This is a genomic window from Dactylosporangium sp. CA-139114, from assembly GCF_050955725.1.
In the GTDB taxonomy this organism is placed as follows: Bacteria; Actinomycetota; Actinomycetes; order Mycobacteriales; family Micromonosporaceae; genus Dactylosporangium.
In genome coordinates this window covers 2850238-2906836 of record NZ_CP192080.1, presented here as the reverse complement: position 1 = coordinate 2906836, position 56599 = coordinate 2850238, and the positions used below count along the sequence as shown (strand labels likewise).

Annotated in this window: 53 protein-coding genes and 1 pseudogene (2 of these 54 running past the window's edge); 23 read left to right on the top strand and 31 right to left on the bottom strand. The window is 73.7% G+C overall.

The window, feature by feature from the left end:
- From ACQP2P_RS13180 to ACQP2P_RS13165, 4 genes are all read right to left on the bottom strand, one after another.
- On the bottom strand, nucleotides 1-533 hold the 5' portion of the coding sequence (locus tag ACQP2P_RS13180; protein ID WP_433615933.1) for a hypothetical protein. 175 nt of this gene lie to the left of the window's left edge; 533 of the gene's 708 nt are visible here — the first part of the coding sequence; the start codon lies at nucleotides 531-533; the stop codon falls past the left edge of the window.
- Between the two features lie 351 nt (nucleotides 534-884).
- Complete coding sequence (locus tag ACQP2P_RS13175) at nucleotides 885-1349, bottom strand: SRPBCC family protein (protein ID WP_433615931.1); 465 nt, start codon at nucleotides 1347-1349, stop codon at nucleotides 885-887.
- 227 nt (nucleotides 1350-1576) lie between these two features.
- Nucleotides 1577-2179, bottom strand: coding sequence for an SUKH-4 family immunity protein (locus tag ACQP2P_RS13170; protein ID WP_433615929.1), 603 nt, complete (start codon nucleotides 2177-2179; stop codon nucleotides 1577-1579).
- Between the two features lie 120 nt (nucleotides 2180-2299).
- Entirely contained in the window at nucleotides 2300-2872 is a 573-nt protein-coding gene (locus ACQP2P_RS13165) for a hypothetical protein (RefSeq protein ID WP_433615928.1), read from the bottom strand.
- Nucleotides 2873-2999: 127 nt separating this feature from the next.
- Between ACQP2P_RS13165 and ACQP2P_RS13160 the strand changes: the two genes are divergently transcribed.
- Together ACQP2P_RS13160 and ACQP2P_RS13155 are read left to right on the top strand one after the other, a co-directional pair.
- Nucleotides 3000-3842: an SHOCT domain-containing protein gene (locus ACQP2P_RS13160; RefSeq protein WP_433615926.1), complete on the top strand. Its 843-nt coding sequence runs from the start codon at nucleotides 3000-3002 to the stop codon at nucleotides 3840-3842.
- A 1268-nt stretch (nucleotides 3843-5110) separates the two neighbouring features.
- A complete protein-coding gene (locus ACQP2P_RS13155) occupies nucleotides 5111-5647 on the top strand; it encodes a cutinase family protein (RefSeq protein WP_433076944.1) in 537 nt (178 codons plus the stop codon).
- 454 nt (nucleotides 5648-6101) lie between these two features.
- Here ACQP2P_RS13155 and ACQP2P_RS13150 read toward each other — a convergent pair whose 3' ends face one another.
- From ACQP2P_RS13150 to ACQP2P_RS13140, 3 genes and pseudogenes are all read right to left on the bottom strand, one after another.
- Nucleotides 6102-6434 carry a hypothetical protein gene (locus ACQP2P_RS13150; RefSeq protein WP_433615924.1) on the bottom strand — a complete coding sequence of 111 codons (333 nt, stop codon included), beginning with the start codon at nucleotides 6432-6434 and terminating at the stop codon, nucleotides 6102-6104.
- Between the two features lie 172 nt (nucleotides 6435-6606).
- Nucleotides 6607-6789, bottom strand: a pseudogene (locus ACQP2P_RS13145) (transposase); the annotation flags it as partial.
- A 78-nt stretch (nucleotides 6790-6867) separates the two neighbouring features.
- A complete protein-coding gene (locus ACQP2P_RS13140; protein ID WP_433615922.1) occupies nucleotides 6868-7110 on the bottom strand; it encodes a hypothetical protein in 243 nt (80 codons plus the stop codon).
- Between the two features lie 133 nt (nucleotides 7111-7243).
- Between ACQP2P_RS13140 and ACQP2P_RS13135 the strand changes: the two genes are divergently transcribed.
- Genes ACQP2P_RS13135 through ACQP2P_RS13125 form a run of 3 tightly spaced genes read left to right on the top strand, consistent with a single transcriptional unit; the run spans nucleotide 7244 to nucleotide 9006 of the window.
- Nucleotides 7244-7699 carry a hypothetical protein gene (locus tag ACQP2P_RS13135; RefSeq protein ID WP_433615921.1) on the top strand — a complete coding sequence of 152 codons (456 nt, stop codon included), beginning with the start codon at nucleotides 7244-7246 and terminating at the stop codon, nucleotides 7697-7699.
- Nucleotides 7700-7741: 42 nt separating this feature from the next.
- A complete protein-coding gene (locus ACQP2P_RS13130) occupies nucleotides 7742-8122 on the top strand; it encodes a BlaI/MecI/CopY family transcriptional regulator (protein WP_433615919.1) in 381 nt (126 codons plus the stop codon).
- Nucleotides 8119-9006, top strand: a complete 888-nt coding sequence (locus ACQP2P_RS13125) for a M48 family metalloprotease (protein ID WP_433615918.1) — start codon at nucleotides 8119-8121, stop codon at nucleotides 9004-9006. The genes ACQP2P_RS13130 and ACQP2P_RS13125 overlap by 4 nt, the downstream gene beginning before the upstream one ends.
- Nucleotides 9007-9116: 110 nt before the next feature.
- On the opposite strand, the gene ACQP2P_RS13120 is transcribed toward ACQP2P_RS13125, so the two are convergent.
- Together ACQP2P_RS13120 and ACQP2P_RS13115 are read right to left on the bottom strand one after the other, a co-directional pair.
- Entirely contained in the window at nucleotides 9117-10145 is a 1029-nt protein-coding gene (locus ACQP2P_RS13120) for a hypothetical protein (protein ID WP_433615916.1), read from the bottom strand.
- 103 nt (nucleotides 10146-10248) lie between these two features.
- Complete coding sequence (locus ACQP2P_RS13115; protein ID WP_433615915.1) at nucleotides 10249-11205, bottom strand: helix-turn-helix transcriptional regulator; 957 nt, start codon at nucleotides 11203-11205, stop codon at nucleotides 10249-10251.
- Nucleotides 11206-11262: 57 nt separating this feature from the next.
- On the opposite strand from ACQP2P_RS13115, the gene ACQP2P_RS13110 reads away from it, so the two are divergent.
- Nucleotides 11263-11940, top strand: a complete 678-nt coding sequence (locus ACQP2P_RS13110; RefSeq protein WP_433615913.1) for an alpha/beta fold hydrolase — start codon at nucleotides 11263-11265, stop codon at nucleotides 11938-11940.
- A 66-nt stretch (nucleotides 11941-12006) separates the two neighbouring features.
- On the opposite strand, the gene ACQP2P_RS13105 is transcribed toward ACQP2P_RS13110, so the two are convergent.
- The 8 genes from ACQP2P_RS13105 to ACQP2P_RS13070 all read right to left on the bottom strand — a co-directional run bounded on the left by ACQP2P_RS13105 (nucleotide 12007) and on the right by ACQP2P_RS13070 (nucleotide 21739).
- A complete protein-coding gene (locus ACQP2P_RS13105) occupies nucleotides 12007-12642 on the bottom strand; it encodes a response regulator (protein ID WP_433615911.1) in 636 nt (211 codons plus the stop codon).
- Nucleotides 12639-13856, bottom strand: coding sequence for a sensor histidine kinase (locus ACQP2P_RS13100; RefSeq protein WP_433615910.1), 1218 nt, complete (start codon nucleotides 13854-13856; stop codon nucleotides 12639-12641). The genes ACQP2P_RS13105 and ACQP2P_RS13100 overlap by 4 nt, the downstream gene beginning before the upstream one ends.
- Before the next feature lie 5 nt (nucleotides 13857-13861).
- Nucleotides 13862-14767, bottom strand: coding sequence for a hypothetical protein (locus ACQP2P_RS13095; protein ID WP_433615908.1), 906 nt, complete (start codon nucleotides 14765-14767; stop codon nucleotides 13862-13864).
- Between the two features lie 134 nt (nucleotides 14768-14901).
- Complete coding sequence (locus ACQP2P_RS13090; protein WP_433615906.1) at nucleotides 14902-17520, bottom strand: putative bifunctional diguanylate cyclase/phosphodiesterase; 2619 nt, start codon at nucleotides 17518-17520, stop codon at nucleotides 14902-14904.
- Nucleotides 17521-17667: 147 nt separating this feature from the next.
- On the bottom strand, nucleotides 17668-18627 hold the full coding sequence (locus ACQP2P_RS13085; RefSeq protein WP_433615904.1) for a carbohydrate ABC transporter permease: 960 nt from the start codon (nucleotides 18625-18627) through the stop codon (nucleotides 17668-17670).
- A 19-nt stretch (nucleotides 18628-18646) separates the two neighbouring features.
- Nucleotides 18647-19648, bottom strand: coding sequence for a carbohydrate ABC transporter permease (locus ACQP2P_RS13080; protein ID WP_433615903.1), 1002 nt, complete (start codon nucleotides 19646-19648; stop codon nucleotides 18647-18649).
- Nucleotides 19645-20892, bottom strand: coding sequence for an ABC transporter substrate-binding protein (locus ACQP2P_RS13075; protein WP_433615901.1), 1248 nt, complete (start codon nucleotides 20890-20892; stop codon nucleotides 19645-19647). Before ACQP2P_RS13075 ends, ACQP2P_RS13080 begins: the two co-directional genes overlap by 4 nt.
- Nucleotides 20893-21307: 415 nt before the next feature.
- Complete coding sequence (locus ACQP2P_RS13070) at nucleotides 21308-21739, bottom strand: hypothetical protein (protein WP_433615899.1); 432 nt, start codon at nucleotides 21737-21739, stop codon at nucleotides 21308-21310.
- Between the two features lie 34 nt (nucleotides 21740-21773).
- Here ACQP2P_RS13070 and ACQP2P_RS13065 point away from each other — a divergent pair, with 34 nt between their 5' ends.
- Nucleotides 21774-22199, top strand: coding sequence for a DUF2716 domain-containing protein (locus tag ACQP2P_RS13065; RefSeq protein WP_433619121.1), 426 nt, complete (start codon nucleotides 21774-21776; stop codon nucleotides 22197-22199).
- Nucleotides 22200-22208: 9 nt separating this feature from the next.
- On the opposite strand, the gene ACQP2P_RS13060 is transcribed toward ACQP2P_RS13065, so the two are convergent.
- Nucleotides 22209-22583: a hypothetical protein gene (locus tag ACQP2P_RS13060; RefSeq protein ID WP_433615897.1), complete on the bottom strand. Its 375-nt coding sequence runs from the start codon at nucleotides 22581-22583 to the stop codon at nucleotides 22209-22211.
- A gap of 93 nt (nucleotides 22584-22676) precedes the next feature.
- Between ACQP2P_RS13060 and ACQP2P_RS13055 the strand changes: the two genes are divergently transcribed.
- Nucleotides 22677-23438, top strand: a complete 762-nt coding sequence (locus ACQP2P_RS13055) for an SDR family NAD(P)-dependent oxidoreductase (RefSeq protein ID WP_433615895.1) — start codon at nucleotides 22677-22679, stop codon at nucleotides 23436-23438.
- Between the two features lie 129 nt (nucleotides 23439-23567).
- Here ACQP2P_RS13055 and ACQP2P_RS13050 read toward each other — a convergent pair whose 3' ends face one another.
- The gene (locus ACQP2P_RS13050) at nucleotides 23568-24776 is read right to left on the bottom strand and encodes a PQQ-dependent sugar dehydrogenase (protein ID WP_433615894.1); all 1209 of its coding nucleotides are present in this window, start codon (nucleotides 24774-24776) and stop codon (nucleotides 23568-23570) included.
- 1 nt (nucleotide 24777) lies between these two features.
- Nucleotides 24778-28422, bottom strand: a complete 3645-nt coding sequence (locus ACQP2P_RS13045) for a choice-of-anchor D domain-containing protein (RefSeq protein WP_433615892.1) — start codon at nucleotides 28420-28422, stop codon at nucleotides 24778-24780.
- A gap of 247 nt (nucleotides 28423-28669) precedes the next feature.
- Here ACQP2P_RS13045 and ACQP2P_RS13040 point away from each other — a divergent pair, with 247 nt between their 5' ends.
- Both ACQP2P_RS13040 and ACQP2P_RS13035 read left to right on the top strand, forming a co-directional pair.
- Nucleotides 28670-29179, top strand: a complete 510-nt coding sequence (locus ACQP2P_RS13040) for a hypothetical protein (RefSeq protein ID WP_433615890.1) — start codon at nucleotides 28670-28672, stop codon at nucleotides 29177-29179.
- A 2-nt stretch (nucleotides 29180-29181) separates the two neighbouring features.
- A complete protein-coding gene (locus ACQP2P_RS13035) occupies nucleotides 29182-29844 on the top strand; it encodes a class F sortase (protein ID WP_433615888.1) in 663 nt (220 codons plus the stop codon).
- On the opposite strand, the gene ACQP2P_RS13030 is transcribed toward ACQP2P_RS13035, so the two are convergent.
- From ACQP2P_RS13030 to ACQP2P_RS13005, 6 genes are read right to left on the bottom strand one after another with little or no spacing between them, the layout of a single operon-like run.
- Nucleotides 29823-30467, bottom strand: a complete 645-nt coding sequence (locus ACQP2P_RS13030) for an isochorismatase family protein (RefSeq protein ID WP_433615886.1) — start codon at nucleotides 30465-30467, stop codon at nucleotides 29823-29825. The genes ACQP2P_RS13035 and ACQP2P_RS13030 overlap by 22 nt on opposite strands.
- Entirely contained in the window at nucleotides 30464-31441 is a 978-nt protein-coding gene (locus ACQP2P_RS13025) for an FAD-dependent monooxygenase (RefSeq protein ID WP_433615884.1), read from the bottom strand. The genes ACQP2P_RS13030 and ACQP2P_RS13025 overlap by 4 nt, the downstream gene beginning before the upstream one ends.
- Nucleotides 31422-32687 carry a phenylacetate--CoA ligase family protein gene (locus tag ACQP2P_RS13020; protein WP_433615882.1) on the bottom strand — a complete coding sequence of 422 codons (1266 nt, stop codon included), beginning with the start codon at nucleotides 32685-32687 and terminating at the stop codon, nucleotides 31422-31424. The genes ACQP2P_RS13025 and ACQP2P_RS13020 overlap by 20 nt, the downstream gene beginning before the upstream one ends.
- Nucleotides 32684-33424, bottom strand: coding sequence for an amidohydrolase family protein (locus ACQP2P_RS13015; RefSeq protein ID WP_433619120.1), 741 nt, complete (start codon nucleotides 33422-33424; stop codon nucleotides 32684-32686). The genes ACQP2P_RS13020 and ACQP2P_RS13015 overlap by 4 nt, the downstream gene beginning before the upstream one ends.
- 5 nt (nucleotides 33425-33429) lie before the next feature.
- Nucleotides 33430-34530: a 3-dehydroquinate synthase II family protein gene (locus ACQP2P_RS13010; protein ID WP_433615880.1), complete on the bottom strand. Its 1101-nt coding sequence runs from the start codon at nucleotides 34528-34530 to the stop codon at nucleotides 33430-33432.
- Between the two features lie 14 nt (nucleotides 34531-34544).
- Nucleotides 34545-35342, bottom strand: coding sequence for a 2-amino-3,7-dideoxy-D-threo-hept-6-ulosonate synthase (locus ACQP2P_RS13005; protein WP_433615878.1), 798 nt, complete (start codon nucleotides 35340-35342; stop codon nucleotides 34545-34547).
- Between the two features lie 90 nt (nucleotides 35343-35432).
- On the opposite strand from ACQP2P_RS13005, the gene ACQP2P_RS13000 reads away from it, so the two are divergent.
- The 10 genes from ACQP2P_RS13000 (at nucleotide 35433) to ACQP2P_RS12955 (ending at nucleotide 46626) form a co-directional block, all read left to right on the top strand.
- On the top strand, nucleotides 35433-37406 hold the full coding sequence (locus ACQP2P_RS13000; RefSeq protein ID WP_433615877.1) for an anthranilate synthase family protein: 1974 nt from the start codon (nucleotides 35433-35435) through the stop codon (nucleotides 37404-37406).
- Between the two features lie 2 nt (nucleotides 37407-37408).
- Nucleotides 37409-40198, top strand: coding sequence for an ATP-binding protein (locus ACQP2P_RS12995; RefSeq protein ID WP_433615876.1), 2790 nt, complete (start codon nucleotides 37409-37411; stop codon nucleotides 40196-40198).
- An 80-nt stretch (nucleotides 40199-40278) separates the two neighbouring features.
- Nucleotides 40279-41799, top strand: a complete 1521-nt coding sequence (locus tag ACQP2P_RS12990; RefSeq protein ID WP_433615874.1) for an FAD-dependent monooxygenase — start codon at nucleotides 40279-40281, stop codon at nucleotides 41797-41799.
- A 78-nt stretch (nucleotides 41800-41877) separates the two neighbouring features.
- Nucleotides 41878-42519, top strand: a complete 642-nt coding sequence (locus ACQP2P_RS12985) for a hypothetical protein (RefSeq protein ID WP_433615873.1) — start codon at nucleotides 41878-41880, stop codon at nucleotides 42517-42519.
- Between the two features lie 52 nt (nucleotides 42520-42571).
- Nucleotides 42572-43066, top strand: a complete 495-nt coding sequence (locus ACQP2P_RS12980) for a hypothetical protein (RefSeq protein WP_433615872.1) — start codon at nucleotides 42572-42574, stop codon at nucleotides 43064-43066.
- Nucleotides 43053-44123, top strand: a complete 1071-nt coding sequence (locus ACQP2P_RS12975) for an MAB_1171c family putative transporter (RefSeq protein ID WP_433615871.1) — start codon at nucleotides 43053-43055, stop codon at nucleotides 44121-44123. Before ACQP2P_RS12980 ends, ACQP2P_RS12975 begins: the two co-directional genes overlap by 14 nt.
- 83 nt (nucleotides 44124-44206) lie before the next feature.
- On the top strand, nucleotides 44207-44620 hold the full coding sequence (locus ACQP2P_RS12970) for an XRE family transcriptional regulator (protein WP_433615870.1): 414 nt from the start codon (nucleotides 44207-44209) through the stop codon (nucleotides 44618-44620).
- 57 nt (nucleotides 44621-44677) lie between these two features.
- A complete protein-coding gene (locus ACQP2P_RS12965; protein ID WP_433615867.1) occupies nucleotides 44678-45043 on the top strand; it encodes a MerR family transcriptional regulator in 366 nt (121 codons plus the stop codon).
- Entirely contained in the window at nucleotides 45040-45357 is a 318-nt protein-coding gene (trxA, locus tag ACQP2P_RS12960) for a thioredoxin (RefSeq protein WP_433615865.1), read from the top strand. The genes ACQP2P_RS12965 and trxA overlap by 4 nt, the downstream gene beginning before the upstream one ends.
- Nucleotides 45358-45777: 420 nt before the next feature.
- A complete protein-coding gene (locus ACQP2P_RS12955) occupies nucleotides 45778-46626 on the top strand; it encodes a siderophore-interacting protein (protein WP_433615863.1) in 849 nt (282 codons plus the stop codon).
- Nucleotides 46627-46935: 309 nt separating this feature from the next.
- Here ACQP2P_RS12955 and ACQP2P_RS12950 read toward each other — a convergent pair whose 3' ends face one another.
- Entirely contained in the window at nucleotides 46936-47592 is a 657-nt protein-coding gene (locus ACQP2P_RS12950; RefSeq protein WP_433615861.1) for a DUF1707 domain-containing protein, read from the bottom strand.
- Between the two features lie 206 nt (nucleotides 47593-47798).
- Here ACQP2P_RS12950 and ACQP2P_RS12945 point away from each other — a divergent pair, with 206 nt between their 5' ends.
- Together ACQP2P_RS12945 and ACQP2P_RS12940 are read left to right on the top strand one after the other, a co-directional pair.
- On the top strand, nucleotides 47799-48023 hold the full coding sequence (locus ACQP2P_RS12945; protein WP_433615859.1) for a hypothetical protein: 225 nt from the start codon (nucleotides 47799-47801) through the stop codon (nucleotides 48021-48023).
- A 462-nt stretch (nucleotides 48024-48485) separates the two neighbouring features.
- Nucleotides 48486-49760 (top strand): hypothetical protein, encoded by a 1275-nt coding sequence (locus ACQP2P_RS12940; protein ID WP_433615858.1) that lies wholly within the window; start codon nucleotides 48486-48488, stop codon nucleotides 49758-49760.
- Nucleotides 49761-50072: 312 nt separating this feature from the next.
- Here the strand turns inward: ACQP2P_RS12940 and ACQP2P_RS12935 are convergent, their stop codons facing one another.
- Nucleotides 50073-50882, bottom strand: coding sequence for an SAM-dependent methyltransferase (locus tag ACQP2P_RS12935; protein WP_433615856.1), 810 nt, complete (start codon nucleotides 50880-50882; stop codon nucleotides 50073-50075).
- 65 nt (nucleotides 50883-50947) lie between these two features.
- On the opposite strand from ACQP2P_RS12935, the gene ACQP2P_RS12930 reads away from it, so the two are divergent.
- Nucleotides 50948-51829, top strand: coding sequence for a diacylglycerol/lipid kinase family protein (locus ACQP2P_RS12930; protein WP_433615854.1), 882 nt, complete (start codon nucleotides 50948-50950; stop codon nucleotides 51827-51829).
- 128 nt (nucleotides 51830-51957) lie between these two features.
- Here ACQP2P_RS12930 and ACQP2P_RS12925 read toward each other — a convergent pair whose 3' ends face one another.
- The 3 genes from ACQP2P_RS12925 to ACQP2P_RS12915 form a co-directional block, all read right to left on the bottom strand.
- Nucleotides 51958-53559 carry an EAL domain-containing protein gene (locus tag ACQP2P_RS12925; protein ID WP_433615853.1) on the bottom strand — a complete coding sequence of 534 codons (1602 nt, stop codon included), beginning with the start codon at nucleotides 53557-53559 and terminating at the stop codon, nucleotides 51958-51960.
- A gap of 403 nt (nucleotides 53560-53962) precedes the next feature.
- On the bottom strand, nucleotides 53963-56368 hold the full coding sequence (locus ACQP2P_RS12920; protein ID WP_433615851.1) for a penicillin acylase family protein: 2406 nt from the start codon (nucleotides 56366-56368) through the stop codon (nucleotides 53963-53965).
- A gap of 55 nt (nucleotides 56369-56423) precedes the next feature.
- Nucleotides 56424-56599, bottom strand: partial view of a type III PLP-dependent enzyme gene (locus tag ACQP2P_RS12915; protein WP_433615849.1) — the end only. The gene runs 964 nt beyond the window's last position; the window shows 176 of its 1140 coding nt (coding positions 965-1140); its start codon lies off the right edge, out of view — the gene reads right to left on this strand; the stop codon is at nucleotides 56424-56426.

The window sequence follows — 56599 nt, the reverse complement described above, 5'->3', positions numbered from 1 at the left end:
GGGTGCCAGATCCACGGCCCGTCAAAGCGCCAGGCACGGCCGGCGGCATCGACGAGATCATCACCCAGGTTAAGGAAGGCGTACGGCCGAAAGAACAACTCAATACTTAACGGGATGTCACCGTCTGGATCGATGGAGCAGCCTTGGTCGTCCGAGTCGAGGTCGACCGACACGCCCTTGTGGAGAAGGTTCAACAGTCGGCGCGGCCGCGGGAGCATGCCCGTCTCCAACGGCGGATCGAAGCTGACCACGTCAATCACGTGAACCACGGTAGGCGGGATGCCGACCCCGCAGCGCTGCCCCGCAACTAGGACACCGGCCGACGGCTCAGTTCGGAACAGCTCGTTCGCCCAGTCGCTGGATTCCGGATCGCGAGCGAGCGCGGCATTGCCGTCCCACCTCGCCCATCGCACGTCCGGGTCGACCTGCCACCACGGCCATCGGACGGTCACATGCCACTCCGAAACCCGCATGACCGTTGTCTCGACGAACGGGCACGAAATCGTTAGCACGTCACCCGCCCGGAAATCCATCGCAACCACATCCGGTGGTCTACCACGCTGAACAGCACGCCCGGCCCCCCGGGCCACCACGCACTGACATCCGCGGCACGGTCCCGGCTCTGCGCAACGTCCGCGGCATGTGCGGAAACGTGATCAAGCAGGTGCTATCGGCGGCATGACAGCGCACCTGATCTGATGCGATGGGGTTGGCGGGGCGCGAGGGCCGATCGGTGCTCGTCCGCTCTGGCGGAGCACCATCGTGTTCCGCCAGCGTCGAGCAGTAGAGCGGGCCGGACCACCCATCGAGGGCGACGTATGGGAGCCGATGGGTACGCGACGAACTGTCCGCCTCAGTCAGGTCGGCGTGCCGGATGGCAGGGCCTACAAGTCTGCTCCGGCGGTGAACATCGCGGCCATGGCGGCGAACATCCGGGTGTGTGCTTGTTCGGCTTCGGTGGCCACGAGCCGCCGCAGCGGCCATGGCGCGTGGATGGTCAGCGTTTCCTGGATGGTGGTCCCGTCGCCGGTGGGGGTGAACGTCACCTGCCCGACCAGCCGGATTCGCGGCGCCTGACGCGCGAGCGTGGCGATCGGACCGTCGGGTGGCGCGGACATCCGTACCCGGTAGGTAAAGCGGATCCGCAGGCGCGCCACGACCATCCGGTCGGTGACAAGGTAATCGGTGATCGCGGTACCGTCCGCTGCGAGGGCGGTGCCGACCTGGCGCACTGCGACGATCAGCGGGTGGACCCGGCACAGGTTGGTCAGGTCCAGGTACCAGGCGCGGACCACCGCCGGCCGGCCCGGGACGGTGGCGGTGATGACACGAGACACGATGCGCGACATGACGCTTACACTGCCATCGATGGCGTGGCGGTGGAACGGTGCGACCCGCTAATGATCGCGCGCGTTCATCGGCTTCTCCGGACGCCGCGCAGGCGCTCCACGAGGACCGAAACCCACGCGGAGTGACCGTGTGCGGTCGGGCCAGCGCGCACGGACAGCGGCATGTGCGCGCAGCCGATCAAGCAGGCCCCCCGCACCATCACGCTACGGATGCGACGCTGCGGTCGTCAGTACAACCACCGGTCGAGAACCGCGGGCCAGAAGTGGGTCTCGTGGTCGCCGACGTCGCCGTATGCATGCGGGTCGAGATGCCTGATCCGCTGTAACAAGTCGGCAAGTTCGGCGAGTGCGACGCCTTCCATCGCTTCGTCCTCGTCCCACGTCTGGATCGCCGTCGAGTTCGAAAACCATGTGCCGACCAGGTGCAGCGAGCACAGCCAGTGGTTGATCGACGAGTTCACGAACCTGACCTGCCTGGTGGACGGCTCCAGCACTGATACCAGTCCCAAGTCCGGCTCGGCAAGATAGGTGTAACCGGGCCAGTGTAGATCGCCCCTGGTCCGGGCGAGGCGGTACGTCCCATCCTGCGGCTGCGCCGCGAACAAGGTCATGTCGACGATGTCGTCCAGCAGCGGCACACCGCACGACGTCAGCGCCGCCTTCTGCGCTCGCGGGAGGCGCCAGCCCGCCACGTTCGCCGCCTCAGCCCGGATCACTCGTCCGGCTCCGGCCCACGCCGACAACGACGCAAAATCGGGAGCGTTTGGGAGGTCGTTTGCCGCCACGATCAAGAGGCTGGCCGCCTCGCCGACCGACGCATCTGGTGTCACGCAGCAGGCCAACCACTCATCGCCGGAACAGGAAGTCTCGACCCCGCCGTGCTGGTTACTCGCTGTGAGGTGCACGGGCTGGCCGCCGCGCACCAACGGCGGCATGTGAGTGCGAGCGCCTCAGCCGATGAGCACGCCAAGTCCCCCAAGAAGGACGACTCCGCCGAGGATTCCGAGTAGTACCCACCGGCTGCGTACGGCCGTTCGCGAACGGTAGGAGAGAGCCGCGAGCAGGAACAGGATTCCAGGGATGCCAAAAACCACCCACATGGCGCCGAAGTTGAACCATCCTTCCGGGCTCATGTTGCTGATGCCTTTGTGTACTGGGGCCATCACGCCAGTCAAAATCAGTGCCTTCACCACAGTCTCGGCAAGCGGGTACATCAGCTGCACGGCTGCGGCGCCCCACAGGCCGGCCAGCAAAATCCATGACGGTACGCGCGCGCCCCACGGCTGCACGGATGCCAGCGCCATTGCGACGGTGAGCATACGGAGGGAGACAGCCAGCACAACGACGCCGTTCTCTCCCCATGAGGCACCGTGCGCGACATTCCACAGCACCGCAACTCCGGCGACGAGACAAAAGGTGCTGATGTAGCTGGCAGCGGCCAGCGCGGGCCAACGGCGGTAGGGCGCCTTCGGGCGAGCAGTGGCGCTCGACGTGGCGGCACTTTGCGGCGTATTGGTTGACATGCCATCAGCCTCGATGAATCAATCGGCGTTGCCAATCGGTCTCCTTCCCGAGGCCCCACCCATTACCTCGTCAGGGTTCACCCGGTTCAACCCTCCACCGGGATGGCCGGCGGCCCCCGAAGCATGGTTGCCGCAGCCCGGTTGGCGCCCCGACCCGACGTGGCCGCCTGCGCCCGCCGGCTGGCAGCTGATCGTCGACACCGACGCCGAGCAGACCGGCCCGCATCTGCCGGTGCCGTGGATCGCCGGCGAGGTCGTACCGTCTGCGCCGGTGCCCGCCGCGGCGCCGGTCCCGGTGATTTCCGCTCCGTCGGCGCCCGTCATCGCCGCGCCGTCGGCACCGCCCGCGGCGCCTTTCGTCCCGGCGAACGACGCCCGCACCGCCGCGATGCCGACGGTCCCGGGCGTTCCGGCGGTCCCGGCGCAGGAGCCTCTGGAGCCGGGCGTGTTGTGGGCCGCCAAGGGGCAGCCGCTGAGCGGCATCGGGGCCGGGCGCTACAAGCTCACCGCGACGACGCTGTACTTCGAGAAGGGCGCCCTGTCCACCCGGGCCCAGCAGATCCCGATCGTGGACCTGATGGACGTCGACATGTCGCAGTCGATCACCCAGAAGGCCCGTAACGTCGGCAATCTCGTGCTGCACGTCAATCGTCCACAGGGACGCGAGCTCGTGACGCTGGAGGACGTCCCCAGCCCGCGCGACGCCCTGGCGAAGATCAACGCCGCCGTACACGACGCCCGACTGCTCGCCCAGCAGCGTGCCAACACCCACCACTACGTCAACGGCGCGCCGCCGGTCCCTGTGGTGGCAGCGGTCCCCGCGGTGCCGCCGCCCGCCGAGCCGGTGTCCGGCGCCGTCCCGCTCGACCCGATCGAGCAGCTGCGCCGCCTCGGTGAGCTGCGCGACGCGGGCATCCTGACCGACGAGGAGTTCGCGGCGAAGAAGGCCGAGATCCTGTCCCGGATCTGATCGGCGCAGCGCGAGAAGCGGGGCCCAGGCCGTCGCCGGCCGGGCCCCGCCGCGAAAGCTCAGCCGCGCACGCGCGGCACCAGCCGGAGCAGGGCCAAACCGCCCAGGATGAGCGTGACGGCGAGCACCACCTGCCAGCCCACGAACACGCCGATCATTCGATGGGCTGTCACCCCAGACCGGCCGGCGGCTGCGGTTCTTGAGCGAGCAGTTCTCGACGCGCTGGCTGCATCACCGTAATGGAACCGGGCGCGATAACGCGCGTCGCGGCATGAGCCGAAACGTGATCAAGCACGTTCGGTGGCTCAAGGGCACGCAGCTGTGCTCCCCGTAGCCCGAGCACTGATGGTCGGTCGGTCCGTGTGACCCTGGACGGCCGACATGCCGGCGCAGATGCCGTTCGCACTTTCGACGGAGCGAGGTCACCGACACCCACACGGCGGACTTGACCGAGACGGCGATGGCGGCATTCAAGTTTGTGCGTCCGGCTCGGTCGCGACGAGGGTGAGGCCACCGAGCCGATCGGCCGGCGCCGGCGGCGGGCGGCCGTCGAGCTTGGAGCGTGTTTGAGAGGCTCCGTGGCGCCGATGCGTTGTGGGAACGGCGGACGCGTTGCCCCCAGTCGGGGTCCGCGGTCAGATTGCCTCCAGAACACCACGGAACCCTAACGGACGGAAAACGGCTGAGCGACCACCAAGCGCGCCGGACGCGGCAGGAGCGTGCACCTGATCAATGCGGGCAGCGGCAAGGGCGACGCCACATTCCGTTGGGCCGGGCGGCGTAATGCTGCACTGAGTGTGCCGATTCTTTCGGGACCTTGATTTCCGGCTTAAGGTTCTGGTGCAGACCTTCCGTGAGCAGCCCGAACGGCGTGACGCTGGGTGCCGCAAGCGCATGTGATCGGTATTCGTGGAGGATGTTCAGTGGCAAGGTCGAGGCGCGTAGGGTCCCGCCGGTTGATGGCGATCACGATGTTGACGGGTGCGCTGCTCGCAGGTGGGGCACTGATCGCGCCGTTCGCATCGGCGTCGGTCAGGGGCGACGACGGGTCCGGTGCCGGCCTCGTGCAGCGGTGGTTCTCCTGGTACAGCGGCCGATCGGGCCACGCCTTCGAACCGGAGCCCGGGCCGGCGTCCTTGCCGGCGTCGTGGCCGGCCCAACCGGGCGTTGACGGCTTCGGTGCGGCACCCAGCCTCGCCGCGACATCCGCCGCGCCACCGGCTGCCGGGGCCCCGACCCGCGGGGGCAACTGCGCCGATGTTGAGGTCGTGTTCGCGCGGGGCACCGGTGACCTTTCCGGCCTCGGTGTGCTGGGCACCCCGCTCGTCGGCGCGATCCGCTCCGCGCTGCCCGGCCGCACCGTCAACGCGTACGGCGTGAACTATGCCGCCGACGCGTCGCAGGCCAGCGCCGGGCCCGGCGCCACGGACATGAGCCGGCACGTGCGCAGCGTCGCGGCGGCGTGCCCGGGCACCAGGTTCGTGATTGGGGGGTACTCCCAGGGCGCGACCGTCACCGACATCGCGATCGGCATCCAGTTCGGTGCTTCTGCCGGCGAGGCGATTCCGGCCGCACTCGCTGCGCGGGTGGCGGCTGTGGTGGTCTTCGGCAACCCGCTCGGCGTCCTGCACCAGACCATCGCCCAGCGCAGCCCGGTCTACGGGCCCAAGACCAAGGAGTTCTGCAGCCTCGGCGACCCGATCTGCGGCAACGGTGCAAACTCGATGGCCCACCTGCAGTACATGACCGACGGTTCGGTCCAGCAGGCCGCCCAGTTCGTGGCGGGCAAGGTCACCGGCTCCTGACCCGACGTGGCCGCAGCCATACGATTGCTAGGAGAGATTCGCACGTAGTCCGGTACTGACGATGACGATGACCAGGGGAACGTTCTGGACATCAACGGTCGCCGTTACCTGGTGCTGGACACTGATGACTGGCGGTAGAACTTCGCCCTGCTTCGAGGCCACGGTGCGCCCGTTTGCCGTACTCAATGACCCAGTCGCCGCGGCGGGCGCGCCGTTCGTGTCTTCACGGTCTACGCGGGGCGAAACGGCGGTAAGAATATGCTGCTCGACCCTGCCGTCGTGGACGCGGTCAACATGCAGCGGCCTGGTCGACGACCGCAAACCCCCGACGCTCCCTCGACCCAACGAGCAGTAAACGCTCATCGGCCGCCTACCCACGACCGCCAGAGCCACCCACACCCTACTGCCGCTCGACCAGCGGCATGAGCGGATGCCTGCACGGTCGTCTCCGCACTCAGTCGCCGATGAACCAGAGATAACGATGGGGCCGATGGCCATGGGTCGCTATCAGAACGCCTAGCGCGCGGGCGGTGCTGAGCGCCACGCCGTCAAGTTCGGGCTGAATCGTCGCCAGTTCCTCAAGCACTGCCGACATCTGCGTCCGGTTGAAGATCGTGTTCCCGTAGGGATCGACGTGCGCGAGCATCGGGAATCTATGGTGATCAGCTGGGCCGACAAAGGGTTCATACCACCCGGGCGGCAACGGAGGCGGGACGAGATGCAGTACGTCGCGCAGGCTAGCCAGCCGCTGGTGACGTTCGTCGCAGACCCAGACGCTGATTGGCACCGGTTCATCATCGATCCTGCGCGCGAACTCGGTAACAGCAGCCCATGACTCGCCCGCCGAGAACGCGCGCTCATCGGCAGATCCGGTAGCGCGTTCGAAGCCGGCCTGCTCGCCGCCGGCGACCCCGAAACGGCAGTGCCGTCAGCTGTTCACGTCAGCACGCCCGGCGCGACGTCGGCCAGGGCGCGTACTCCGCCGGCACGTCCCGCCACGGCGCACCAGCCCGGGCCCGGCACCGAATCCCGTCGATCAACTGCCGTCTGCTCCACTTCGTCGGCCCGCCCCGCACCGACACGACAGGCAGCACCACGGCCAGGACCGCCCACTGCGCGTCGGTGAGATCGTGCCGCCTCATCACCGCTACGCCGGCTCATCGGGCCGGCGGCAGCCAACCAGCCCGACGACTTACCAAACACGCCTCAGCCCGACCCGGTCAGCATGACGTTGCCGGGCTCGACGTCGCGGTGCACCACGCCGACCCGATGGGCGCAGTGTCGACCTCGGCGGCCATCGCGGTCGCCTCCGGCCACGGCAGCGGGCCGTGGTGCAGCCGCTCGTCGAGGGCCGGGGCCGCGGCGCGCAGCAGCGGGTCCGCGGCCAGCGGGGCGGCGAGCGTCTTGACCGCCACCGCGCGGCCCAGCACCGCATCCCCACCCGCGCCGGCACCGGCGCGCACCCACCGCACAAGAAGCGGACCGTGCGCCGGCGCGGGTTACGCCACGCCCCGACCGGGTGACTCGCTCGCGGGCGCGGTCGCTCGCTCCTACACTCTGTCGGAGATGGCAAATCGGACATAAAGGAGAAACGCCATGAAGTCCACCATGCGGCGGGTCACCGTCATCGGCCTGACCGGCACCGCGGTGATCGGCGGCGTGCTCGCCGCCGCCGGCGTCGCCAACGCCGGCACGACCCCGCACCACCACCCCGCCACGAAGACCAACACGCACCACCACCCGGCCGCGAAGACCACCACGATCCACCACCACACCCCCACCAAGAAGCCCGTGAGCGCGACCACCAAGACGTTCGCGACCAAGCGGGCGGGGGCACAGCTGCGCAGCATGGCCAACACCGGCGCCGCCTCGCACGTCGTGTCCACGCTCGGCAAGGCCGGCACCAAGGTGACGGTGAGCTGCTACGTCACGGGGCAGCCGATGGGCGGCGACCACACCTGGTACCGCACCACGACCCCGGCCGGCGCGTACATCCCCGGCAGCTCGCTGCGCAGCGGCCACGACCCGGCCGCGGGCATCAAGCACTGCTGAGCAGCGAGCGGACGGGCGGACCCGGATCGGGCGGGAGGAAGCATGGCATCGGGGCGTGACGGCGCGCGCCGCGCGGCGGGCAGGCTGGAGGCGGAGGTCCTCGGCGCGCTGTGGGCGGCGGGGCGGCCATGCACGCCGGGCGAGGTCCACGCCGCGCTCGGCGCCCAGTCCGGGTACACGACGGTCCAGACGATCCTGGCCCGCCTGTTCGACAAGAACCTCGTGCGCCGGCGCACGGAGGGCCGGGCGCACGCGTACTGGCCGGTGAAGGACGGCGCGGAGCTGACGGCGGATCGGATGCGGGCGCTGCTGAGCGAGCGCGCCGACCGCCGGCAGGTGCTCCAGCGGTTCGTGCGCGGGCTCGACGACGACGAGGCCGCCGCGCTGCGGGCCCTGCTCGACGAGGAGGGGAGGCGCCCGTGAGCTACTGCGTGTACGTGCCGCTGCTGGTGTGCGGGCTGCTCGCCGCGGCCAGCCGGCCGGTCGCGGCGCGCGTGTCGCCGGCGGCCGGCGCCTGGATGCTGACCGGCGCCGGCCTCGCCGGGGCGGTGACCTCGGCGTGGGCGTCGCTGCTGCTGGCCGCGACGCTGCTCGACGACGTGCCGTGGCTGCCGGACCGGCTGCGGCTGCTGGACCCGGTGCCGGCACCCGTCGCCGTCGCCGCGGCCGCCGTGCTCGGCGGCGGCGGCTACCGGCTGGCCCGGTCGTCCTGGCTGGCGGCGGCCACCGTCCGGCGCCTGCGCCGGCTGTGCCGGGCCGCGACCCCGGCCGGCAACCTCGTCGTCGCCGACTGGGACCGCCCGCAGGCGGTCGCCGTGCCGGGCCGGCTGCCCCGGCGGTCCGGCTACATCCTGGTCACCGCGGGGATGCTGCGGGTGCTCGACCACAGCGAGCGCCGCGCGATGCTCGCGCACGAGCAGGCCCACCTCGACGGGGGCCACCACTGGCTGTGCGTCCTGGCAGGCGCCGCGGCGGCGGTCAATCCGCTGCTCGTCCCGCTGCGCTCGGCGGTGCGCTACCTGGTGGAGCGGGCCGCCGACGAGACCGCCGCGGCGGCGGTGGCCAGCCGGCGCCTCACCGCCCGGTCCCTGGCCCGCGCCGCCCTGGCCGGCCACGGCCGCCCGGCGGGGCCGCCCGCCTTCGACCAGCACTGCGTGCTGCGCCGGGTCGAGGCGCTGCGCCGGCACCCGCCGCGCCAGCGCGCCCTGCCGGCCCTGCTCCTGCTGGCCGTCGCGGGGGCCGGGCTGCTGTCCACCGCCGACGCCACGAGCGACTTCATCCGCTTGGCCCTCCGTCAGTTCCACTGACCGCCTCCCCCGAGAACCGACCGGAGCGGGCCGCACAGTTCCGGCCCGAGCACTACGCGCAGCCGACGAGCAGGGCCCGAGCCGGGACAATGGGAGACAGCCCGGGTTTGCTACCGGAGCTCGACCGCGCGGACCTCGGCAACGCCATCGAGTGACCGCCCACCCCCGGACCGTCGGATGATCCAGCCCGCCGCGAGCCCGGTCAACACGCCCGTCAGCGCGAACAGGGTGTCGGTGTCGGCGCCGTTCACCGGCGGGCTGCCGGCAAGCCCGGTGATGATCGCGGGCACCGGCAGCACCGTGCCGAGCAGCACCGTGAGCACGACGGCGAACGGATAGCCCAGCAACGCGGAGAACAGCACGACCGGGTAGCGCCACCAGGCCTCCCGCCTGTCCCAGTCCCAGTCCATGAGGGTGGTCACGGTGAGCGCCGCCGCGCCGAAGACGCTCATCGCGCCGAACCGCGCGCCGGGTGCGATCTGCCGCAGCAGCACCACGGCGGCGACGGCCGTGACGGCCAGGGCGATCGCCAGCACCCTCCGGCGCCGGCTCGGCGCCGCGGCGAGCATCGCGGAGAGCCAGGCCGCGGCAAGCAGGGCGCCGACACCGATCGCCGCCGGATCGAGGCTCGCCTCGGTGTCCGTCGGCGACTCGATCGCCGCGGCGAGCGGCATCGTCGCGGCAGCCACCGCCGCGGCCAGCACCAACCCCCGGGCCGGGCCGGCGGCCGGGCCCCTCGCACCATCCGGATCGGCAGCCCGTGCGGAGCGCACCGGACCCGAGCGCGTCAGCGCGAGCCAGCCGGCCGTCGCCACCGCGACGGCACCGGCAGCGATCGGGATCGTCGCGGTGACGTCGAGCCGGTCGCACACGAGGTCGGCCGCGACGACCACGGTGAACCCGGCTACCAGGCACCAGGACCGGACACGGCCGAGTCCAGCCGCCGAGGACCGTGCCGCCACCACGAAGGCGACAGCAACCGCGACGATCGCCATCCAGCGCAGGTCACGGGCCCAGTAGGTGTTGTTGCTCGCCATCTCTTCGCCGACCGGCTCGGTCGACGACTGCAGTCTGGTCAGCCCGACCGCCCAGAACACCGCACCGGCCCACGCGGTCATCAAGCCCAAGAGCCGCCCCATCCGCGGATGCTACATCGGGCACCGCCGACATGCTGCCGCTGGCGCGCGAGGTATCGGGTGCCGGCAGCCCCGCCGCGCTCCCCAAGACCTACGCAGACGCGGGTCACTGCGGTGCGGTGCCGGACAGGGCGACCAGGCGCCGCCCGAGCCGTGCGACCTCCGTGCGCAGCTCGTCCGGGCGCACCACCGTGAAGTCCCAGCCCAGCCCGGCCAGCATCACCGCCATGCCGTCCAGGCGCTCGGCCCGGCAGACCAGCCGCGCGCCGGCGGGGGCCGCGGTCACCGTGCCGGCGGTGGCCGGCACCCGGCGGCGGACCTCGGCCTCGGGGGCGTGCAGCACGACCTCGACCTCGTGGCGGTACGGCACCGCCGCGAGCGCCCCGGCCACGTGCCCCGCGGCGTCGAACGACGCCGGGGCCTCGAAGCGCTCGTCGCGCACCGACAGCGAGCCGATGCGGTCCAGCCGCAGGGTGCGGATCTCGCCGCGGCGGTGGTCGAAGCCGCTCGTGTACCACCGGCCCGCGTGGAAGACGAGGCCGTAGGGGTCGAAGGCGCGCGTCGAGTCCTCGCCGCGCCACGAGCGATAGGTGAGCTCGACGCGCCGGTGGTCGCGGGCCGCCTCGCCCAGACCGAGCAGGTGGCGCACGTCGAACAGGCCGGCGGGGCGGGCCGGGCGCGTGAAGCCGAGGGTCTCGCGCACCGCCCGGACCCGGTCGCGCAGCGCGGCCGGGAGCACCCGCTCGATCTTGGCCAGGGCCGACGCGCGCGCGGCGGCGCCGACGCCCAGGTTCTCCGCCGCCAGCAGGCCGAGCACGACCGCGACGGCCTCGTCGTCGGCGAGCATGAGCGGGGGCAGCCGATAGCCGGGGGCGAGCCGGTAGCCGCCGTAGCGGCCGCGATCGGCCTGCACGGGCAGGCCGAGGCCGGCGAGCGCGGCCGCGTAGCGGCGCACGGTGCGCTCGTCGAGGCCGAGCCGCTCGGCGAGCTGCGGGCCGGTCAGGCCCGGCTGGGCCTGCAGCACCTCGAGGAGCGCGAGCACCCGGCCGGTCGACTGTGACACGCGCCACCCTCCGAATCAGGGCGAGATCTGCCCTGATTCGATCATAGCGTCGGGGGCATGACGAACTTCGTTTTGGTTCCCGGCATGTGGCTCGGCGCGTGGGCGTGGGACGAGGTCGCGCAGCACCTGCGCGCGGCCGGGCACGACGTGACCGCGGTGACGCTCGGCGGGCTCGCCGAGCGCGCGGGCGAGCCGGCGACGCTCGAGTCGCACATCGGCGACGTCGTCGCGGCGGCCGGCGACGCCCCGGCGGTGGTGCTCGTCGGGCACAGCTACGGCGGCTTCCCGGTGCGCGGCGCGGTCGAGCGGCTCGGGGGCCGGGTGACGCGGGCCGTCTACGTCGACAGCGGCCCCGTCCCGGACGGCACCGCGCAGGCCGACTACGCCGCGCCCGGGCCCGAGGCCGACGTGCCGCCGCCCTCGTTCGACCCGGCCGACGACCCGGGGCTGTTCGCCGGGCTGGAGGGCCGCTCGGCGTGGATCCGGCAGCGGTGCACGCCGCACCCCTACGCCACCGTCGCCGCGAGGCTGCGCCTCCACGACCCGCGGCAGCCCCCGACCGACCTGGTCGTGAGCACCTTCACCCGCGCGAACGTGGAGCGGATGATCGCGGACGACCACCCGTTCTTCGCCGGCCTCGACCGCCGCGACTACCGCGTGCACGAGCTGCCGACCGGGCACTGGCCGATGTTCAGCCGCCCGGCGGACCTCGCCGGAGTCCTCGGCGACGCATAAGCAGGCGGGGACTCCGCGGCGCCCGAGCCGCCGCGGACCCCGCCGCGCCCGAGCCGCCGCGGTCGGTCACCGGCCGGCCGCGTAGACGGCCAGCTGCACCCGGTTGGCGCTCCCGGTCTTGGTCATCAGGTTCGCGACGTGTGTCTTCACCGTGGTCACGCCGAGCCCCAGCCGGGCCGCGACCTCCGGGTTGGACAGCCCCGCGCCGACGAGCGCGAGCACCTCGACCTCGCGGGCGGTCAGGTTCGGCGGCGGCGCGGCCGGGGCGGCGGGCGCCCGCTCGGCGAGCACCGCCCGGGCGACCAGGCGCCGCAGCACGGCCGGGGTGAACGGGCTGTCGCCGGCCGCGGCCCGCCGGACGCCGTCGAGCAATTCCTGCGGCGTCGCGTCCTTGACGAGGAACCCGCACGCGCCGGCGGCCAGGGCCGGGTAGAGGTGCTCGTCGTCGTCGAACGTGGTGAGCACGACGATGCGGACCGAAGGCCGCGCGGCGAGGATGCGCACCGTCGCGGTGGTGCCGTCGACCCCGGGCATGCGCAGGTCCATGAGCACGACGTCGGGGCGCAGCTGCTCAGCGAGCCGGACCGCGGCGGCGCCGTCGGCGGCCTCCCCCACCACGGCGAGGTCGTCCACGGACTCGCACAGCATGCGCAGCCCGGCGCGGACCAGCCGCTGGTCGTCGACGAGCAGCACCCGGATCACGTCGTCTCCTTCGCCGGTACCCACGCGGAAAGCCGCCACCCGTCCCCCTCCGGCCCCGCCGACAGCTCGCCGCCGAGCACCTCGACCCGCTCCCGGAGCCCGGCCAGCCCGACGCCGCCGGCCCCGGCACCGTCCCGCCCGGTGCCATCGTCCCGCCCGGCGTCACCGTCCCGCCCGGCGTCACCGTCCCGCCCGGCGTCACCGTCCCGCCCGGCGCCACCGTGGCCCCCGCGGGAGCGCAGGTCGAACGCGAGGCGGTCGCCGCGCAGCCGGATCGTCAGCGCCGCGAGCGCGCCCGGGCCCGCGTGCCGGGCGGCGTTCGCGAGGCCCTCCTGGGTCAGCCGCAGCACCGCGAGCGCGGTGCGGGCGTCGAGGCGGGTCACGTCCGGGTCGATGCCGGCCTCGACAGTGAGCCCGACCTGCCGGCCCCGGTCCACGGCGGCGTCGAGCGCGACGGGCAGCGCGGCCGGCTCGACCAGGGCCGCGGTCGGCGCGGTGCGGGGCTCGCGGAGCACGGCGACGAGCCGGCGCAGGTCCGCGAGGGCGCCGGAGCCGGTGGCGTGCACGTCGTCGAGCACCTGCCGCACGCGCGGGTCGCCGAGCGGCAGCACGGTGCGCGCCACCCCGACGCGCAGCACGATCGAGGCGACGTGGTGCGCGACGAGGTCGTGCAGCTCGCGGGCGATCGCCGTGCGCTCGTCGGCGCGCACCCGGTCCAGCTCCGCGGCGGCCCGGGCCGCGGCCTGCCCGTTGAGGTCGGCGAGGGCGCGCGCGTACAGCCCGATCAGCACCGGCGCCCCGGTCACCGACAGCCCGGCGAAGACCACGTTCGCCGGGCCGGTCACCAGCTCGTCCAGGTCCGAGACGAGCGAACCGGCCAGGCCCACGGCGAGGCCGAGCGGCACCTGGCGGCCGCGGCGCCGGGCGGCCAGCTCGAACAGGGCCCACGCGGTGCCGACCGTGGGCACGGTGTCGTCGTGGGCGCCCGCGAACCAGCCGGCACCGCCGACCACGGCCAGGGCCGCGACCGCGGCGAGCGGCCATCGTATGCTCAGGAACCCGAGCGCGAGCGCCAGCACCGCGACCGTGCGGTCCACTGTGGACATGGCGCGCCCGTCGGCGGCCACCGTGAGGTAGCCGACCCCGGCCAGCGTCACGAGCGCGAGCCGCAGGACGGTCGACCGCTCCGCGAACAGCCGCTCGACCCAGCCCACGCCGCTCACCTTAGTGCCGCGGCCCCGCCCGCCACGGTGACCGCGACGAGAACGGCCAGCGCGGTGAGGGTCGCCGCGTCCGGCGCGAGCAGCGGCTGCCCGCGCAGGGCCTGCCAGGTGACGAGCGCGAGCAGGCCCGCATAGGCGCCGGCGAGGACGACGGTCAGGCGGGTGCGGCGGGCCGGATCGGCGACCAGGCGGCCGAGCAGCATCGCGACCAGCAGCATGGCCTGCAGCCCGTGGATGCCGACGAAGTGCCCGACGCGCAGGTCGCCGCCGGTCGTGCTCCAGCCGAGCAGCGGCAGGCCGGGGCCGCCGTCGGGGACGCCGACGGCGTGGGCGCCCAGCAGGGTGTCGGCGCCGCGCGCGTCGGCGTCCAGCTGGGCCCGCGTCGGCACCAGCATCAGCAGCCCCTGCGCCGTCCCGACCAGCAGCAGGACCAGGCCGAGGCGCCCGGCCCAGGCCACGGCCCGGTCGGCGGGCGGGTCGCGCCACAGCAGGATCGCGACGAGCAGCGTGCCCAGCCACAGCACCAGGATGACGGCGCCCATGCCGCGCCACAGCAGGCCGTCCAGCGGGGTCGTGCTGTTGAAGTGGCTGGAGCGGCCCCGGGCCGCCTGCACGGCGATGATCCCGACCTCCAGCACCGACGTCGCGGCGACGACGGCGGCCGCGGTCCGGGCGGCGCGGCGGCCGCGGCCGAGCCGGGCGAGCAGCCAGGCGAGGGTCAGGGCGTAGACGGCGAAGGAGGCGGCGAACTTGGCGGGCTTGAGCCAGACGGGCTGGCCGAGCAGGGTCCGGCCGTCGAGGGCGAGGCCGGCGAGGCAGACGGCGAGCAGCAGGGTCATGAGTCCGGCGAGCGCGGTGAGGGCCCGGCTGCCGCGCCAGGCCTCGCGCAGGATCGTGGTCATGGCGCCGACGATCCCGGAGCCGGCCGCGGCGCGACTCCTGCCGCGGGCCCCGCGGCCTCCTGCCGCAGGAGGAGGAGGGGGGTGGGTGAGGTGCACGGCCGCCGCCCCGGCCCCCGCGCGACCTGCACCGCCTCCTAGGAGGAGGCGAGCGCGAAGGAGCCCCAGGCCAGCAGCTCCCCGAACTCCCGCTCCGGCACCGGGCGGGAGAAGTGGAAGCCCTGGCCGATCGGGCAGCCCAGGCGGGCGAGCTCGCGCGCCTGGGCCGCGTCCTCGATGCCCTCGGCGACGACCTGCAGATCCAGCGCCTGGGCGAGGTCGAGGATGGCGCGGGCCAGGGCCGAGTGCTCGGGCCCGCGCGCCACGCCGTCGACGAACGGCTTCGGGATCTTCAGGATGTCGATCGGGAACGCGTGGAGCCGGGACAGCGAGGAGTACCCGGTGCCGAAGTCGTCGACGGCGAGGCGCACCCCGAGCGCCTTGAGCTCGGCCAGGCGGCTCGCGGCCACGTCGGCGTCCTCGCTCAGCAGCGACTCGGTGATCTCCAGCGTGAGCTGCTCCGGCTCGAGGCCGCTGTGCAGGAGCGTCTGCTGGACGTAGAGGGTCACCGCGGGGTCCTGCACCTGGCGGGGTGAGAGGTTCACGCTGATCTTCGGGCGGGCGCCGCCGACCGGCCAGGCGGCGGCGGTGCGGCAGGCGGTGCCGAGCACCTCGTAGCCGAGCGGCAGGATGAGCCCGGTCTCCTCGGCGAGCGGGATGAACCGGTCCGGCGGGATGAGCCCCTTCTGCGGGTGCGGCCAGCGCACCAGGGCCTCGGCGCCGATGATCGAGCCGTCGCGGAGGTCGACGAACGGCTGGTAGTACACCAGCAGGTCGTGTCGTTCGATGGCCCCGCGCAGGTCCTCGGCGAGGTCGAGGCGCTCCAGGAGCCCGGCCTGCATGCTCGGGGCGAAGTAGGCGAAGCGGTCGCGGCCCTGGCGCTTGGCCATGTGCATCGCGACGTCGGCGTTGCGCAGCAGCTCGTCGGCGTCCGGCGGGCGATCGGGGTCGGGCAGGGCGATGCCGACGCTGGCCTGGGGCTGGATCTCGCGGCCGCCGACGCTGATCGGGCGGCGCACCGCGCTCAGCACGCGCTCGGCGACCCGGGCGGCCTCGGCGGCGTCGTCGAGGTGCTCGAGCAGCATCGCGAACTCGTCGCCGCCGAGCCGGGCCGCGGTGTCGGCCGAGCGCAGGCACGAGCGCAGCCGGTCCGCCGTCGTGCGCAGCAGCGCGTCGCCGGCCGCGCGGCCGAGCGAGTCGTTGATCGTCTTGAAGTCGTCGAGGTCCACGATGAGCAGGGCGATGTGGCGGTACGGCGTGCCGCGGCGCTCCAGCGCGTGATGGATGCGGTCGGCGAGCAGGGCCCGGTTGGCCAGACCGGTGAGCCCGTCGTGGAACGCCTGGTGGGTGAGCTGCTCCTCCAGGGCCTTGCGCTCGGTGATGTCGCGGGTGGTCAAGAGGTACCCGCTGCCGTCCCCGTCGTCGACGGAGCGCCCGATCGTCTCGGTCATCACGAAGCCGCCGTCCGCGCGCCGCAGCCGGCACTCGACCGGGCCGACGTGCCCGTTCGCGGGGCGGGCCGCCAGCAGCAGACCGACGCGCTCGCGGTCGTCCGGGTGCACCAGCTCGGCCAGCGCCCGCCCGAGCACGTCGGCCGGGCGCAGGCCCAGCAGCGACTCGATCGACGGCGTGACGTACTGGATCACCCCGTCCGGCCGGCAGATCGACAACAGATCGGTGACCTGCTCGGTGAGGCGCTGGAAGCGGCCCTCGGCCCGCTGGCGCTGCACCTCGCGCAGCACGTTGACCACGTCGGCGAGGCGGACCAGGACGAGCACGAACAGCGCGCAGGACGCGGTCAGGAACACCGCGAGCTCCCCCGACGCGGCCGCCCGGACCGTGACGACGACCGGGATGAGCAGCGCGGCGACGGCCAGCAGCACGGCCACGCGGCCGCTGGAGAGCCGGGGCGCGGCCGGTGGGAGGCGCTCGTCGAGGGTCCGCATCCGCGGGTCCAGCGCGGCGCACCCGACGCACAGGTAGAACCCGATCCAGCCGGCGTCGACCCAGCTGCCGGCGTGGAAGCCCCCGCGCAGCGACTGCCAGGTGTATGCGGCGTCCGCCGCGAGCAGGCAGGCGAGGCCGGCGAAGAGCAGCCGGGCCGGGGTGCCGCGGGTGGTGCCCCGGGCGCCGCCGAGGCGGGCCATCACGGCGAGCACCAGCACGTCGCCGAACGGGTAGGAGATCGCCACGACCCGTTCGGGCAGGCTGATCGCGGCGCGGGTGAGGTACGGCTCGATGAGGAACGCCCAGGTGAGCAGCGCGGCGCCGACGGTGACGATGGTGCCGTCGATGAGGGCGGCCCGGTCGCCGCCCGGGCTCTGGCGGCGCGCCACGATCGCGAGACCGACGGCCAGGCACGGGTACATCGCCAGGTAGCACACGTCCGCCGGGCCCGGCCCGGGCGCGTCACGGCCCTCGACGAGCTGCGGCCAGGAGAGCAGCCAGGCGCCGGCGCTGCATGAGGCGAGGCCGGCCGCCGCCAGCCACCACGGCAGCGGGCGGGCGGGCCGGTGCACGGCGATGCCGACCAGGACGGCCAGGAGCGACGAGCTCGCGATGACGGCCCAGAGCAGGCCGCGCAGGGGCGAGTCGGGCGTCGCGAAGTACACGACGCCCAGCGCCACGCCGACGGCGGCATACGACCGCAGCAGCACCCGACCCCCTCCGGTGGTCCCCGGAGGCCAATCGGCCGTTTCGAGTGCCGCGTTACCTTTTTGCCCGATAAGTCGGCACCGCCACGCCGACCGGCCGGCACCACCGCGGCGCCGAGCCGGCCGCCCCGGGCCGCGGGTCCGGCCGGTTCAGCGCTCCTGCAGCGTCCCCGCCAGCAGCCCGCGCATGAAGAACCGCCCGAGCAGCACGTAGATCGCCAGCGTCGGCAGGCTCACCAGCAGCGCGCCCGCCATCGCCTGACCGAACGGCACCGACTGCCCGCCGGCCACGTTGTTCAGCGCGATCGTCACCGGCCACGAGTCGCGGCTGGTCATCATCGCGCCGAACATGAAGTCGTTCCACGACGACGTGAACTGCCAGATGACGGCGACGGCGAAGGCCGGCTTGGCCAGCGGTACGGCCAGATCCACCCAGGTCCGCAGCACCCCCGCGCCGTCCAGGCGGGCCGACTCCAGCAGCGCGTCGGGCATCGACACGAAGTGGTTGCGGAAGATCAGCGTGGTGATCGGCAGCCCGTAGATGATGTGGATGAGCATCAGGCCGAGCAGGCCCCCGGTCGCGTCCCCGGACCCGCGCAGCCCGACCGCGGTCATGGTCTGCGACACCGGGATGATCACGGCCTGGTACGGCACGAAGATCCCGAACAGGATGAGCGGGAAGACCACGTTGGACAGCGGGAAGCGGAACTTCGACAGCACGAACCCGTTCGCGCAGCCGAGCAGGGCCGAGATGAGCGAGGCCGGGACCGACAGGGCGAGGGAGTTGCGGAAGCCCGACGACAGCTTGGGCAGCACCGCCGAGAAGTTGTCGAACGACAGGCTGGTCGGCAGCTCCCAGATCCGGGTCACCGACACGTCCGCCGGGTTCTTGAGGCTGGTCACGATGAGCACGTACACCGGCATCAGGAAGAACGCGGCGAGGGCCCACAGGATGACGTACCGCACCGTCGTGCGCACCGGCCCCGGGCGCTGCCAGCGCGGGATCGACGACGGGTCGGGGGCGGGCGCGTCGCCCGGCGTCGGCAGCCGGGTGGGCCGGTAGGTCTGGGCCGCGGCGTTCTGCGGCACGGCGGCGGTTGCGCGAACCATCGGTCCGGTCATGGACTGATCACCGCCGTTCCGTGCGAAGGCTGTACCAGACGTAGGGGCCGACCACGATGGCCACCCCGAGGAGCAGGACCGTGGCGATGGTGGCGCCGCGGTCGTAGAACCCGCCGTCGAACGTGGTGAACCACATGTAGAGCGACGGGGTGTCGATGCGCAGGTTGCCCTGGTCGAGCGCGTAGAGCAGGTCGAACGTCTTCAGCGAGATGTGGATCATGATGAGCATCGCGCTGAACGTGACCGGGCGCAGGGCCGGGCGCACGACGTGCCAGAAGACCTGCGTCTCGCTGGCGCCGTCCATGCGGGCCGACTCGCGCAGGGTGTCGCTGACGCCGCGCATGCCGGCCAGGAACAGGGCCATCACGTAGCCGGACAGCGCCCAGCCGGCCGGCAGCGCGACCGCGGCGATCGCCCACACCGAGTTGGACTTGTGCCAGTCGCTGCGCAGGAACCCGAGGCCGACGTCGGCGAGCAGCTTGTTGATGCCGGCCGTGTCGTTGCCCGAGCCGTTGTCGAGCAGCCAGCGCCACACGATCGCGGTGGCGATGAACGAGATGGCCATCGGGAACAGGAACACGCCGCGCAGGAAGCCCTCGCCGCGCACGCCCCGGTCCAGCAGCATCGCCATGAAGAACCCGAGCAGCAGCGCGGCCGCGACGAACACGACGGTGAAGATGATCAGGTTGCGCATGTCGGCCCGGAAGCGCTCGTCACGCAGCAGCGCGGCGTAGTTGTCGAAGCCGACGAAGTGGTACCGCGGGGAGAGCCCGCGCCAGTTCGTGAACGACACGCGCACGTTCCAGCCGAGGAACCCGTAGACGAAGACCCCGATGAGGATCAGCGACGGGGAGACCAGCACGAGCCCGGGCAGCCACCGGGGGCCGCGCTGCTTGCGGGGCCGGCGCTCCCGCATCGCGAAGGCGGGCCGGTCCGGCTCCGAGGAGTGCCGTGCCCGGTGCTGCTGCTGCTGCGGTGGTGCCGGCGCCTGCCGGACGGGGAGGTTCACTGCGTCTCCCGGAACTGCTGCTCGACGGTCCGGGCGAACTTGCCCTGGTCACCGTCCTGGACGAACAGACCCAGGGCCGAGTCGATCTCCGCGTTGTACGCGTTGCTCGCCACGACGCCGTGGGTCAGCGACCCGACGATGCGGGTCTTGGGGTCGCGCCACTGTTGCAGCGCCCAGCCGAGGTAGTCCGGGTAGAGGCCCGCGTCGGCGTCGGTGCGCGCCGGGATCGAGCCCTTGAGCGGGTTGAACAGGTTCTGCCCCTCGGTGGAGCCGCACTCGATCAGCCATCGGCGGGCCAGGTCGGGCCGGCGCGCGCCGGTGGGCAGCGTGAAGGTGTCGGACAGGAAGTCGTAGACGCCGGTGCTGCCCGGCGAGGCGACCGCGGCGTAGCCGTCCTGCCAGTGCAGGCCCTTGGTCTGCGCCAGGTACGACGAGGACCAGTCGCCCATCACGGCGTACACCGCGGAGCCCGACACCACCCGGTCCAGCTGCGGCTGCCAGTCGCCGGCCGCGGACTTCACGTCGGAGACGGCGAGGATCTTGGCGTACATGTCCAGCGCGGCGGCCACCTCGGGCGCCCGCCAGCTGACGCGCCCGGCCCACAGCCCCTCGTACCCGTCCGGGCCCAGCTCCCCGAGCAGCACCGTCTCGAGCAGGTGCTTCTGCGTCCACTCGGGCCCGACCGCGAGGGCCACCCGGCCCTTGGCCTTGATGACCTCGGCCTGCTGGAGGAACTCGGCCCAGGTCTTCGGCGGCCCGGAAAGCCCCAGCTCGCGGAGGGTCTTCGGGGTGTACCACATGAGGTTGGCCCGGTGGATGTTCACCGGCACCGCGTAGATGCGCCCGTCGATGGTGAGGTTGTCCACGAGCCCCTTCGGGAACACCTTCGCCCAGCCCTCCTGGCGGTACAGGTCCGAGATGTCCTGCACCTTGCCCGAGCGCACGTCGTCGAGCAGTTCGAGCCCGGCGTGACGCTGGTAGGAGTCCGGCGGGTCGTTGGCCAGCAGGCGGCTGGCGAGAATGGCCTTGGCGTTGGAGCCGGCGCCCCCGGAGACGGCCGCGTTGACGAACCGCACCCCCGCGTTGGCGCCCTCGAAGGACTTGGCCATGGCGGCCAGGCCCTCCTCCTCACCGGGGCCGGTCCACCACGAGTACACCTCGAGCTGATCGTTGCTCGCGCCCCGCACCCCGAACATCGACAGGCCGCAGACCAGCGAGACGACCACGATCACCAGGATCGCCAAGCGCCCCTTCCACACGGCAACCCCTCTTCCACAACCACGATTGAAGACGCGGCGCGGCGACTCCATCCGGCGGGGCGGCGCGCGCATGTCGCCCAGGGACGGTATGCGCGTATAGAGCGGTTGCAGATGGAACCTTAAGGCGCCACCGAGCGTCGATCGGACACTTGCGCACGACGAACGGTGGATCTTGTATCACGGCGTAATGAGATCGCTGCAGGCAGTAGCGTCTGAAGGATCTGCAGCTCGGGGCCGACCTGTGGGAGCGCTACCAGGTCTTGCCGAAATCGGCCGTTCACAGACTGGTACGCCGTTGGTTACGTTGCACTCGGTGCAACGCGTCCCGGCCACGCGCCCGTCGGCCATGCGTCCATCGGCCAGGAACACGACGCGGTCGGCGTGGGCGGCGGCCCGCGCCTCAGCTCGGGACGGGGTAGACCGCCCAGGGCTTGGTCTTCAGGCCGCCCCGCGAGTCGATGCCGGTCTTGAGCCGCTCGCCGGTCTCGTGGGAGATGCCCGGCGACTCGTACGTCGGGACCTCGACCGCGCTCGCGGTGAACTTCTGCCGGTCGGTCCCCTCGTAGTCGATGCGCACGACGGCCGGGCCCTGCGCCGTCTCCAGCAGCAGGAACACGTGGCCGGGCCCACTGATCGGCGGGGTGCGGCGGCCCAGATCGATACAACTGGTCACCTCGCCGAACGGCGACGAGCGGGCGAACAGGGAGCAGGCCTGCCGCTCCTGGTCGGCCAGGAACGACGAGCGCTGCGGAAAGCCCACGGCGAACGGGCCGCCGCCACACACCAGCACTACCGCCGCCGCGGCCGTGACCGCCCACCCGAGTCGATTCATGCCGACATTGTTAGCAGATATCCTGGTGCGTGTGATGCCGTGGGAGGACCTCGGGTTCGACACCTACGACGACCTGTGGGCCCGCGTGCCCGCCGACCCGCGGCCGTCGGTGACGTTCGACCTCGCCGACTTCTTCACCGCCGAGGTCCAGGCCGAGTTCAACGCGGCCGAGCGGGCGGTCGACAGCCTCGCCCACCTGGCCTTCGTCCGGGTGCTGCCGCCGGGCACCCCGCTGCTCGTGCTCACCTGGGAGCACGCCTCGCACCGCTTCTGGCCGCACCGCCAGACCGAGGCGCCGCCGTGGCTGGTCGTGCCCAACGGCGACCACTACGTCGTCGGCACCGAGGACTTCTCCCTGGGCACGCGCGGTCACCCGTGGGAGCGGACGCTCCAGGTGTGGGGTGAGCCCCTCCTCGAGGTGCTGGTGCCGATGCTGAGCTGGCTGCCCCGCGCGTCGTGACCCCGCCGCTCAGCACTCGACCTCGCTCGTCGCCTCGAACGGCCCGACGACGATGCCCCGGCGGAAGGTGCCGTCGGGGCCGCTGATCACTCTTGAGCGTGAGGGTGGCGGCCGGGGGTCGGGGTCCTCGCGCCACAGCAGGGCGATCGCCTCCCTCGCCCCGCGATCCTGCTGCCAGCGCTTGAGCGTGACGGTCGCCGGCGGCGCGTCCCACTGCGTGCGCCCGTCGGCGACGAGCTGCTCGCGGGCGCGGTCCGCCTGCATCATCTCGTCGTAGGCGGCCTTGCCCGCGCTGCGCAGGGCCTCCAGCACCACCGCGTCGCGCTCCTTGGCCGGCGAGGCACGCATCTTCGTCGGGAGCGAGGGACGCATCGGGTCGGCCATGCGGCTCAAGGTAGCGGCCCGCTGCCATACTGATGGGTTCGCGGGCCGCTCGGGGTTGCACGGGTAGGAGCAGCCGACACGAGGGAGTACGAGATGTTGCTACAAGGGCGCAGCGCGGTCGTCTACGGGGGCGGCGGCCACGTCGGCGGGGCCATGGCCCGGGCGTTCGCGCGCCACGGGGCCACCGTGCACCTGGCCGGGCGGACGCTTGCGACGGTGCGGGCGGTGGCGGAGGAGATCACCACGGCCGGCGGGACCGCCTTCGCCGACGCGGTTGACGCGCTCGACGAGCACGCCGTCGACGAGCACATGGACCGGGTGATCGAGCGCTGCGGGCGGCTCGACGTGTCCGTGAATGTGATCAGCGACCAGGACGTGCAGGGCGTCGCGATGGCGCAGATGACGGCCGCGGACTACCTGCGGCCGATCGTCACCGCGGTGACGTCGAAGTTCCTGACCGCCCGGGCCGCCGCACGGGTCATGGTGCCGCGGCGCTCGGGGCTCATCCTGTACTTCGGGGGCACCTTCGACTGGTCCGTGGCCCGGCGCTTCAGCGTGGGCGGGATGGGGGTCACGTTCGACGCGGTCGAGTCGATGCGCAAGCAGCTCGCCTGCGAGCTCGGGCCGAGCGGGGTCCGGGTCGTCACGCTGCGCACCGGCGGGCTGCCCGAGACGATCCCGGCCGGGTTCGAGGGGCGCGACGAGCTCGTCGGATGGCTCACCGGCCAGACGCTCACCGGGCGCACGGCGACGCTCGCGGAGGTCGGCGAGCTCGCCGCGTTCGTGGCGTCGGACCACGCCGGGATGATGACCGGCGCCGAGCTCGACATGAGCGCCGGAACGTCGATCCGATGAGTTGATCATTGAAAGATCTTTCCGGCATTCCAATCCATTCGCGCAGCTCAGCCCGCCGAGAACCCGGTCGTGCAGCAGTACCTCATCAACGCGAACAACACCTGGTTCCCAGAGGGCCGGGCCCACCCCTCAGCGCAGGGTGAGCCGCAGCACGCGGTCGTCGTCGGGCACCGGGCCGTTGGGGTTGCGCCCGTCGCGGTTCGAGGTCGTCATCCACACGCTGCCGTCCGGCGCCGTCGCCGCCGTGCGCAGGCGGCCGTAGCGCTCGGTCAGCGCCTCCACCGGGCGGCCGGCGACGCCCGAGCCCGTGCGCCAGCGCACCGCCGCCGTGTCGGAGAAGGAGGAGGCGACGACCGGGGACGGGCCCAGCGGCACCAGGTAGATCCGCTGGCCGCGCAGGCACGTCACGACCGCCGTGGTCCCCGTGATCGCCACGCCGGCGGCCACCCCGACCTCCGGATGCCAGACCACCACCGGGTCGACGTAGCGCGGGTTGCTCCCGATCCCCTCGACGGCCGGCCAGCCGTAGTCGCCGCCCGGGCGGATGATGTTGAGCTCGTCCCACACCGCCTGGCCGATCTCGGAGGAGTACATGACCCCGGCCGCGTCCCAGGCCAGGCCCTCGGGGTTGCGGTGGCCGTAGGACCACACGAGCGAGCGCGGGAACGGGTTGCCGGGCGGGGGCCGGCCGTCGGTGGTCATCCGCAGGATCTTGCCGCCGAGGATGTCGAGGCGCTGGGCCGCCTCCGTGCGGGAGGCCTCGCCGGTGGTCGCGTAGAGGTAGCCGTCGGGGCCGAACGCGAGCCGTCCGCCGTCGTGGATGCCGCCCCTCGGGATGCCGGTCACGATCGGCTGCGGGCGGGCGCGGCCGTCGAGCTTGAGCCGCGCGATGCGGTTGTCGACCTTCGTCGTGTAGTAGATGTAGACCGTCCGGTCCTTCTTGTAGCCGGGCGACACCGCGATGCCCAGCAGCCCGCCCTCGTTGTCCGAGTTCGCCTCGCCGATGCGGGCCACCGGGGTGACCGCGCCGGCGGTCGTCACGTGCAGGATGCGCAGCGTCCGGCGCTCGGTCACCAGGGCGCTGCCGTCGGGCAGGAACGACAGCCCCCACGGGACGTCCAGGTGCCGCGCCACCGTCGAGACGCTCACGCGCCCGTCCGCGCCGCCGGAGGGGTCGGCCGCCCCATGGTGGAAGTCGGTCGGGTTGATCGGCGGCAGCGGTTTCCCCTCGGCCCCCGCCGGCGAGGAACATCCGGCCAGCACACACACGGACAGCAAGGCGATCCCGGCTCGGCGCACGGGGCAACCGTGCGCCGGGCCGGGATGAGCCGCCGTCATCCTAGGAGGCGTAAACCTCCAGCTCCGAGAGCTGCCCGGCCGGCCAGCCGGTGTTCCCGGTGACCGTGACGCGCAGGTAGCGCACCCCGGCCGCGGGGAACGTGAGCGTGACCGTGTTGCCGGTCGCCGGGTCGAAGGCGCAGGCCCGGCTCGCGACGAGCACCGCGCCGGTGGTGAAGTCGGTGATCGTCACCGTCTCGGTGCGCGCCGCCCACGCCGTCGCCGGCGGAAGTTTCAGCACCACGCGGCTCACGGCGGTGTTCGCGCCGAGGTCCACCTGCAGCCACTGCGGGAACGCGTTGTTCACGCTCTCCCAGTAGGTGTCCGCGCTGCCGTCCACGGCGTTGCCGGCCGCGTAGTTCTGCGTGTTCGACGACTGCGTGACCGGCCGGTGCAGGGCCAGGTTGGTCGCGGTCGCGGCCACCCCGGTGCCGCTGAGCGCGACGGTGGCCTCGGCGTTGGCGGCGGTACTGCGCACGCTCAGCGTCCCCGTCCGGTTCCCGGCCGCGCTGGGGTGGAACGTGACCGTGGCCGTGCAGTTGGCGCCCAGCGCGATGGTGGTGCCGCACGTGGTCGTGACGGTGAAGTCGCCCGACGCCGTCACGGACTGCACCGTCGCCGGGGCGGTGCCGGTGTTGGTGACGGTCACGGTCTGCCAGTCGCTGTTGGTGTTCACGCCGGTGTCCTCGAAGTGCAGCGACGCGGGGCTGAGCGCGAGGGTGGCCGTGCCGCCGCTTGTGCCGTACACCTCGAAGGACGACAGCTGCCCGGCCGGCCAGCCGGTGTTCGCGGTGATGCTCAGGCGGACATAGCGCGCGCTGACCGCCGGGAACGTGGCGCTCGCGGTGTTGCCCGTGGCCGGGTCGAAGAGGTAGTCGGTGGCGCCCGCGGCGGTGCTCCACTGGGCGCCGTCGGCGCTCGTCAGCACCGCGACCGTCTGCCGCCGGGCGGCCCAGGCGGACGCCGGTGGCACGCGCATCGTGACCTTGCCGACGCTCGCGGATGCGCCCAGGTCGACCTGCACCCACTGTGGGAACGCGTTGTTCGCGCTCTCCCAGTAGCTGTTCGCGTCCGCGTCGGTGACGTTGCCGGCCGGGTAGCCGGCCTGCGTCGACTGTGCGGTCGCGGGGCGCCCGGCGGCCAGGTTCGTCGTGCTCGACGGCGGCACGCCGGTGCCGGTGAGCTGGACGAGGACGGCGCCCTGGCCGTCGTCGCCGGTGATGGAGTAGACGGCGGACTGCGCGCCCTGGGTGCTCGGCGTGAAGGTGACGGTCTGGTGGATGACGTCACCGGGCGAGAGCTGCTGGCCCTCGGAGACCGGCGTCGTGGTGTTGAACGCGCCGACCGGCGGGGCCGCCTTGGTCAGGGTCAGCGTGATGTTGCCCGTGTTGGCGATGTCGAAGGTCTGGGTCGCGGAGGTACCGACGACGACCGATCCGAACGCGACCGGGTTCGGCGTGATCGTCAGGTGGGCGGCGCCCGCGACCGCCGTGCCGCTGAGCGGGACCGTGACCGGGCCGGCCGAGCTGGTGACGGTGATCGAGCCGGTGTGGTTGCCGGGCGCCGTCGGGGCGTACCGCACCGAGACCGACACGGACGCGCCGGCCGCGATCGTGGTGCCGGTGGCCGGGAAGCCGGTGGCGCTGAACGGGGCCGCGGGCGCCGTCGAGCCGGTGACCGTGACGGCGCTCGTGCCGGTGTTGGTGATGCTGACGCCGAGGGTCTTGCTGGCGCCGGTCGGCACCGTGCCGAACGACAGCGCCGCCGGGGTGGCGCCGAGGCCGGGCTTCGTGCCGGTGCCGTGCAGGTCCAGCGCGACGGTCCCGGCGTCGGTGGTGAAGGTGAGGCTGCCCGCGGCGCCCCCGGCCGCGGTGGGCGTGAAGCGGACCGGCACCGCGAGGGTCTGCCCGGTGGTGAGGCTCACCGGCAGCGCGGGCGCGGTGACGCCGAAGGGCGCGGCGGCGGTCACGGCGGTGATGCGCACGGCCCGGGTCGCGGTCACCGTCACCGTCGCGTTGGCGGTGCTGCCGACGGCGACGCTGCCGAAGTCCGTCGGCGGGGCGCTCAGCGCGGCGGTGGTCGGGCGGCCGAAGCCGTAGAGGCGGCCGTCGCGGTTGCCCACGTAGACGCGGCCGTTGTCGGTCGCGGGCACGGCGAACTTCGTGGCGGTGCCGATCGGCGCGGAGTACCGCAGGTGCAGCTGCCCGCCGGCGGGCAGGGCGTCGTAGGCGCGCAGCTGGCCGCCCGAGCCGGTGGAGCCGTCGCTGTAGACGGCCCAGACGATCGCCGAGCCCGAGGTCGTGCCGGAGGAGGTGACGACCGGGGAGCCGGAGGTGTAGCCGAACGTCGAGGGGCTGGTCGCGGCCGAGGTCAGCACCGGCAGCCCGGAGCCGTTCACGCCGTACTTGAACGCGCGCAGGAAGCCCTGGTTCTCGACCTGGTACACGTAGCCGCCGTCGCCGCCCCAGACCGCCGGGTGACCCCAGACCCCGTTGTAGGGCCCGGCCGGCGGGACCAGCGAGGCGTCGGTGCCGCCCGGGCCCTGCGCCATGCCGCCGAGGTTGTCGCGGTCGAGCAGGAACACCCGGCCGTCCTTGCCGGTCTGCACCATCAGGCGCGGGTGGGCCGCGGTGCCGAACGAGGCCGGCAGGGCCACCGGGCCGCCGGAGCCGAAGTCGGTGTCGTCCTGGTCGAGCTTGCCGTTGTTGGCCGGGCTGAAGAAGTCCTTGGCGCTCAGCGAGCCGTCGCCGTTGACCTGCAGCCGGATCACCGACTCGGCGAGGGTGCCGGGCGGGCTGGTGCCCGGGCCGGGCGCCGGGGACACGCCGTTGCCGGTGGCCACGAAGATCCGGCCGGAGCCGTCGGAGACCAGGCCGCCGCCGGACTGCCAGATGCCGCCCATCCCGGTCGAGCGGCCGGCCTCGGTGGACCACAGCGTCGACATGGCCGGGGTGGCGGTCTTGACGCCGGCGACGTACCCGACGTACGGCCCGTAGTCGCAGTGGCTCGCGAAGCCCGCGTAGACGACGCCGTCGAGCAGCAGCAGGCCCGGGCGCTGGGCCGCGGTCTTCGGGTTGAAGGTGTTGGCCGGGTCGTTGGTCGGCGAGCCCTGGATGGTCACCGGCCAGCCCGCGCGCTCGGCCCCGGTCGCCGGGTCGATCTTGTGCATGGTGAAGTGCGGATGGTTGGCGTCCGGGCCGTCGTTGACCTTGGCGGTGAAGAAGACCGAGCTCGTCGCCGGGTCGTAGACCGGGGTGCTCGTGACGCCGATGTTCGGCACCAGGTCGCCGCAGCCGATCGCCGAGGCGGGCCAGGCGGGGCCGACGCTGCGGGACCAGATGATCGCGCCGGTCTGCGGGTTGAGGCCGTACACCCAGTTGTTCTCGGTCGCGGCGATCAGGGTGCCCGCGGCGACGATCGGCTGGGCGTAGATCTGGCCGTTGAGGTCGGTGGCGAAGAGCTGGCCGAAGTCGGCGGCGGAGACCGCGGACGGGCCGAGGGCCGCCTCGTTCGGGTCCCAGGCGGTGCGCAGGGTGTCGACGGAGACCGTCGTGACATCGGCGGCGGCGGGCGGGGCGAGCACGGCGGCGGTGCCGAGCGCGAGGAGGGGTGGCAGGAGGGCGGCGGCCAACCGGCGTGCGGCCATGACGGCTCCAGAGGGGGGTGTCGAAGAGCGTCGATCGGGACAGCACCGTAACGCCGCCGACATCTCCGCGCAAGATGCCAACGAAAAACAGAAATACTTACACTCGTCAACCGCAAAAGCCGTCGATGGTACCGCCCGGGCCCGCACCACCCGCCGGGGGCATTGATCGTTACAGACCTGTGGTGCGTGGGTACCACACTCGAACCGACCGGGGCCTTCGCGGTCTCTCGCGGAAGGGGACGGTGCGATGACCGATCCGGGACGCCGGCGGCTGTCCGCCCGCGACAGCCGCACCGCGGTCGCGGCCGGGGGCGCCGCGCTCATCGTGATGCTGCTCGCCCTGCTGGCCTACTGCCAGTTCACCGGCTCGGGCGCCGGCGACCGCGCCGCCCCGGGCGCCTCCGCCGCCGCCTCGGTCTCGGCCTCGGTTTCGGCATCCGTCTCGGCGAGCGTGTCGGCCGGCCAGTCCGCCGACGCCGCCCGCTCCGCCGCGGCCGCCGCCGAGCGGGAGCGCTCCGCCGCCGCCTCGCGCTCGGCGGCCGCCGCGGCCTCGGCCTCGGCCGCGAACGACGGCTCGGCGGGCCTGGGCGGCGGCGGGAACCCGACGGGCGCGGCCCCGAGCGGCGCGCCCCACACCGGCGGCGGCGACGGCCTGGGCATGCGCAACCCGGTGCTGGCCGGGGCAGGCATCGTCCTGCTGCTGGCCGCGGCCGCGCTCGTGGTCTTCCGCATGCGCCCGGCGACCGGACGGCGCTGACCGTGCGGCCGCCCCGGCGCCTGATGATCGACGGCCTGACCGGGCTGCTCGCGGCCGGCGGCCTCACGCTGCTCGTGATCGGGGCGTCCCCCGCTCCCCCGCCGCCCGAGCGCCCGGCCGCGGCGCCCGCCGCCTCCGGGCCCGTGCCGGACCCGATCCCGATCGCGAGTTCGGCCGCCCCGGCGACGGCGGTGCGCACGCGCGGGCTGGCCGCGTCCGCACCCGTGCGGCTCACGATCCCCGCGATCGGCATCGACACGGCGCTCATGTCGCTCGGCCTCAACCCGGACGGCACCGTCGAGGTGCCACCGCTCAAGCCGGGCGCGCCGGCCGGCTGGTACCGCAACCTGCGCACCCCGGGCGAGGTCGGGCCCGCGGTGCTCCTCGGCCACGTGGACACCGCCCACGACGGCCCGGCCGTGTTCTACCGCCTGCGCGAGCTACGCCCCGGCGACACCGCGACGGTGCGCCGGGCCGACGGCACCGCGGCGGTCTTCGTGGTCGAGCGGGTGGTGGAGGTACCGAAGACCGACTTCCCGACGGATGCCGTCTACGGCCCGGTCGACTATCCGGCCCTGCGGCTCGTGACGTGCGGCGGCACCTTCGACCGCCTCCGCCACGAGTACCGCGGCAACATCCTCGTCTACGCCCGCCTGGAAAGCTGAGGCCGGGCGAGGGCGCCCAGGACCTCGTCGGTCGTCGGGGTCGCGGCGCAGCTGCGCGAGGCGTAGTCGAGGGCGAGCGCGTGGTCGGCCGCGGTGAAGTCGGCCATCGCGTCGGCGACGAGGAACGGCTCCACGTCGTGCGCGTAGGCGTCGGCGGCGGTCAGCAGGCAGCCCAGGTGCGCGAAGACGCCGCACACGAGGAGCTGGTCGCGGCCCAGCCCCCGCATGGTGTCCAGCAGCGGGGTGCGGTGGAAGGCGCTGTAGCGCCACTTCGTCACCACCTCCGAGGGCGACGCGGGCTCGAGGACCAGGCCCCGGCTCGACTCGTCGGAGGTCATGCCCTCGCCCCACACGTCGCGCAGCAGGCCGCGTTCGGCCGGGGTCATGCGGCCGGGCTGGGCGGTGTACCGGATCGGCACGCCGAGGCCGGTGCACGCCGAGCGCAGCCGGGCGACGTTCGCCAGCAGCTCGCGGCCGGGCGGGACGGCGGGGTCGAAGCGGTCGACGAAGTACCGCTGCATGTCGTGGATCAGCAGCACACAGCGCGACGGGTCCGGCCGCCACGGGGCGGGCCCGCTGCGGGGCGGCGACGGCATCGGATACGAGACGACGGCGGGAATCATGCGTACAACCAATCCTGTCCGGGCAGCCCGGAGGCCGCGATCCGCTCGTCCCGGCGGCGCTGCTCGGCGCCGTCGGGAAGGTGGTACTCGTGGCCGCCCGCCGCGCTCGCCGCGGCCACGCGCTCGGCCCGCGGGCGGCGCGCCGCCTCGAACCCGGCGAGGTCGTCGAGGTGGGACGGCAGCGCCGCGGCGTCCTCGATCGCCTGGGCCGCGCCCTGGGCGAGGAAGGGCGGCATGGGGTGGGCGGCGTCGCCGATGACGACGACGCCGTCGCGGTGCCAGGCCGGCAGCGGCGCGCGGGTGCGCAGCGCGAATCCTCGGGTGGCGGCCCGCACCAGCGCGCGCACCGGCCCGTGCCAGCCCCCGAACCGCTCCCCCGGGCGGGCCACGACGACGAGGTTGAGCCCGCCGGGGATCGGATAGGCCACGACGTGCGCGCCCGGGCCGAGCCAGACCGTCACCACCGACGACTCGACCGGTGGGAGCACCGCGCGGTAGGCGGTGTACCCGAGGTCGACCAGCCCGCCGGGGGCCAGCAGGCCGCGGACCGTCGAGTGCAGGCCGTCGGCGCCGACGACGAACGAGGCCGGCCGCAGCGTCTGTCCGAAGTGGATTCGCCCGGCCTTCGCGGCGAGCGCCCTCAGCAGATCGGCCCGCCGCAGCGTCAGATACGGGGAGCCGTAGCGGGACAGCACGGCCGGGCCGAGCGGGACCCGGCCCAGCAGCGCGCCGTCCGACCAGCGGCGGATCTCGCGCGCCGAGGGCCGCAGGGACACGGCGTCCAGGTCCACGCCGAGGCCGCGCAGCACGCGTGTCGCGTTCGGCGGGAGCTGGATGCCGTAGCCCGACACCGGCAGGGATGGCGCACGCTCGACGACCTCGCAGGGCACGCCGTGGGCGGCGAGGGCGACGGCCGCGGTCAGGCCGCCGATGCCGGCGCCGACGATGAGCGGCTCAGTAGTAGCGCAGCGCACGGTCCCAGTCCTCCCCGGGGCCGAACAGGCCGCGCGGCTTCATCACCTCGGCGGTCGCGGTCAGCAGCCGGTGCGGGACCAGGCCGCCGGGCGGCACGGGCACCACGAGCGGCTCGACGTGCGGGTACGCGGTGCGCAGCGCCGCCGTCAGGGTCGCGGTCGCGGCGGTGCGCCAGCGGTCGGCGACCTCGATCTCGACGCGGAGGCGGGGATCGCGCCGGTCGCCGTCGACCCGCGCGCGCCAGAACCACACGCCGAAGTCGTCCGGCAGCCCGAAGACGAGCTCCTCCAGGCCCAGCTGGGTCAGGCCGCCGCGGGCGAAGCGGCCGAGCAGGCGCACCGCGGGGAGGTGCCAGCCGCAGGGGCACTCGCGGTACGCCACCTCCACCTCGTCCTCGATGGCGTAGCGCAGCAGGGGCATCGCGTCGCGGTAGAGCGGCGTCACGACCAGCCGGCCACGCCCGTCGGGCCGCAGCTGCCCCGTGTCCGGGTCCTGCACCTCGAAGACGGCCCGGTCGGCCCACAGGTGCATGGTGCCGTGCGCGCACTCCCCGGCCAGGCTGCCGGTCTCGGTCGCGCCGTACTCCTCCACGACCGGCGCCCCCCACACCCGCCCGATGCGGGCCTTGCGCGCGGGCCCGACGGGCTCGCCGCCGACGAAGAGCGCGCGCAGGCTCGGGAAGTCGCGGTAGCCGCCGACGCGCGCGGCCGCGGCCCACAGCAGCGTGTCCGTCGGCAGCGACCAGGTGAGGGTGACGCCGAGGTCGTGCAGCAGCCGTACCACCCGCGAGTAGGGCGTGGCCAGCGAGCGGTTGTCGGCCGGCACCACGGTCGCGCCGCGCAGCCGGGCGGCCGCGTGCGCCAGGTGCCCGGTGATCATCAGCGCGTACGGGGTGCGGACCAGCATCGTGTCGTCGGGCGCGATGCCGGTCCATTTGCGCGCGAAGCGCTCGGCGAGGTCGAGCCAGTCGGTCTCGGTGTAGTAGGACGCGGTCGGCTCGCCGCTGCTGCCACTGGACTCGTGATAGGTGGCCACGTCGGCGCGGTCGCAGGCGAGCAGGCCGAACGGGTACGCGTCGCGGAGGTCCTGCTTGGTCGTGAGCGGCTGCTCGGGCAGGGGCGCGATGCCGCGCCCACGGTAGAACGGGGAGCGCTCGGCCGCCGCGTACACCGCGGGGAGCCGCTCCTGCTGGAGCCGGGCGAGGCCGGCGAAGTCGTGCCAGTCGCCGATCCGGGGCAGCGTCATGAGTGCTCCAGGATCCGGTCGGCGTTGCCGAAGGAGACCAGCGCGAGCTCGTCCGGGGGCAGACCGAGGGCGCGCAGCTTGGCGACCTCGACGCTCGGGTGCTGCAGCGGGTGCTCGGTGCCGAAGAGCACCCGGTGCGCGCCCAGCCGGCGCACCGCGAGCCGGGCCACGGCGGTGAAGCAGCCGGAGAGCTCGACGGCGATGTTGGGCAGGGGCGCGACGAGGCTGAGCCCGGCCGCGTCCAGGCCGGTGTGCCCGCAGTGGCCGGAGACGAACGTGACGTCCGGGTGCCGGCCGGCGAGGACGACGAGGTCCTCGGTGCGGGTGCCGGCCCGGCCGAGGCAGACCACGTAGACGGGGTGGCGGTGCCGCGCGGCGATGCGCACGAGCGCGTCGACCCGGGGGTCGTCGAGCCGGAAGCCGTGCACCGCCGGGGAGATCTCCAGGCCCCGGAACCGGTGTGCCGCGGCCTCATAGCCGGCGGCGTCGCGGTACGGGTCGGCGAAGAAGAACGGCACCAGCCGCCCGCCGGACGCCTCGCACGCCCGCCGGACCCCCTCGTTGTCGGCCAGGGCCTTGCTGCGCCCGCCGTCGACGATCTGCACCGAGAGGCGGTCGAGCCCGACCACCCCGCCGGCGCAGACCGCCGCCCGCTCGACCCCGGCCTCGTCGAGGGCGCCCAGCAGGGCCTCGGCCGCGCCCGGGCCGGGGGTCAGGCGCGCGTGGAAGTCGAACATCGCGATCACTGCTCGTAGCACAGTTCGTCGATGGGGTAGCCGACGTGGCGCTCGCGCCGGGGCAGGTAGCCGAGGATGCGGTCGCCGGGCTGGAGCGCGGTCGAGTTCAGCACCGCGCCGCCGGGCCCGAGGATGCGCACGTGCCAGTCGTCCTGGACGATCACGTTGACCGCCTCGCCGCCCTCGGCGACGGCGTCGATCGACAGCAGCGGCCGCGTCTCGATCTTCACCCGGCCGACGACCACCGGGCGGCTGCGCCCGTCGACCCCGACGGCCAGGACGGTGCCGCCCGCGCGCAGTTCGCTGAGGTACCGCGTGTGCTCGCCGTCCGCCAGCGTGTACGACATGATCGCGCCGGCGTTGACCCGGAACGGACGCGTCGGCATGTAGGGCAGCGGGTGGGTCTCGCTCACGCAGAGCACGAGCGCCTTGGCCCGCGACCCGACCAGGATGCCCTCGTCGCGGGCGAGGTAGGTGCACGTGTCGACGCAGGCCCGCTCGCCCATCCCGGCGTGGGTGATCGCGGTGACGGTCAGCTCGGTGAGCTCCAGGTCCGGGGAGCGCCGCTCGACCGCGTCCTTGAGCCGGCCCGCCTCGCCGGGCGCGGACGGGGCCAGCATCACCCCGTCCGGGCCGTGCTCGAGCACGCCGAGGAACACGGGCGCGTCCGCGGCCCGCTCGACGGTCGTGACGATGAGCCCGTGCGCGTCGGCCGCGGCGGCCAGCACGATCTCGAGCGGGATGTTCGTCGGGTCGGCGAAGCGCAGCACGGTGACCGGGTCGCGGGTCACGCTCGCGCAGGCCACGGCCAGGGAGTCGGCGTCGGTCACGTCGACGTGGGCGCCGAAGCGCACGCCGGGGTGGCGGGCCGCGAGCCGGCCGGGCTCGCCGTGCTGGACGGGGTCGACGATCACCAGGTCGGCGTCGCCGAAGGAGTCGGGCAGCTCCTTGCCGGGCAGCAGCACCCGGCTCACGGTCGGCGGCAGCCCGGCGAGGTCGGCCGGGTCGTCGGCGACGATCGCGTCGAAGCCCCGGTGGATCGCCTCCTGGCACAGGACGGACTTGAGCCCTTCGGCGGCCCGGATGTCGAGCCAGCACTGCTTCATGGGGGTACTCCTTCTCATCGGGTGCGGGCCGGGGTGCGGTCATGGACGAGCGCGGCGAGCCGGCGCACCATCGCGGCCGGCTCGGGGGCGTTGAAGACGAGGCGGCCCGCGGCGACCCCGCCCGCCCCGGCCCGCACGGCGGTGGCGAGGTGCTGCAGGGCGGCGGCGCTGTCCAGGGCGTCGCCGCCGGCCGCGAGCACCGGGATCGGGCTGGCCGCGGTGAGCGCCTCGAGGTCGTGCGCGTCGCGGGGCATCGCCGTCTTGACCAGGTCGGCGCCGAGCTCGGCGGCGATGGCGGCGGCGTGCGCGACGAGCCGCGGGGCGCGGCCGTCGGCGATGCCGGGGCCGCGGGCGTAGACCATGGCCAGCAGCGGCACGCCCCACCGGTCGCAGTCGCCGGCGACCGCGGCCAGGTCGGCCATCTGCCGCGGATCGGTCCGCGAGCCCGCGTTGACGTGCACGCTGACCGCGTCGGCCCCCAGGCGCAGGGCCTCCTCGACGGAGGCGACGAGCACCTTGGCGTCGGGGTCGGCGGACAGGCCGGTGCCGGCGGACAGGTGCAGGATCAGGCAGAGCTCGCGGAAGCGGTGGGCCGCCACGTGCCGCAGCGCGCCCTTGTGCAGGACCACGGCGTCGGCCCCGCCCGCGGCGATCTCGCCGACGAGCCGGTCCAGGCCGCCCGATCGTCCACTGTGGATGATCGGGGCGCCGCCGATCGGGTGATCCAGCGGCACGATGAGCAGGCCGCCGGATCCGTTGCGGTACAACCGGTCCAGCCGGACCCGGCGGGCGAAACTGTCATTGGGAGCCACGCCTACCGACGCTAGGCTCGGGCCGGGACACGCCCCACTACCTCAATGGGTAGTGGCCGCCCTCGCCGACGCGCTGCGACGGTGACGAGCATGACGCATCCGTGGTTGCAGCGTATCGCCGGAGCCGAGGCCTTCGCACTCGTCTGCCGGGACGACCGGGTGGAGCTGCGCGTCGGGGCCCCGCTCGCCTCGATCCCGGACCGCCTTGACGCGGAGGTGGTGGCCGCGCTGCCCTACCGTACGATCGCCGAGCGCGGCCTGGCCTGCGTCGAGGACGGGGCCCCGCCGCTGGCCTTCGCCGTGACCTGGTCCGGCTCCCTGCCGGTGTCCACGGTCCTGGGCCTGCTGCCCGCGTGCTCCCCGGGCCTGCTCGACGGCCGGTTCGACCTGGACGACGCGCAGTACGCGGAGGTCGTCCGGCGGGTGGTGGAGGAGGACATCGGCGGCGGCACCGGCTCCAACTTCGTGATCCGCCGCACCTACCGGGCCCGCATCCCCGGCTTCACGCCCGCCGCCGCGCTGTCGGCCTTCGCCGGCCTGCTGCGGTCCGAGCGCGGGGCCTACTGGACGTTCCTGCTGCACTGCCGCGGCCGCACCCTGCTCGGCGCCACCCCCGAGTCGCAGGCCCGCCTCGACAGCGGGATCGCCGCGATGAACCCGATCAGCGGCACCTACCGCTACCCGCCCGGCGGCCCGACCGCCCGCGGCCTGCGCCGGTTCCTCGCCGACCGCAAGGAGACCGAGGAGCTGTTCATGGTCGCCGACGAGGAGCTCAAGACCATGGCCCGCATCTGCGAGGGCGGGGGCCGGCTGCGGGGGCCGTGGCTGCGGCCGATGTCGCGGCTGGCGCACACCGAGTACATCATCGACGGGCCCACCGGGCTCGGGCCGGCCGAGGTGCTGCGCGCGACCATGCCCGCCCCGACGGTGACCGGCAGCCCGATCGCCGCCGCGTGCCGGGTGATCGCCGCGCGCGAGGGCACCGGGCGCGGCTACTACGGCGGGGCGATCGCGCTGCTCGCCCCGGGTTCGCTGGACTCGGCGCTGATCATCCGCACCGCGGAGATCGAGCCGGACGGGTCCGTGACCATCGGCGTCGGGGCGACGCTGGTGCGCCACGGCGACCCGGCGGCGGAGGCGGCCGAGACCCGGGCGAAGGCGGCGGCGCTGCTGGGGGCTCTGGCGGGAGAGCGGGCGGCGGCGGTACCGCCGAAGCTGCCCGCCCTCGAGCGCGCCCTGCGCCGTCGCAACGCCGGCCTGTCCCCGTTCTGGCTCGGCCGGCCGGTGCGGCTGCGCCCGCTGTCCGGCCGGGTGCTGATCATCGACAACGAGGACGACTTCACCGCGATGCTGGCCCGGCTCACCGAGGCGCTCGGGCTGCGCGTCGACGTCCGGCCGGCGCTGCGCGACGGCTACGATGCGGTGGTGCTCGGCCCCGGCCCCGGCGACCCCCGCGACCGCGACGACCCGCGCATCGACCGGCTGCACGAGATCGCCGGGCGGCTGCTGGCCGAGCGGACCCCGACCCTCGCCGTCTGCCTCGGCCACCAGGTCCTCGCGGACGAGCTCGGCCTGCCGATCCGGCGGCTCGCCCGGCCGGCCCAGGGCGAGCCCCGGCGGGTGCCCGGATTCGGGCGGGTCGGCTTCTACAACACCTTCGTCGCCGTGTGCGGGCCCGGCGAAGGCGCCCCGGGACATCGCGTGAATACGCTGCATCTGACCACCGTGCGTCACGGCCGGCCGGAGCGAATTGGGATATTGCGGGATGCCGCGACCGGGGCCGTGCACGCAATGCGATTGGCACGAGCGCGGTCAATACAGTTTCATGTGGAATCGGTGCTGACCGAGCACGGCCCGGCGATTCTGCGGCGCCTGCTGGCCGAAATCCTGGCCGCCCCGCCGGGCGGGCCGGGACCAGCACGATATCGGGCCGACGGAGGATGCCGTCCGGGTTCGTCCGGCTCCCCCGAATGGCTGTTCAAGTCGATCATCGAGTACCGAGAGAATCACCGCAGGCCAGCCACGATTACCGAGCCGAACACCGGTAAGACGTCCGACAACTAGGGGTGATTTCGCTGACTGCACCGGCCGCGGGAACCTTCGGGCGCGATCGCGAGCTCGCCGTCCTGCGCACAGCGGTGTCCGGCGCCGCCGAAGGCTTCGGCGGGTGCACGATCGTGACCGGCTCGGCCGGCATCGGCAAGTCCCACCTGGTCCGGGCCTCGATCCTGTGCGCGCAGGCGCGCGGGGTCTCGGTCGCGGCCCGCGCCGCGTTCGAGCTCGACCGCGCGGCCCCGCTGATCACCCTCGCCGGGACGCTGCAGCAGCTGCGGCCGGCCGAGCCCGCGATCGGCTGGCTGCGCGAGGAGGACGACGCGCAGTACCGCACCCTGGAGCGGCTCGGCGCCGCGCTGGAGGACTACGCGGCCCAGCGGCCCCTGGTGATCGCGATCGACGATGCCCAGTGGATGGACGAGCTGTCCGCCCTCGCCGTCGCCGAGCTCGTCCCGGCGCTGGCCTCCTCCCCCGTGCGCTGGGTGTTCGCGCACCGCCCGGCCCCGTCCGGCACGCCCGGGCAGCACCTCATGGAGCGCCTCGTCCGCGACGGGCACGAGCAGCTCACCCTCGGCACGCTCGACGACGACGCCGTGCGCCGGCTGTGCGTCCAGGTCGTCGGCGCCGACGTGGACAACACCGTGCTCGCGCTGGCCGGCGGCTGCGACGGCAACCCGCTGCAGGTCGAGCAGCTGGTCCGGACGCTGCACCGGACCGGGCAGCTGGTGGTGGCCGACGGGATCGGGACCGTCGTCGGCGAGGAGCTGCCGTCGAGCTTCATCACGATCGTCGACCAGATGCTGCACGGGCTGTCCAGCGAGGCCCAGGAGCTGCTGCAGGCGGCGGCGGTGTTCGGCCGGCCGTTCGCGATCGAGGCGGTCGCCGAGCTGCTCGACGTGCGCCCCGGCCCGCTGGTCAAGCAGGTCAAGGAGGCGCTCGACGCCCGGGTGCTGGTCAACAACGGCGACGAGCTCGAGTTCGTGCACGATCTGGTGCGGCTGGCGGTGTACGGCACGCTGAACCCCGCCGTCGCGACCATGCTGCACCGCCAGGCCGCCGTGATCGCCCGCGAGGAGGGCCGCCCGCCGGTCGAGGTCGCCGAGCACCTGCTCAAGACCGGCCGCACCGGCCGCCGCGAGGCCGTCACGATCCTGCACGAGGCCGCGCTCGAGGTCGCCCCGGCCGCGCCCAGCACCGCCGCCGACCTGATCGAGCACGCGCTGCGGGTGATCGGCGAGCACGACCCCGCCCGGGTGGCGCTCGTCGCGGACGCCGTCACGCTGCTCGCCTCGGCCGGCCGGCTCGAGCGGGCGCAGGACCTGGGCGAGACCGCGCTGCGGGCCGGGCTCGACCCGCGCACCGACGCCATGCTCAAGTTCGGGCTGGCCGAGGCGTTCAAGCACGCCGGGCACAACCGGCTCGCGGTGGAGTGGGCCGACCAGGGCCTCGCCGTGCCCGCCGTGCCCGGGTCGGTCGCGGCGAAGCTGCACGCCATCCGCGCCCACGCCCGCTTCTACTCCGGCGACCTGCCCGGGGCCGACGAGGACGGCGAGGCGGCGACGGCGGCGGGGCTGGCCACCGGGGAGTACGCCGCCTCGGTGTTCGGGCTCACCGGCCGCAGCCTCGTGGCCCAGGCCGAGGGCCGCCTCGACGACGCCTTCGGCCACGCCGAGCGCGCGACCGGCATCGCCGACCAGGTGCGCGGCGACGCCGCCCACCGCCACCCGCGGATCTGGCTCGGCGACGCCCAGGCCTGCCTCGACCGCTTCGACGAGGCCGAGGAGACCTACCGCCGCGGCCGCCGCGAATCCGAACGCCTCGGCACCGCCTGGTCCACGCCGCTGTGGCACTACTACCACGCGGCCCTGCTCACCGCCCGCGGCCGGCTCGACGACGCCGTCGCCGAGGCCGAGGCCGGCGTGGCCATCGCGCTCAACCTCACCGCCTACGCCCTGGCCGTGCCGCTGCTGGGCCAGCTCACCCGGCTCGCCGTCCTGCAGGGCGACCTGCCCCAGGCCCAGGCCCACCTCGCGCACATGCAAAGGCGGATGGCGGCCGGAATCACCGCGGCCCCCGAGGACATGTACTGGCCCGAGGGCGTCCTGCTGGAGGCGGTCGCCGGGCCCGAGGCGGCCCTGGACGCGCTGACCGGCCTCGTCGACGCGCTGCCCACGCGGCCCGTGCTGATCGCGCAGGACCCGTCCACCGCCCCCGCGCTCGTGCACCTCGCGGTCCGCGCCGGCGACCTGCCCCGCGCCCGCACCGTGGTCGCCGCGGCCCGGGCCCTCGTCGCCCGCAACCCGCGCCAGCTCTCCCTCGCCGCCGCGGCCGACCACGCCGAGGGTGTGCTCACCGGCGACCCGTGGCTGCTGCGCGGCGCCGTCGAGCGCTTCCGCCGCACCCCGCGCCGCCTCGCCCTCGCCGGGGCCCTCGAGGACGCCGCCCTGAACACCGCCGACGACCAGCAGGGCCGCGCCTGGGCCGCCGAGGCGATCGCCATCGTCACCGACTGCCGGGCCGAGCGCGCCCGGCGCCGCCTCGAGTTCAGCCTCGGCGGCCCCAAGGCCCCCACCGAGCGGCCCGGCTTCCGCCCCGGCTCCCCGCTGCACCAGCTCACCCCGGCCGAGCAGAACGTGGCCCTGCAGGTCGCGCTCGGGCTCCAGAACCGCCAGGTCGCCAGCGCCCTGCACCTGTCCCGGCACACCGTCGACAGCCACCTGCGCAAGATCTTCACCAAGCTCGACCTGCGCGGCCGGGTCGAGCTGGCGAACCTCGTGAACCGGGATCGCTTGAACACGTGATGTACGCGGGCGCCCTCCCGGCCCGAGCATGACCATTGGCGACGAAGGCGTCGCCGTGGCCGAGCGATGGGGGAACACCGGTGACGACGCCGTCGAGCGCACAGGTTCTCGTGGTCGGGGCGGGCCCGGCCGGCGCGGTGCTCGCGCTGGAGCTCGCCCACCACAACGTGCCCTGCCTGGTCGTGGAGCGGGCCGTCGCCCCGCCCCGGCACCTCGGCGCCGACCGGCTGACCGGGCACGCGATGGGGCTGTTACGCCGGCTCGGCCTCGCCGCGGTGGTGCAGCGCCACGCGGAGGCGCCCGAGCCCGAGGACGTCGAGTGGCGCATCGGCCTCGACGACGACCCGGTGCTCGTCTCCTCCCCCGACGCCACGTCCGGCGGCGGCCCCGACCATCGCGTCCCGGCCGCCGACCTCGCCCGGCGCCTGCGCGACGAGCTGCGCCGCAGCCCCCTCGTCGACCTGCGCGAGGGCTGGACCTTCACCGGCCTGCGCGTCGAGCCCGACGGCGCCGTCGCCACCGTGCTCGACGTGCACGCGGGCGTGCGGCACACGATCGCGGCGCGGCACCTGGTGGGCTGCGACGGCGCGCAGAGCACGGTGCGGCGCTGCGTGGAGGTGCCGATGGAGAGCCTCGGCAGCCCCGCCCGGCACTGCTCGGTGTTCTTCCGCAGCGCCGACCCCCGCCTGCCCGCCAAGCACGGCAACCCCGTCGTCGTGGTCGTCGGCGGCACGACCAGCCTGTCCCGCGGCGACGGCGACAGCTGGGTGGCCCACCTGCCGGTCGGCGCCGACGAGCCGGTCACCACCGACCCGGTCGCGATGCTGCGCTCGCGGCTCGGCAGCGGCCTGGAGGTGGCCGAGATCCTCGGGGTGGCCCAGTGGGACGACGCCCTGGCCGTCGCCGCGGCGTACCGGCGGGGCCCGGTGTTCCTGGCCGGCGAGGCCGCGCACCGCTTCCACCCGGCCGGCGAGCTCGCCGACACCAGCCTCGCCGACGCCGTCGACCTGGGCTGGAAGCTGGCCGCCGAGATCAACGGCTGGGGCGGCCCGGCCCTGCTGGCCAGCTACGAGGCCGAGCGGCGGCCGGTCGCCCTGCTCGACCGGGAGCTGCTGGCCCGCTCGCTGGAGACCCGGCGCCGGTTCAGCCGGCTCAGCGCCGCCGGGGCCGCCCCGGAGCTGCTGGCCGGGCTGCTGCGGCAGGAGGCGCACCGCCCCGACGCCCGCGCCCTGCCCGCCCGGCACGCGACCTCGGCCGTGGTCTGGCACAGCGGCGCGAACGGCCTCAGCGGCACGATCCGCCCCGGCGGCCGGGCCCCGGACCTGCGCCTCGACGGCGGCGACACGCTCGCCGAACGGTTCGGCCCGCAGCTGACCCTCGTCGACCTCACCGGGGAGGCGGCCGGCGCCCCGCTCGCCGCCGCCGCCAACGGCCGCGGCGTCCCCGTCGTCCACCTGCCCGTCGCCGACGCGAGCGTGCGCACCGGCTGGGACCGGCCGCTCGCCCTGGTCCGCCCGGACGGGCACGTGGCGTGGTGCGCCGACACCGTGCCGGCCGACTGGGACGCGGTCCTCGACCTGGTCAGCGGCAAGACCACGTGAATACGTGATGTCCGCGGGGGCCCGCGGAGGCGACGCTCGATAACGCCCAGCCCACCACCGACAGGCAGGACAGAGCCGATGAGCATGACGACCCTGGCACCGCCGCTGACGGGTTCCCCGGACTTCGGCAAGGATCTGCGCGACACGGTCGTGAGCCGGTGGCACAAGCGCCTGTCGGCCAACTCGACGGCCAAGCGCAGCCACTGGCGGACCAAGACCGTCTACTTCCGCGCGGTCGCAAGCCTCGTCGCCGCCGCGCCCGGTGCCCCGCTGACCTGGAAGAGCATCGTCGAGGCGGCCGCGCCCAACGGCAGCCGCAGCACGTTCTACGAGGTCGCCGGCGCCCACGCCCGGCACCCGTTGATCGACGCGTTCATCGACGACGGCCGCACCGACTCGATCCAGCTGGCGCTGCACTACCGGCGCACCGACGCCGTCGCCCAGCTGCTCGACGAGGCCAAGGTCTGGTCCTACTGGTCGCACCGTGAGCGCATGCTCGACGCCGTGGGCACCGCGGGCCCGATCTCCCCGCTCGCGCTCGAGGCCCAGGTGTGCGAATCGCTGTCGAAGTGGTCGCGGGCCAACCCGCACCTCGCCGCGGCGCTCGGGCACACCCCGCCCGCGTGCGCCGTCGAGGACCTGATGCTGATCCGCGACGGGAAGATGGCGGCGGTACGGGCGGCGAGCCAGCTGACCGAGCACCTCCGACGGGCCGCCTGAGGCTCCCGCGAGGACTGTTCGTCTTCGCGCGGGCAGGGCCTAGTCTGGCGGGGTGCGACTGCGGCGGCTCGAGCGGCAGTGCCGGCGGCTGATCGCGGACATCGAGGTGCCGGAGCCCTTCGACCTGTCCGTGTTCCTGTCCTACGTCGCCGCGCGCCGGGGACGTGACCTGCACCTGCATCCACAGCCCGCGCCGTCCGGCTCACCGTGCGGGCTGTGGCTCGCGACCGAGCAGGCCGACCACATCTTCTACGCGGCCGGGGCCGACCCGCTGCACCGCCGGCACATCATCCTGCACGAGATCGGGCACATCCTCTGCGACCACAAGGCGCCCGGTCTCGTGCTGCCGGACCTCGACCCGGCGACCGTCGCCCGGGTGCTGCTGCGCTCGACCTACTCGGCGCCGCAGGAGCAGGTGGCCGAGATGATCGCGACGATGATCAGCGGCCGGGTGCTGCGCGGCGGCACCGCCCCGCGCACCGACGACCCGCTCCTGCAGGGCCTGCAGGAGGCGTTCATCCCGGGACCGGGCCATGGCCTTCGCTGACACCCTCGAGTTCCTGGTGCTGGGCTCGCTCTGGGCGTTCACCATCTGGCGCTTCGCGACGCCGCAGCCGCCGCGGGGCCGGGCCGTCCGGCTGGTGGTCATGCTCGCCGCGCTCTCGTTCACGTTCAACCGGCGGGAGATCTCGTTCGCCACGGACCGGCTGCTGCACGTCGCCGACATATCGGTACCGCTGAAAAATCTGGCGACCGTCGCCGCATCGGCCGCGATGGTCCACGTCACCGGCCTCATGCCCGGGCCGCTCGCCGATCGTCCCCGGCTGCGCCGCTGGGCCTATGCGCTGCTCGCCGTGACCGGCGTGACCATGGCGGTGCTGTTCGTGCTGGCGCCGCGCAGCCCCGCCCGCGGCGACTTCGTGGCCGAGCACGCCGGCACGCCGCTGGTCACCGCCTACGGCGTGCTGACCCAGTTCGGCCTGTTCGTCGGCCTCGCGTGCTGCCTGGCGCTGTTCCACCCCGCGGCCGGGCGGGCCGAGCGCGGCGCCCTGCGCGCCGGGCTGCGGCTGCTCACCGCCGCGGCGCTGGTCGGGCTGCTGTTCATCGCCAACCGGGTCGCGTTCCAGGTGAGCAACGCCCTGGGCAGCGACGTGATGAACGGCCCCGGCGCGGAGAACCTGTCGCGGGTGATCCTGGCCGCGATGCTGCTGCTGTTCGCCGCGGGCGCGGCCCTGCCGGCGATCGGCGGGCTCCAGCGGTGGCTGGCGCACTACGCGGCCCTGCAGCGGCTGCGCCCCCTGTGGGCGGCGTCGGTGGCGGCCCTGCCGCACGTGGTGCTCGGCGATCCTCCGTCCCGCCTCGCCGACCTGCTCACGCTGCGGGGCGTGGACCTGCGCCTCTACCGCCGGATCATCGAGATCCGCGACGCGCAGTGGGAGCTGGGGCAAGCTCAGCAGGCACCCCCGGACGCCGACACGAGCCTGGTGGAGCAGGCACGTGCGCTCCTGCGGACTGGAAGCGTTGTGGCCACCCCCGATGTGGCGCCGACCCGGCGACCCGGCCACAACGATCCCCCCGATGCCCCCAGCGCCTCGTCAATGTGAGTTGATGGGTGCACGGTGCCCGTCAATCTGAGCTTATGATGGACATTTCCATCCGGCCGGCGGGATTGTCAAGGGTTGATGCGATGAGTGAGCCGACGCTCGCGGCCAAGCTGGACCGCCTGTTCCGCACGGTCCACCCGGCCGGACGCGGCGAGTACACCTATGAAGAGGTGGCCGCCGCCATCCGCGAGCGCGGCGTCATGATCTCGCACACATACGTGTGGCAGCTGCGCAAGGGCGCCCGCGACAACCCGACCAAGCGGCACCTGGAGGCGCTGGCCGAGTTCTTCGGCGTCAACGCGGCGTACTTCCTCGACGACGACCCGGCCACCGTCCGGCGCATCGAGGAGCAGCTCGACCTGCTGGCGGTGCTGCGTGACAGCGCGGTGCGCTCGGTCGCCCTGCGGGCCGCGGGCCTGTCCGGGCCGAGCCTGGAGGCCATCCACGGCATGATCGAGCACGCGCGCCGGATCGAGGGCCTGAGCGACGCTGACTGACGCCGGGCTCGTGCCGGGCTGGCGTTGACGCGGGCGTCAAGGTTTAGCGTGGCCTCCATGCGGATCGGCGAGTTGGCGGAGCGGGCCGGCACCAGCACACGGGCCCTGCGCTACTACGAGCAGCACGGCCTCATCGCCGCGCGGCGCACCGCCAACGGCTACCGCGAGTACGACGAGTCCGACCTGCGCCTGGTGCGCGAGATCCGCTCGCTGCTGGAGATCGGCTTCAACCTCGAGGACACGCGCCCCTTCGTGGAGTGCCTGCGCTCGGGCCGCGCCTCGGGCGCCGAGTGCCCGGGCTCGATCGAGGTGCTGGGCCGCAAGCTCGCCGACCTGGACGGGTGCATCGCGCGCCTGGTGGCGGTACGCGGTGTGGTGGAGCGTGAGCTGGCGCAGGCCACTGCCGAGGAGGAGCCCGCATGACGATCGAGGTCACCGACAAGACGTTCGCCGCCGAGGTACTGTCCAGCGACGTGCCCGTGCTCGTGGACTTCTGGGCCGAGTGGTGCCCACCGTGCCATCGGATCGCGCCGATGCTGGAGGAGCTGGCCACCGAGTACTCGGGGCGCGCCCGGGTCGTGAAGCTCAACGCCGACGAGAATCCGGTCACGGCTCGCGCCTACGGGGTGATGGCGATGCCTACGCTGGCGGTGTTCCGCTCGGGCGAGATGGTGTCGTGGCATGTGGGGGCTCGGCCCAAGGCGAAGTTGCGCGAGCAGCTGGACTCGGCGCTGTGAGGTGTTGCGGGCGATAAGTCGGGCGCTCCGCGCCACGACTTATCGGATTTATACCCCGTCGCCGTATTTGTCGTATTCCACGGCGCGCACGCTTCGTGCGGGCATCGACTTCTTCGGCTTCTTCGGCTTCTTCGAATGCTTTGCGTGCTTCGCGTGCTTCGGCGGGGCGGCTTTCCCGCGGGCGGCTGCCGGCCGCAACCCTTCGGCGAGCGGCCTCCCGCGGGCGGCTTCCTGCCCGCAGCCCTTCGGGGGGCGAACTCCCGCGGCGGCTTCCCGCCCGCAGCTCATCGGCGGCGGCCGCCGGCGGCGGCTTCCGCGTCGCGCTTGGGGGCGATCTCCGGCGGCTTCGGTGAGCAGGGGTGTTCGGCCGGAGCCGAATCACGGGTGGCGGGGCGGTAAGGGAAGACTACCCTTTGCACTGTGTCCGTCCTTCCGCCCGGGCCACCGCGGCCCGCCCCCGTGCCCCACACCGGCCGGGTCGTGCGCGCCGAGCGCCTGACCCCGAACATGCACCGCGTCGTGCTCGGCGGCGACGGGCTGGCCCGGTTCGCCGTGGGAGAGCACACCGATCACTACGTCAAGCTGATGTTCCCCCGCCCCGGCGTGGACTATCCGCAGCCGTTCGACCCGGTGGACGCCCGCGCGACGATGCCGCGGGAGCTGTGGCCGGTCACGCGGACGTACACCGTGCGCGAGTGGAACCCGGCCACCCGCGAACTCACGCTCGACTTCGTGCTGCACGGCGACAGCGGGCTGGCCGCGCAGTGGGCGGTCAACGCCCGCCCCGGCGACGAGCTGCACTTCGGCGGCCCCGGCGGCGCGTACTCGCCCGACCCCGCCGCCACCTGGCACCTCCTCGCCGGCGACGAGAGCGCCCTGCCCGCGATCGCCGCCGCCCTGCCCCGCATCCCGGCCGGCGCCACGTGCACCGCGTTCGTCGAGCTCGGGAACCCGCAGGACCGCCAGGACATCCCCGGCATCACGTGGCTGGACCGCGGCACCGGCCCGATCGGCTCGGCGCTGGTGCCGGCCGTGCTCGCGCTGCCGTGGCCCGACGCCGGCCCGGAGGCGGTGCACGCCTTCGTGCACGGGGAGGCGACGTTCGTGAAGGAGCTGCGACGGTACCTCCGTATCGACCGCTCCCTCCCCCGCGAACGCATGTCCGTGTCGGGGTACTGGCGCCTGGGCCACGACGAGGACGGCTGGCAGGCCTCGAAGCGCGCGTGGAACGCCCAGATCGAGGCCGAACAGGAGCCGGCCTTCTCGTAGCTGCTCTTCGCCCCGCACACCCGGCGCCGCGGCTCAGCACGGGCGCCATCGCTGCGGCGCCGGCCCCGACGCTGTGCCCCAGCCCGGCCGGTTCCGAGCCGGCGCACTGGCGCCCGAGCCGGCCGGTCACGAGCCGGTGCCCTGGCGTCCGAGCCGACCGGTCACGAGCCGGTGCGTCCGGCCCTCTTCGAACGAGCGCCGACCCCGCCCGAGAGCCGAGGGTGGCGGGCTGACACCAGTCACGAGCCGGTGCGTCCGGCCCTCTTCGAAGGAGCGCCGCTGCCGGCCGGGAGCCGAGGGTGGCACGGGTTACGAGCCGGCGCCCTGGCCCTCTTCGCGGGAGCGACGCTTGCGTTTGCGCCGCTCGACGCCGACGCCGCCCCACATCGCGAACCCGGTGACGATGATCCGCGGGGCGCCGTGCCGCCCCGGGCCGGACGCGTCGTGCCCGAAGCCGCCCATGAACCCGCTGCCGGTCACGTGCACCTCGGCGTCCTCCGGCACGATGACGTTCACGCCGCCCATGAGGGCGAACGCGCGGATCCTCACCTCGCCGTGGAGCATGCGGGCCTCGCGCAGATCGACGGTACCGCCGCCCCAGAACGCGAAACACGTGAACACCTTCGGCACCACCCAGGCGCCGCGGCGGGTGAAGCCGCTCATGACCGCCACGGCCGAACCGGTCGCGGGCACGTCGCCGGGGCGGGGCGGCACGCCGTCCATCATCGGCAGCGGCGCCGACCCGGCGGTGGGAAGGTCGCGGACGACGGGCTCCAGATCGGCGTACGTGCGGGCCGCGTACACCGCGTGCAACCGCTCATCGACCTCGTCCAGGTCGAGCCGCCCCTCGGCGGCCGCGGTGCGCAGCACTTCGGCGACCCGCTCCCGGTCGGCGTCCGAGGCGCGCAGCTGTCGCGGGTCGATGCGCTCGGGCAGAGGGTCGATGCGCTCGGGCAGATCGGCCATGGCGAACAGCGTAGGCCGTACGCACACGATCGCGGGACCCGTATCGCGCCGCTGCGACCACGCCACGCACCCACGCCAAGGCTCGCGCGGCCCGGACCCGACCCCGGACCGCGCTGCCGCACGGCTCGGCTCCGCACGGATCTGCTCGCGCGGGTCCGCTCGGCGCGGGTCTGCCCGCACGGATCTGCTCCGCGCGGGCCTGCTCCGTGCGGGCCTGCTCCGTGCGGGCCTGCTCCGCGCGGGCCTGCTCCGCGCGGGCCTGCTCCGCGCGGGCCTGCTCCGCGCGGGCCTGCTCCGTGCCGGCCTGCTCTGTGCCGGCCTGCTCTGTGCGGGCGGTGTGGGCGGGCGTGTCGCGAGGTCCTGTCGCGCATGCCCACTGCGCGTATGCGCGTGCCGGGTGCTCGGTTGTGCGCGGGTCGCGGGTGGCGTGATCGGCCGGTCGGCCATCACGTGCCTCGGCCGAGCGGATGCGTGGTGGGTGACGAACAGGCGAGCGGGTGCCGATGCCGAGACGCGGAACGGCCATCGCGCGGCTCCCCCCTTGGGCGCGGGCGCGCCGACGAGCGGGCGGCCGCGCATCGACGCGCGGTCACGATTCGGGTGTCACGCGAGTCGGCCGTGTGGGTGTGAGTTGGCTCCCGGGCGGGCGGGAGCGGGTCGGCGGGAGCGACGTTCGGTGCCGTACGAGTGACCGATTGTCCACTGTGGTCGCGACACGTCCCGAAAATTCCGGATAAAACGGTCTCGACGCGTATCCTGCCCGAAACAACCTCTTCGCAAACCGAAGACTTGCGCAAGGGCCTCGGTAGCGTTTTGGATGTGCTGGCGGGCCGTGCGCCACCGTCCGTGAGCGGCGGCGTCACAAGCTTCCCGATCATATGGAGGATCGATTCATGACCCATGGCGGGGATCTGTTGACGCAGCGCGATGACGCCGCGGCGCGGCCCAACTTCACGCAACAGGTCCGGGGCTACGACAAGCGCCAGGTCGACCAGTACCTCAACCAGCTCGACCGGCAGATCGCGAGCCTCACCAACGACCGCAAACGCGCGGCCGGCCAGGCTCAGGATCTGACGAACCAGGTGCAGGACCTGACCGCGCAGCTCAAGCAGCTGCAGGCGGAGCTGGTCGAGGTGAAGCAGCGGCCGGCTCGGGTCGACCGCGCCTCCTTCCGCCACCTCGGCCCGATGGTCGACCAGATCCTCGCACTGGCCGAGAAGCAGGCCGGCGTGATCATCGACAACACCGAGCAGAAGGCCGCCGAGCACCAGGCCAACGCCGAGAAGGTGCTCGCCGAGGCCAAGGAGCGCGCCGAGAAGCTCATCGCCGACGGTGAGGCCGCGCGCGAACGCTCCGAGGCCGAGGCCAAGCGCATCCACGAGCAGAGCGTCGAGCACATGGAGAAGACGCGCTCCGAGGCCGACGCCCTGGCCGAGGCCGCGCGGCAGCAGGTGCTCGCCGAGGTCAAGGCCGGCCGGGCGCAGGCCCAGCAGGAGCTGGCGCAGTGGAAGGCCACGGCGCAGCGCGAGATCGAGGAGCTCAAGGCCGCCTGCGACCGTGAGCTCACCGAGCAGCGCCAGACCACCGAGCGCGACCTGGCCCAGCAGCGCCAGGCCTCGGACCAGAAGAACGCGGCCCTGCACGCGGACGCGCAGAAGTTCGCCGCGGACCTGCGCAAGCGCTCCGAGGAGGAGAACGCTCGGCATCAGCAGCAGCTGGCGGCGGTACAGCAGGACATCCAGGCTCGCCAGAAGGCCCTCACGCAGCTGCAGGCGGAGCTGGAGTCGACCCAGACCAAGCTGGCCGACGCCCGCCGTGAGTCGACGGAGCTCGGCCGCGAGGTGACGACGCTTCAGCAGCGCCTGGGCGAGACCAAGCAGAGCCTCACCAGCGAGCTGACCCGCCTCGAGCACGCCCGCCAGGCCGCCGACTCGGCCGAGCGGCACGCCAAGGAGGTCCGGGCGCGAGTCCAGCGCGAGGCGAAGCGGGTGGCCGACCTCGCCGCGGCCGCGGTCATGGCCGCGGCGGCCGGCGGTGGCGGCGACACCGGCGAATACCCGAAGGTGCCCGCCCCGGCCCGCCAGATCCCCGAGCAGCTCCCGACGCAGCCGGACAGCGCCTCGGCCCAGGACGCCCGCCGTGAGGAGACGGCTCCCGAGCAGGCCTGACACCGCTCTCTCCGCACGTTTCTCCGAGCACATTTTCCGAACGGCCGTCGCGATGGCGTCGCGGCGGCCGTTTTCGTTCGCCGCTCGCGGTCGAGTCGCCGGCTGCTGCGCGAAAAATCAGGCATGCCGGATCGCGGAGCGTCCGGCATGTCGCCGCCCGGCCTCAGCGCGAGCGGAGCTCCCTGAAGCAGGGATCGCTCGAAGCCGGCGACGCCCTCGGTCGGGCGCCGGCTCAAGCCGCGCGGCGAGGGCATCCGCGCCGCAGAAGGGGGATGCCCTCGAACAGGTCTCAGCGGTGCCGCTCCGGCAGTGTCACCGGATGCGGGCGACGGCGCCGTAGCAGGCGACCTCCTCGGCCGGCGGGCGCGGACCGGGGACGTCGGCGGCGTGCCAGTACGCGACCGACTCGATGCCCGGCTCGACCAGCTCGAAGGCCGACAGCAGCTCCGCGAAGCGCGCACTGGTGCGGGCCTGGAAGCGGCCGTCGGCGTTGTTGGCGCTCAGCCGCTCGATGACCTCGTCGGGCAGGAACTCCCAGGTGGCGTGGGACGCGACCAGGTAGCTGCCGGGGGCGAGGGCGGCGGTGAGCTTGTCGACGATCTCCTGCGGGTGCTCGTCCTCGCGGATGAAGTGCAGGACCGCGACGAGCAGGAGGCCGACCGGCTTCGACAGGTCGAGGGTGCCGGTCAGGTCGGGGTGCTTCAGGATCGCGTCGGGCTCGCGCAGGTCGCCGTCGATGTAGGCGTTCATGCCGCCCGGCGCGCTCGTCAGCAGCGCCCGCGCGTGGGTGAGCACGATGGGGTCGTTGTCGACGTAGACCACGCGGCTGGCGGGGTCGACGGCCTGGGCGATCTCGTGGGTGTTGTTCGGCGCCGGGATGCCGGTGCCGATGTCGAGGAACTGCCGGATGCCCTGCTCGGCGAGGTAGCGCACGGCGCGGCCCATGAAGGCGCGATTCTCCACCGCCATGAGCTTCACGCCGGGCATGGCGGCCGCGATCGCATCGCCGGAGGCCCGGTCGGCGGCGAAGTGGTCCTTGCCGCCCAACCAGTAGTTGTATCGCCTGGCCGGGTGCGCGACGGTGGTGTCGATACGCGCCCGGGCGTCATCGGTGGTGTCCATCAGGCCACCATCGTAGCCATCGGTGAGCACGATTGGTCAACGTCACCGATGGGTACGTTCGCGGCGTGAGGATCGTGGTGGTGGCGCACCGCAAGAAGACGCTCGGGGGCGGCCTCGACGAGCTGCGGCGCGAGCTGGACCGGGCGGGGGCCGGCAAGGTCGGCTGGCATACGGTACCGAAGAGCAAGAAGGCCCCGAAGAAGGTCCGCAAGGCCGTCGACGCCGGTGCGGACCTGGTGTTCGTGTGGGGCGGCGACGGCATGGTGCAGCGCTGCGTCGACGCGGTGGCGGGCACCGGCGTCACGGTCGCCATCATCCCGGCCGGCACCGCGAACCTGTTCGCCTCGGCGCTGCGCATCCCCCGCGACATCCGCGAGGCCGTGCGGATCGGGCTGCACGGCGAGCGCAGGCGGTACGACCTGGGCCGCATCGACGGCGAGCACTTCGCGGTGATGGCGGGGGCCGGCTTCGACGCGGCGATGATCGAGGACGCCGACCGCCGGCTCAAGCGCCAGGCGGGCCGCCTCGCCTACGTGCGCACCGCGCTGCGCCACGTGCGGGACGCCCCGGTCCACACGATCGTGCACCTCGACGACGAGCCGTGGTTCGAGGGCCCCGCGACGTGCCTGCTCATGGGCAACATCGGCACGATCTCGGGCGGGATCAAGGCGTTCGACGACGCGAGCCCGTTCGACGGGCGGCTGGAGGTCGGCGTGACCACCGCGCGCGGGGCGCTGCAGTGGGCGCGCACGGTCGGGGTCATGGCGACGGGGCGCACGGACCGGTCGAAGTTCGTGCGGATGGGCAGCGCGCGCAAGGTGTACGCCGAGTTCGCCGAGCCCGTCCTGCTGGAGCTCGACGGCGGGTCGCGCAAGCGGGTCAAGCGCGTGGAGGCCGAGGCGGTGCCCGGCGCCGTCACCCTCGCGGTGCCCGCCGAACAAGCCTGAGCATCGACGTCCACAGTGGAGCGCACGAACGGTTCGCGGTGTGTTGCGGAGGATTTCTGCTCGGGTCCGCGTCAGCTGCGGACCGTCGCTCCCGCCAGGAATCCCGGCCTCCGTGGGGGGCAGGGTCGCTAACGCGGAAGCTGCTGCAGCACGATCCGCGCCATCTCGGCGACCAACGCCCCGTCCTCCGTGTGCGCGAACTCCATCGCCGAGTGCGAGCCCCGGCCACAGACGGCCGCGGTGTAGCGGGGTGCGACGACGATGAGCGCGCACTCCTCGACGGCGGCGCCCGGCCCCTGCGCGAAGCGCACCCCGGGCCCGGCGGCGGCCGGGTGCAGCGGCGCGACCAGCCCGACGAACGCGGCCCGCTCGGCGAGCCCGGTCAGCGACGGCAGCCACGACCGCGCCGTGTCCGCGTCGGTGCACGTGGCCAGCACGACGGCGCCGTTGCCGGCCCGCCGCAGCACGTGGTCGAGCCGCGCGGCGAACGCCTCGGGCGTGGCGGCACGGGTCTTGCCCCGGGCCGCGGCCGCCTCGAACGGCGTCCCGGCGGGAAGGTGCACGTCCGGCCGCGACCCGCGCAGGCGGGGCGCCGGCACGAACCGGCCGGCGTGCTCGGGCAGGGGGGCCGGCTCGCCGAACAGCAGCCCCTGGCCCCAGTGCGCGCCGAGGGCCCGCGCGTTGGCGAGGTCCTGCGGCGTCTCGATCCCCTCGGCCACGATGAGCGCCCCGGTGTGCTCGGCGACCGCGTTCACCGCGGCCACCACCTCGACGGTCCGCGGCGCGTGCGGGGCGCGCAGGAGCTGCAGGTCGAGCTTGACGATCTCCGGCTCCAGCAGCGGCAGGAAGGCCAGGGACATCGGGTCGGCGCCGACGTCGTCGAGCGCGAGGCAGTGCCCGTGGCCCTGCACGGCCGCGGCGAGCTGGAGCAGCGCGGCGGGGTGGGCCGAGAGCGCGCGCTCGGTGTATTCGAGGACCATCCGGAACGGCGCGTCCGTCATGAGCTCCCGCACCCGCGCGGACAGCGGCTGGTTGATCACGGCGGGCTCGGCGTTGACGAAGACGAGGGGCGGGGGCGCGTCGGAGGCGCGGGCGGTCTCGAGGGCCCGCTCCGCGCACAGCGCGTCGAGCTCGGCCAGCCGCCCGGCCGCGACGGCCGCGGCGAAGAGGTCCCGCGCCCGCCAGAGCCCCGACCCGGCCGGGCCGCGCGAGAGCGCCTCGACCCCGATCGGCCGCAGCCCGTCCAGCTCCACGATCGGCTGGAACAGCGGCGTGACCGCCCGCTCGGCGAGGACCCGCTCGATCGTCCAGGCCCCGTCGCGCACGGCCCAGTCCACGGTGCCGTCGGCCGCGCCGCCCCGCGAGGCCAGCCACGGCGCCCCGCCGACAGCGCCGCCGCGCGACCACCACCGGGGACCGGGCCCGCCCGCCGGCTCGGCCGAGCGCTCGGGGCCGTCCGGCGCGTCGGCGGCGGGCGCGGCGGTGCCGGCGCCGGTGTCGAGGACCTGCTGCAGGCCGGCCAGCTCCAGGACCGAGGTGCGGGTGGCCACCGGCGTCTCCAGCATGCCCAGCGGGGTGACCTCCACGGTGTCGTCCTCGAGTCCGATCGTCGGGGCGGCCGTCGCCGCCGGACCGAGCCGGGCGCGCAGCACATTGCGGGACGCCAGCGTGCGGCTGACGCGGGAACGGAAGGACGAGGGCCGCAGCGGCGCGGGTGCCGGAATGGACACGGAGGGTGACGAAGCGGTGGGTGCGGGAGGAACATTCGGCCGGTCTTGGGCCTGCATGCCAACCTCCCGGCTCGACACCGCCATGTGCCCCGCTCCCCAGCACACCCTAGTCCCTCGCCCACCGTCAATCCAGCCGTGCAGGTCAGCCCCGCGAGCCGAGATCAAGTCCCTGACCAGCCGGAGCGCTCCCAGCCCATCGAACGAGATCAAGCTCACCCGACCCCACACGGCGCAACACAAACGCAGGCGCGGGCCAACGCGAACCCAACCGGACCGTCCGCATCCGAGCGACTACGGAGGCGTGAGCACCGTCCACAGAGGAACAACGCTCCGCAGTGGAGCCCGCACGTCCCGGCCGGCACCCGCGGGGCGGGCACCGGCCGGAGCGGGGCGGACGAGACGCTCAGGCGGTCGCGGCGATCACCTCGACCGACTGGGTGTCGGCGTTGACGGCCGCGGTCGAGTACGAGCAGTCCCGCAGGCGCTTCTGGGAGTACAGCTGCGTCTGGTCCGTGTAGTGCGGCGACGAGGGGTCCCCGGACTCCCCGAACGTGAGGATGCACTTGGCCGACGGGCCGCTGCCGGTGTAGGCGAGCGTCAGCAGGAAGCTGGTCCCGTAGTTGACGACGTAGCCCTTGTCGGTCAGGTCGCTGCCCGGCACGAAGGTCCCCGGGTCCATGAACGGCTCCAGCGACGTGCCCGGCGCGGGCTCGTACTGCGCCATGCTCGCGCTCCCGATGTTCTCCGTCGACCCGGGCACCGGGATCTTCTGGCCGTTCTTGATCGTGTACTGCACCTGCGACATCGGCACGTTGAGCGCCAGCCCGACCGCCCGCATCCGCTGCATGCCCCGGGCCAGCCCGGCCAGCAGCCCGTCGGGCGAGGCGGGGGCGCCGCGCGGGGTGCGGCCCGGGTCCGCGGGGTTGAACGGGGTCCCGAAGAGCGGCCCGGCCTCGTCCAGCGCGCCCGGGTTGGCCGCGACCACGGCGCCCACGGTCTCGCGCCACAGCACGGCCCCGCGGCTGGCGAGCTCGAACTGCCGGTCCCACGCGGCCAGCACGGAGCAGCCGGCGCTGACGTCGACCGGCGTGCCGTCCACGACCACCGGCGTGTGGCCGCGGGCCTGGCAGGCGCTCACCGTGTACGCGGCCAGCTGCGCCGCCGTGAACGTGTCACCGGAGAGGATCGTGGTGCCGAGGCCCGCCAGGTCGAACTTGGCCTGGCCGGTGATCAGCTTGACGTTCTGCCGCGTGCGGACCGTCAGCGGCGTGCCCTCCGGCCCCTGCAGCGGCGTGAAGCCGGTCAGGAACTGGTTCGCGTTGGGCACCCAGTGGCTGTCGTTGGAGTTGAACACGTAGTCGCGGCGGGTCAGCTGCGGCTGCCGGGCGAAGGGCACCAGCCCCGGCGAGCGGGCGCCCGGCGCGGTGACCCAGGCGTTGGCCGAGTTGCTGCCGTCGAGCAGGCCCAGCGGGTTGCCCGACCACTCGGCGATCGAGGCCGGCGAGAGGTTCGGCGTCGGCGAGGAGTCGACGTAGAAGGCGTTGCCGGAGGAGTCCGTGGCGATCGTGTTCACCCACGGGATGCCCTGGTTCGCGGCGATCGAGGCCTTCAGGCCGTTCACGTCGGTGGACCGGGCCATGTTCAGCCACGTGCGGATGAGCTTGTCGTTGTCGATGTTGGCGTCGCGGTAGGTGATCGCGGAGTACTCGTTCCAGCCCAGCGACGGGTCGATGGCGGACAGGTCGAGCACCGGCCCGTAGCGCGTGGACCACATCGTGCGGGTCACGTTGCGCAGCGACCCGTCGGCCTGCTTCACCTTCACGGTCACGGACTTGCCGGTCATCGGCTCGGTGGCGCCGTCCACGGTGTACTTCGTCGGCTGCCCGGGCACCAGGTTCACGGAGTAGAAGGTGAACCGCGAGCCGGCGGCGATCGTGTGCGTCCACGCGACCTTGTCGGTGAAGCCGATCTGCACGCCCGGCAGGCCCCCGAGGCTCGCGCCGTAGACGTTGACGTTGCCCGCCACCGTCAGCTGCGACTCCCAGAAGCGCAGCTCGCCCTCCCACGGGAAGTGCGGGTTGCCCACGAGCATGCCCTTGCCGGTCTGGGACTTGTCCGCGCCCAGCGCCCAGCCGTTGCTCGACAGCGACTTGCTCTGCCCGGTCAGCTGCGCGACGCCGGCCTGGACCTGCCGCTTGGACACGGCCAGCGCGGCGGTCGACGGCGGCGTGGCGGCCGCGATCGGCAGCAGCAGCGCGCCGCCGCTGGCGAGCAGGGCGATGTCGCGGTCGTAGGCGAGCAGGTCCACGGCGCTGATGGGCTTCACCCACGGCTGCCCCGCGCACCAGCCCGGCACCCGCGCGGCGGTCCGGCTCGCCAGGAAGGCGTTGTAGCCGCGGACGTAGCCGTTGACCATGTCGCGCTCGTCGGCGCTGAGCGTGGCGAGCTGGGCCTGGGCGCGGTCGACGACCCCGAGGGAGGCGTAGGCGAAGTCGGTGGCCAGGTTGGCGTCGTCCGCGCCCGGGCCGAAGTAGCGGGAGCGCTCGCTGCGCACCTTGACGATCTGGTCGGCGAGGTCGCAGAAGCGGTCCTCGGCGTAGGCCCACGCCTGCCCGAAGGCGACGGAGCCGAGGTTCGCGGCGGTGATGTGCGGCACCCCGTAGGAGGTGCGCTTGATGACGGCGGAGTACCCGCCGGCGGCGACCGCGTCGGCGGCCGCGGCGGCCGGTCCCGCGGTGGTGACGGCGACGGCTGGGGACAACAGCGCCGCGGCGGCGAGCGCGATGACGACCCGGCGGGTTGCGGACACATTTCCTCCGTCGTGTAGAACACCAATACGGGGAAGATCACAAAAACCGTGCGCGTCAACCACAGTACGCAGCGTCATCACTGGTTTCAATGGCCACACCAGTCACACAACGCACCGCGGGAGCATCGAATCCGTTGAATCGCGATGCATAGACCGTGGTGTACGCTCCCGCGCTGCCGAGGTACACCTGGTCGCCGGCGCGCAGGTCGGCGGACAGCTCGACGTCGAACA

Excerpts from the sequence above, each read along its gene's own strand:
- ACQP2P_RS13135 (WP_433615921.1), top strand. The coding sequence starts at position 7,244 with ATGAAGTCCACCATGCGGCGGGTCACCGTCATCGGCCTGACCGGCACC.
- ACQP2P_RS13065 (WP_433619121.1), top strand. The coding sequence starts at position 21,774 with ATGCCGTGGGAGGACCTCGGGTTCGACACCTACGACGACCTGTGGGCC.
- ACQP2P_RS13040 (WP_433615890.1), top strand. The coding sequence starts at position 28,670 with ATGACCGATCCGGGACGCCGGCGGCTGTCCGCCCGCGACAGCCGCACC.
- ACQP2P_RS13070 (WP_433615899.1), bottom strand. The coding sequence starts at position 21,739 with ATGAATCGACTCGGGTGGGCGGTCACGGCCGCGGCGGCGGTAGTGCTG.
- ACQP2P_RS13120 (WP_433615916.1), bottom strand. The coding sequence starts at position 10,145 with ATGGGGCGGCTCTTGGGCTTGATGACCGCGTGGGCCGGTGCGGTGTTC.
- ACQP2P_RS12935 (WP_433615856.1), bottom strand. The coding sequence starts at position 50,882 with ATGGACACCACCGATGACGCCCGGGCGCGTATCGACACCACCGTCGCG.
- trxA (WP_433615865.1), top strand. The coding sequence starts at position 45,040 with ATGACGATCGAGGTCACCGACAAGACGTTCGCCGCCGAGGTACTGTCC.
- ACQP2P_RS13000 (WP_433615877.1), top strand. The coding sequence starts at position 35,433 with ATGACGCATCCGTGGTTGCAGCGTATCGCCGGAGCCGAGGCCTTCGCA.
- ACQP2P_RS13055 (WP_433615895.1), top strand. The coding sequence starts at position 22,677 with ATGTTGCTACAAGGGCGCAGCGCGGTCGTCTACGGGGGCGGCGGCCAC.
- ACQP2P_RS13165 (WP_433615928.1), bottom strand. The coding sequence starts at position 2,872 with ATGTCAACCAATACGCCGCAAAGTGCCGCCACGTCGAGCGCCACTGCT.
- ACQP2P_RS13085 (WP_433615904.1), bottom strand. The coding sequence starts at position 18,627 with ATGGTTCGCGCAACCGCCGCCGTGCCGCAGAACGCCGCGGCCCAGACC.
- ACQP2P_RS13030 (WP_433615886.1), bottom strand. The coding sequence starts at position 30,467 with ATGATTCCCGCCGTCGTCTCGTATCCGATGCCGTCGCCGCCCCGCAGC.
- ACQP2P_RS13045 (WP_433615892.1), bottom strand. The coding sequence starts at position 28,422 with ATGGCCGCACGCCGGTTGGCCGCCGCCCTCCTGCCACCCCTCCTCGCG.
- ACQP2P_RS12985 (WP_433615873.1), top strand. The coding sequence starts at position 41,878 with ATGAGCATGACGACCCTGGCACCGCCGCTGACGGGTTCCCCGGACTTC.
- ACQP2P_RS13060 (WP_433615897.1), bottom strand. The coding sequence starts at position 22,583 with ATGGCCGACCCGATGCGTCCCTCGCTCCCGACGAAGATGCGTGCCTCG.
- ACQP2P_RS13175 (WP_433615931.1), bottom strand. The coding sequence starts at position 1,349 with ATGTCGCGCATCGTGTCTCGTGTCATCACCGCCACCGTCCCGGGCCGG.
- ACQP2P_RS12970 (WP_433615870.1), top strand. The coding sequence starts at position 44,207 with ATGAGTGAGCCGACGCTCGCGGCCAAGCTGGACCGCCTGTTCCGCACG.
- ACQP2P_RS13015 (WP_433619120.1), bottom strand. The coding sequence starts at position 33,424 with ATGTTCGACTTCCACGCGCGCCTGACCCCCGGCCCGGGCGCGGCCGAG.
- ACQP2P_RS13130 (WP_433615919.1), top strand. The coding sequence starts at position 7,742 with ATGGCATCGGGGCGTGACGGCGCGCGCCGCGCGGCGGGCAGGCTGGAG.
- ACQP2P_RS12965 (WP_433615867.1), top strand. The coding sequence starts at position 44,678 with ATGCGGATCGGCGAGTTGGCGGAGCGGGCCGGCACCAGCACACGGGCC.
- ACQP2P_RS13050 (WP_433615894.1), bottom strand. The coding sequence starts at position 24,776 with ATGACGGCGGCTCATCCCGGCCCGGCGCACGGTTGCCCCGTGCGCCGA.
- ACQP2P_RS13110 (WP_433615913.1), top strand. The coding sequence starts at position 11,263 with ATGACGAACTTCGTTTTGGTTCCCGGCATGTGGCTCGGCGCGTGGGCG.
- ACQP2P_RS12950 (WP_433615861.1), bottom strand. The coding sequence starts at position 47,592 with ATGGCCGATCTGCCCGAGCGCATCGACCCTCTGCCCGAGCGCATCGAC.
- ACQP2P_RS12975 (WP_433615871.1), top strand. The coding sequence starts at position 43,053 with ATGGCCTTCGCTGACACCCTCGAGTTCCTGGTGCTGGGCTCGCTCTGG.
- ACQP2P_RS13020 (WP_433615882.1), bottom strand. The coding sequence starts at position 32,687 with ATGACGCTGCCCCGGATCGGCGACTGGCACGACTTCGCCGGCCTCGCC.
- ACQP2P_RS13010 (WP_433615880.1), bottom strand. The coding sequence starts at position 34,530 with ATGAAGCAGTGCTGGCTCGACATCCGGGCCGCCGAAGGGCTCAAGTCC.
- ACQP2P_RS12940 (WP_433615858.1), top strand. The coding sequence starts at position 48,486 with ATGACCCATGGCGGGGATCTGTTGACGCAGCGCGATGACGCCGCGGCG.
- ACQP2P_RS13095 (WP_433615908.1), bottom strand. The coding sequence starts at position 14,767 with ATGACCACGATCCTGCGCGAGGCCTGGCGCGGCAGCCGGGCCCTCACC.